Annotated in this window: 54 protein-coding genes and 1 tRNA gene (2 of these 55 only partly in view); 35 read left to right on the forward strand and 20 right to left on the reverse strand. The window is 34.6% G+C overall.

What is annotated here, in order from left to right:
* Positions 1 to 550 carry the beginning of a diaminopimelate decarboxylase gene (gene lysA, locus O5633_RS04315; protein WP_269610874.1) on the reverse strand. The gene continues 815 nt to the left of window position 1, outside the view, so 550 of the gene's 1,365 nt are visible here — the first part of the coding sequence; it begins with the start codon at positions 548 to 550; the stop codon falls past the left edge of the window.
* 96 nt (positions 551 to 646) lie between these two features.
* Here lysA and rimI point away from each other — a divergent pair, with 96 nt between their 5' ends.
* The 5 genes from rimI (at position 647) to O5633_RS04340 (ending at position 6,545) form a co-directional block, all read left to right on the forward strand.
* Positions 647 to 1,102, forward strand: a complete 456-nt coding sequence (gene rimI / locus O5633_RS04320) for a ribosomal protein S18-alanine N-acetyltransferase (RefSeq protein WP_269610875.1) — start codon at positions 647 to 649, stop codon at positions 1,100 to 1,102.
* Between the two features lie 188 nt (positions 1,103 to 1,290).
* A complete protein-coding gene (locus O5633_RS04325; protein WP_269610876.1) occupies positions 1,291 to 3,858 on the forward strand; it encodes an ATP-dependent Clp protease ATP-binding subunit in 2,568 nt (855 codons plus the stop codon).
* A 20-nt stretch (positions 3,859 to 3,878) separates the two neighbouring features.
* Positions 3,879 to 4,997: an iron-containing alcohol dehydrogenase family protein gene (locus O5633_RS04330; RefSeq protein WP_269610877.1), complete on the forward strand. Its 1,119-nt coding sequence runs from the start codon at positions 3,879 to 3,881 to the stop codon at positions 4,995 to 4,997.
* A 5-nt stretch (positions 4,998 to 5,002) separates the two neighbouring features.
* Positions 5,003 to 5,905, forward strand: coding sequence for an alpha/beta fold hydrolase (locus O5633_RS04335; RefSeq protein WP_269610878.1), 903 nt, complete (start codon positions 5,003 to 5,005; stop codon positions 5,903 to 5,905).
* Positions 5,880 to 6,545 (forward strand): hypothetical protein, encoded by a 666-nt coding sequence (locus O5633_RS04340; RefSeq protein ID WP_269610879.1) that lies wholly within the window; start codon positions 5,880 to 5,882, stop codon positions 6,543 to 6,545. Before O5633_RS04335 ends, O5633_RS04340 begins: the two co-directional genes overlap by 26 nt.
* Positions 6,546 to 6,550: 5 nt before the next feature.
* Here the strand turns inward: O5633_RS04340 and O5633_RS04345 are convergent, their stop codons facing one another.
* Together O5633_RS04345 and O5633_RS04350 are read right to left on the reverse strand one after the other, a co-directional pair.
* Positions 6,551 to 7,438 (reverse strand): phosphatidate cytidylyltransferase, encoded by an 888-nt coding sequence (locus O5633_RS04345; protein WP_269610880.1) that lies wholly within the window; start codon positions 7,436 to 7,438, stop codon positions 6,551 to 6,553.
* A gap of 98 nt (positions 7,439 to 7,536) precedes the next feature.
* Positions 7,537 to 8,931 carry a lysine decarboxylase gene (locus O5633_RS04350; protein WP_269610881.1) on the reverse strand — a complete coding sequence of 465 codons (1,395 nt, stop codon included), beginning with the start codon at positions 8,929 to 8,931 and terminating at the stop codon, positions 7,537 to 7,539.
* Between the two features lie 100 nt (positions 8,932 to 9,031).
* Between O5633_RS04350 and O5633_RS04355 the strand changes: the two genes are divergently transcribed.
* The 4 genes from O5633_RS04355 to O5633_RS04370 all read left to right on the forward strand — a co-directional run bounded on the left by O5633_RS04355 (position 9,032) and on the right by O5633_RS04370 (position 12,516).
* The gene (locus tag O5633_RS04355; protein WP_269610882.1) at positions 9,032 to 10,678 is read left to right on the forward strand and encodes an ABC1 kinase family protein; all 1,647 of its coding nucleotides are present in this window, start codon (positions 9,032 to 9,034) and stop codon (positions 10,676 to 10,678) included.
* Positions 10,679 to 10,727: 49 nt separating this feature from the next.
* Positions 10,728 to 11,186, forward strand: a complete 459-nt coding sequence (locus O5633_RS04360; RefSeq protein ID WP_269610883.1) for a hypothetical protein — start codon at positions 10,728 to 10,730, stop codon at positions 11,184 to 11,186.
* 69 nt (positions 11,187 to 11,255) lie between these two features.
* Complete coding sequence (locus O5633_RS04365) at positions 11,256 to 11,969, forward strand: pseudouridine synthase (protein ID WP_269610884.1); 714 nt, start codon at positions 11,256 to 11,258, stop codon at positions 11,967 to 11,969.
* Between the two features lie 13 nt (positions 11,970 to 11,982).
* Positions 11,983 to 12,516 (forward strand): helix-turn-helix domain-containing protein, encoded by a 534-nt coding sequence (locus tag O5633_RS04370; RefSeq protein WP_269610885.1) that lies wholly within the window; start codon positions 11,983 to 11,985, stop codon positions 12,514 to 12,516.
* Between the two features lie 2 nt (positions 12,517 to 12,518).
* Here O5633_RS04370 and malQ read toward each other — a convergent pair whose 3' ends face one another.
* Positions 12,519 to 14,015: a 4-alpha-glucanotransferase gene (gene malQ, locus O5633_RS04375; RefSeq protein WP_269610886.1), complete on the reverse strand. Its 1,497-nt coding sequence runs from the start codon at positions 14,013 to 14,015 to the stop codon at positions 12,519 to 12,521.
* 232 nt (positions 14,016 to 14,247) lie between these two features.
* Complete coding sequence (locus O5633_RS04380; RefSeq protein WP_269610887.1) at positions 14,248 to 14,481, reverse strand: hypothetical protein; 234 nt, start codon at positions 14,479 to 14,481, stop codon at positions 14,248 to 14,250.
* A 161-nt stretch (positions 14,482 to 14,642) separates the two neighbouring features.
* On the opposite strand from O5633_RS04380, the gene O5633_RS04385 reads away from it, so the two are divergent.
* A complete protein-coding gene (locus tag O5633_RS04385; RefSeq protein ID WP_269610888.1) occupies positions 14,643 to 15,638 on the forward strand; it encodes a ribose-phosphate pyrophosphokinase in 996 nt (331 codons plus the stop codon).
* A gap of 10 nt (positions 15,639 to 15,648) precedes the next feature.
* Here the strand turns inward: O5633_RS04385 and pepN are convergent, their stop codons facing one another.
* The 3 genes from pepN to O5633_RS04400 all read right to left on the reverse strand — a co-directional run bounded on the left by pepN (position 15,649) and on the right by O5633_RS04400 (position 19,434).
* On the reverse strand, positions 15,649 to 18,267 hold the full coding sequence (pepN, locus tag O5633_RS04390; protein WP_269610889.1) for an aminopeptidase N: 2,619 nt from the start codon (positions 18,265 to 18,267) through the stop codon (positions 15,649 to 15,651).
* Between the two features lie 30 nt (positions 18,268 to 18,297).
* Positions 18,298 to 18,750 carry a Villin headpiece domain-containing protein gene (locus O5633_RS04395; protein ID WP_269610890.1) on the reverse strand — a complete coding sequence of 151 codons (453 nt, stop codon included), beginning with the start codon at positions 18,748 to 18,750 and terminating at the stop codon, positions 18,298 to 18,300.
* Between the two features lie 126 nt (positions 18,751 to 18,876).
* Entirely contained in the window at positions 18,877 to 19,434 is a 558-nt protein-coding gene (locus tag O5633_RS04400; protein ID WP_269610891.1) for a hypothetical protein, read from the reverse strand.
* Positions 19,435 to 19,541: 107 nt separating this feature from the next.
* On the opposite strand from O5633_RS04400, the gene O5633_RS04405 reads away from it, so the two are divergent.
* The 6 genes from O5633_RS04405 to O5633_RS04430 all read left to right on the forward strand — a co-directional run bounded on the left by O5633_RS04405 (position 19,542) and on the right by O5633_RS04430 (position 26,758).
* Positions 19,542 to 20,687 (forward strand): histidine kinase, encoded by a 1,146-nt coding sequence (locus O5633_RS04405; RefSeq protein ID WP_269610892.1) that lies wholly within the window; start codon positions 19,542 to 19,544, stop codon positions 20,685 to 20,687.
* Positions 20,688 to 20,736: 49 nt separating this feature from the next.
* Positions 20,737 to 20,809, forward strand: a tRNA-Glu gene (locus O5633_RS04410).
* A gap of 317 nt (positions 20,810 to 21,126) precedes the next feature.
* Positions 21,127 to 22,341, forward strand: coding sequence for an FAD-binding oxidoreductase (locus tag O5633_RS04415; protein WP_269610893.1), 1,215 nt, complete (start codon positions 21,127 to 21,129; stop codon positions 22,339 to 22,341).
* A 168-nt stretch (positions 22,342 to 22,509) separates the two neighbouring features.
* Positions 22,510 to 24,033 (forward strand): glucose-6-phosphate dehydrogenase, encoded by a 1,524-nt coding sequence (gene zwf / locus O5633_RS04420; protein ID WP_269611302.1) that lies wholly within the window; start codon positions 22,510 to 22,512, stop codon positions 24,031 to 24,033.
* A 38-nt stretch (positions 24,034 to 24,071) separates the two neighbouring features.
* The gene (locus O5633_RS04425; RefSeq protein ID WP_269610895.1) at positions 24,072 to 25,388 is read left to right on the forward strand and encodes a glucose-6-phosphate dehydrogenase assembly protein OpcA; all 1,317 of its coding nucleotides are present in this window, start codon (positions 24,072 to 24,074) and stop codon (positions 25,386 to 25,388) included.
* Positions 25,389 to 25,402: 14 nt separating this feature from the next.
* Entirely contained in the window at positions 25,403 to 26,758 is a 1,356-nt protein-coding gene (locus tag O5633_RS04430) for a cobyrinate a,c-diamide synthase (protein WP_269610896.1), read from the forward strand.
* Between the two features lie 33 nt (positions 26,759 to 26,791).
* Here the strand turns inward: O5633_RS04430 and O5633_RS04435 are convergent, their stop codons facing one another.
* The 4 genes from O5633_RS04435 to folD are packed head-to-tail and all read right to left on the reverse strand — an operon-like array spanning position 26,792 to position 30,614.
* On the reverse strand, positions 26,792 to 28,252 hold the full coding sequence (locus O5633_RS04435; protein ID WP_269610897.1) for an ATP-dependent DNA helicase: 1,461 nt from the start codon (positions 28,250 to 28,252) through the stop codon (positions 26,792 to 26,794).
* Positions 28,249 to 28,764, reverse strand: a complete 516-nt coding sequence (locus tag O5633_RS04440) for a divergent PAP2 family protein (RefSeq protein ID WP_269610898.1) — start codon at positions 28,762 to 28,764, stop codon at positions 28,249 to 28,251. The genes O5633_RS04435 and O5633_RS04440 overlap by 4 nt, the downstream gene beginning before the upstream one ends.
* Positions 28,761 to 29,660 carry a geranylgeranyl diphosphate synthase CrtE gene (gene crtE / locus O5633_RS04445; RefSeq protein WP_269610899.1) on the reverse strand — a complete coding sequence of 300 codons (900 nt, stop codon included), beginning with the start codon at positions 29,658 to 29,660 and terminating at the stop codon, positions 28,761 to 28,763. The genes O5633_RS04440 and crtE overlap by 4 nt, the downstream gene beginning before the upstream one ends.
* 42 nt (positions 29,661 to 29,702) lie before the next feature.
* Positions 29,703 to 30,614 (reverse strand): bifunctional methylenetetrahydrofolate dehydrogenase/methenyltetrahydrofolate cyclohydrolase FolD, encoded by a 912-nt coding sequence (folD, locus tag O5633_RS04450; protein WP_269610900.1) that lies wholly within the window; start codon positions 30,612 to 30,614, stop codon positions 29,703 to 29,705.
* Between the two features lie 68 nt (positions 30,615 to 30,682).
* Here folD and O5633_RS04455 point away from each other — a divergent pair, with 68 nt between their 5' ends.
* A complete protein-coding gene (locus O5633_RS04455; protein WP_420063626.1) occupies positions 30,683 to 32,770 on the forward strand; it encodes an HDIG domain-containing metalloprotein in 2,088 nt (695 codons plus the stop codon).
* A gap of 34 nt (positions 32,771 to 32,804) precedes the next feature.
* On the opposite strand, the gene O5633_RS04460 is transcribed toward O5633_RS04455, so the two are convergent.
* The 3 genes from O5633_RS04460 to O5633_RS04470 all read right to left on the reverse strand — a co-directional run bounded on the left by O5633_RS04460 (position 32,805) and on the right by O5633_RS04470 (position 35,233).
* The gene (locus O5633_RS04460) at positions 32,805 to 33,182 is read right to left on the reverse strand and encodes a hypothetical protein (RefSeq protein WP_420063627.1); all 378 of its coding nucleotides are present in this window, start codon (positions 33,180 to 33,182) and stop codon (positions 32,805 to 32,807) included.
* 64 nt (positions 33,183 to 33,246) lie between these two features.
* On the reverse strand, positions 33,247 to 33,486 hold the full coding sequence (locus O5633_RS04465; RefSeq protein ID WP_269610902.1) for a hypothetical protein: 240 nt from the start codon (positions 33,484 to 33,486) through the stop codon (positions 33,247 to 33,249).
* A gap of 127 nt (positions 33,487 to 33,613) precedes the next feature.
* Positions 33,614 to 35,233, reverse strand: a complete 1,620-nt coding sequence (locus O5633_RS04470) for a 2-isopropylmalate synthase (protein ID WP_269610903.1) — start codon at positions 35,231 to 35,233, stop codon at positions 33,614 to 33,616.
* A 322-nt stretch (positions 35,234 to 35,555) separates the two neighbouring features.
* Here O5633_RS04470 and O5633_RS04475 point away from each other — a divergent pair, with 322 nt between their 5' ends.
* A complete protein-coding gene (locus O5633_RS04475; protein ID WP_269610905.1) occupies positions 35,556 to 37,121 on the forward strand; it encodes a glycoside hydrolase family 57 protein in 1,566 nt (521 codons plus the stop codon).
* Between the two features lie 8 nt (positions 37,122 to 37,129).
* Here O5633_RS04475 and crtL read toward each other — a convergent pair whose 3' ends face one another.
* Both crtL and gyrA read right to left on the reverse strand, forming a co-directional pair.
* A complete protein-coding gene (gene crtL, locus O5633_RS04480; protein WP_269610906.1) occupies positions 37,130 to 38,362 on the reverse strand; it encodes a lycopene beta cyclase in 1,233 nt (410 codons plus the stop codon).
* The gene (gene gyrA / locus O5633_RS04485; RefSeq protein WP_269610907.1) at positions 38,359 to 40,977 is read right to left on the reverse strand and encodes a DNA gyrase subunit A; all 2,619 of its coding nucleotides are present in this window, start codon (positions 40,975 to 40,977) and stop codon (positions 38,359 to 38,361) included. The genes crtL and gyrA overlap by 4 nt, the downstream gene beginning before the upstream one ends.
* Before the next feature lie 254 nt (positions 40,978 to 41,231).
* On the opposite strand from gyrA, the gene O5633_RS04490 reads away from it, so the two are divergent.
* From O5633_RS04490 to rsmD, 4 genes are all read left to right on the forward strand, one after another.
* Entirely contained in the window at positions 41,232 to 42,395 is a 1,164-nt protein-coding gene (locus O5633_RS04490; protein WP_269610908.1) for a GuaB3 family IMP dehydrogenase-related protein, read from the forward strand.
* A gap of 216 nt (positions 42,396 to 42,611) precedes the next feature.
* On the forward strand, positions 42,612 to 42,935 hold the full coding sequence (gene trxA, locus O5633_RS04495; protein WP_038653576.1) for a thioredoxin: 324 nt from the start codon (positions 42,612 to 42,614) through the stop codon (positions 42,933 to 42,935).
* A 61-nt stretch (positions 42,936 to 42,996) separates the two neighbouring features.
* A complete protein-coding gene (gene hisH, locus O5633_RS04500) occupies positions 42,997 to 43,626 on the forward strand; it encodes an imidazole glycerol phosphate synthase subunit HisH (protein ID WP_269610909.1) in 630 nt (209 codons plus the stop codon).
* Between the two features lies 1 nt (position 43,627).
* Positions 43,628 to 44,263 (forward strand): 16S rRNA (guanine(966)-N(2))-methyltransferase RsmD, encoded by a 636-nt coding sequence (gene rsmD, locus O5633_RS04505; protein ID WP_269610910.1) that lies wholly within the window; start codon positions 43,628 to 43,630, stop codon positions 44,261 to 44,263.
* Here the strand turns inward: rsmD and petG are convergent.
* Entirely contained in the window at positions 44,211 to 44,330 is a 120-nt protein-coding gene (gene petG, locus O5633_RS04510; RefSeq protein WP_011294783.1) for a cytochrome b6-f complex subunit V, read from the reverse strand. The genes rsmD and petG overlap by 53 nt on opposite strands.
* A 56-nt stretch (positions 44,331 to 44,386) precedes the next feature.
* Here petG and O5633_RS04515 point away from each other — a divergent pair, with 56 nt between their 5' ends.
* The 11 genes from O5633_RS04515 (at position 44,387) to O5633_RS04565 (ending at position 53,749) form a co-directional block, all read left to right on the forward strand.
* Entirely contained in the window at positions 44,387 to 44,776 is a 390-nt protein-coding gene (locus tag O5633_RS04515) for a c-type cytochrome (protein ID WP_269610911.1), read from the forward strand.
* A 2-nt stretch (positions 44,777 to 44,778) separates the two neighbouring features.
* Complete coding sequence (locus tag O5633_RS04520) at positions 44,779 to 45,525, forward strand: RNA methyltransferase (RefSeq protein ID WP_269610913.1); 747 nt, start codon at positions 44,779 to 44,781, stop codon at positions 45,523 to 45,525.
* A gap of 43 nt (positions 45,526 to 45,568) precedes the next feature.
* Entirely contained in the window at positions 45,569 to 46,636 is a 1,068-nt protein-coding gene (locus tag O5633_RS04525) for a serine hydrolase (protein ID WP_269610914.1), read from the forward strand.
* Positions 46,637 to 46,754: 118 nt separating this feature from the next.
* Positions 46,755 to 47,843, forward strand: a complete 1,089-nt coding sequence (gene bchI / locus O5633_RS04530; RefSeq protein WP_269610916.1) for a magnesium chelatase ATPase subunit I — start codon at positions 46,755 to 46,757, stop codon at positions 47,841 to 47,843.
* The gene (gene ruvC, locus O5633_RS04535) at positions 47,844 to 48,308 is read left to right on the forward strand and encodes a crossover junction endodeoxyribonuclease RuvC (protein WP_269610918.1); all 465 of its coding nucleotides are present in this window, start codon (positions 47,844 to 47,846) and stop codon (positions 48,306 to 48,308) included.
* Between the two features lie 28 nt (positions 48,309 to 48,336).
* Complete coding sequence (locus O5633_RS04540; RefSeq protein WP_269610919.1) at positions 48,337 to 48,933, forward strand: 5-formyltetrahydrofolate cyclo-ligase; 597 nt, start codon at positions 48,337 to 48,339, stop codon at positions 48,931 to 48,933.
* Between the two features lie 42 nt (positions 48,934 to 48,975).
* The gene (locus tag O5633_RS04545) at positions 48,976 to 49,440 is read left to right on the forward strand and encodes a SufE family protein (RefSeq protein WP_269610920.1); all 465 of its coding nucleotides are present in this window, start codon (positions 48,976 to 48,978) and stop codon (positions 49,438 to 49,440) included.
* Between the two features lie 36 nt (positions 49,441 to 49,476).
* The gene (locus O5633_RS04550) at positions 49,477 to 50,793 is read left to right on the forward strand and encodes a homoserine dehydrogenase (protein ID WP_269610922.1); all 1,317 of its coding nucleotides are present in this window, start codon (positions 49,477 to 49,479) and stop codon (positions 50,791 to 50,793) included.
* Positions 50,794 to 50,885: 92 nt separating this feature from the next.
* Entirely contained in the window at positions 50,886 to 51,104 is a 219-nt protein-coding gene (locus O5633_RS04555) for a hypothetical protein (protein ID WP_269610923.1), read from the forward strand.
* A 42-nt stretch (positions 51,105 to 51,146) separates the two neighbouring features.
* Entirely contained in the window at positions 51,147 to 52,724 is a 1,578-nt protein-coding gene (locus tag O5633_RS04560; RefSeq protein ID WP_269610924.1) for an ABC transporter substrate-binding protein, read from the forward strand.
* Positions 52,725 to 52,726: 2 nt separating this feature from the next.
* Positions 52,727 to 53,749 (forward strand): ABC transporter permease, encoded by a 1,023-nt coding sequence (locus O5633_RS04565; protein WP_269610925.1) that lies wholly within the window; start codon positions 52,727 to 52,729, stop codon positions 53,747 to 53,749.
* Here O5633_RS04565 and O5633_RS04570 read toward each other — a convergent pair.
* Positions 53,743 to 55,338 (reverse strand): alpha/beta hydrolase, encoded by a 1,596-nt coding sequence (locus O5633_RS04570; RefSeq protein ID WP_269610926.1) that lies wholly within the window; start codon positions 55,336 to 55,338, stop codon positions 53,743 to 53,745. The two genes, O5633_RS04565 and O5633_RS04570, sit on opposite strands and share 7 nt — an antisense overlap.
* Between O5633_RS04570 and O5633_RS04575 the strand changes: the two genes are divergently transcribed.
* Entirely contained in the window at positions 55,323 to 56,561 is a 1,239-nt protein-coding gene (locus O5633_RS04575) for an MFS transporter (protein ID WP_269610927.1), read from the forward strand. The genes O5633_RS04570 and O5633_RS04575 overlap by 16 nt on opposite strands.
* A gap of 25 nt (positions 56,562 to 56,586) precedes the next feature.
* Here O5633_RS04575 and O5633_RS04580 read toward each other — a convergent pair whose 3' ends face one another.
* Positions 56,587 to 56,937: a DUF2834 domain-containing protein gene (locus tag O5633_RS04580; protein ID WP_269610928.1), complete on the reverse strand. Its 351-nt coding sequence runs from the start codon at positions 56,935 to 56,937 to the stop codon at positions 56,587 to 56,589.
* A gap of 136 nt (positions 56,938 to 57,073) precedes the next feature.
* Between O5633_RS04580 and O5633_RS04585 the strand changes: the two genes are divergently transcribed.
* A protein-coding gene (locus tag O5633_RS04585) for a PfkB family carbohydrate kinase (RefSeq protein WP_269610929.1) crosses the window boundary here: on the forward strand, positions 57,074 to 57,671 show its 5' portion. The gene runs 245 nt beyond the window's last position; only the first 598 of its 843 coding nucleotides appear in the window; it begins with the start codon at positions 57,074 to 57,076; its stop codon lies off the right edge, out of view.

Consider the following 57,671-nt stretch of genomic DNA (forward strand, 5'->3'; position numbering starts at 1 on the left):
ATTCATGAGTATGGCATTCTATGCCAGGAGTAAACCTCAACATTAACTTTGCTGGCTTCTTATTAGAGGCAATATTTTTTAGCAGCTCAATATCGTGATGATTATCTAAAACAATCGTCACGTTATTTTTATAGGCAAAATTCAATTCATCATGTGATTTATTATTTCCATGAAAAACAATATTTTCCCCTTTCACACCACCCTTGAAGGCAGTAAGTAATTCACCTTCTGATACTGCATCAAGACCAAAACCCTCAGAAGCAATAACTGCACAAATAGCTAATGAGCTATTTGCTTTTGATGCATATAGAGGCAGTGATTCTCCTGGATAATGTTTTTTTAAAGAAGAAATATAAGTTTTGCATGAAGTCCTAAGTGATAACTCATCAAGAACATAAAGAGGCGTTCCATATGTTTTTGCGAGTTCACTAAGTTGACATCCCCCAACAACTAATTTTTTATTCTCATTAATTTCTGAAGAAACAGGAGCTATATTTCGATTTGGACTATCTATATCCACATTGGGTTCAAAAGCCTTTGATCCGTGCATTGAAAATTTTACTTTAATATTTAGCTAATCTAAAGATCAATCAACCAATTAGTATTCTTTTTAAGAGAAGAGGTATTAATTAATTAATAGTTAGATATGAATCTCACGATAATTCAACTTGGGATAATGCATTTAAATGATTGCGTGGATCTAGACCAAAAAGCATTAAATGGTCTTTGGTCAAAATCTCAATGGGAAAAAGAACTCACTGACCCTAAAAGAATTTGTCTTGGAATAATAGAGTTGGAAACCAAAAAACTTTTAGGACTAAGTGCCGCTTGGTTAGTAATAGACGAATTACAAATAACTTTTATAGCTGTTCATCCTTTGTATCAAAGGAAAGGACTAGGAAAATTTCTCTTGTCAGACTTAATCAAACGTTCAAAATTACTTAAAACAAATTACATTCATTTAGAAGTTAAAGACAATAACGAGTCAGCTAAAGCTTTTTACAAAATCATGGGCTTCAAAACAGTAGGATTCAGATCTAATTTTTATAAAGATGGAAGTGATGCTCTTATTCTCAATAAAGAAATTAACAACAAATCATAAAATCAATAATTAAGTACGGTTTACCGAAATCCAAAAACAAAAAATAGGCGGTTCATTGCATCAATTAATACTTTTAATTATTTTTCAACGAACAATTAATATTTACCCTTTATAAAAAAAAGCCTAACCGTACACATTTCACACTTAACCCTGATAAATTAGGTGAAATAGTTAAAGGCAAAAGCTAAATGTTTGAGAGGTTTACAGAAAAGGCTATAAAAGTGATCATGCTTGCTCAAGAAGAGGCGAGACGCCTTGGGCATAATTTTGTTGGCACAGAGCAAATCCTTTTGGGATTAATAGGAGAAGGCACTGGTGTGGCGGCTAAAGTCCTAAAATCAATGGGTGTTAACCTAAAAGATTCACGGGTAGAAGTTGAAAAAATAATAGGAAGAGGTTCAGGATTTGTTGCTGTAGAAATCCCCTTTACACCAAGAGCAAAAAGAGTACTTGAACTATCGTTAGAAGAAGCTCGTCAACTAGGTCATAATTACATTGGCACCGAACATCTATTACTAGGACTCATTAGAGAAGGCGAAGGAGTTGCTGCAAGAGTTCTTGAAAATTTAGGTGTTGATCTAACAAAAGTCAGGACACAAGTTGTCCGAATGCTTGGTGAAACAGCCGAAGTTACAACAGGTTCAGGATCTTCAAAAGGTTCAGCGAAAACAGCAACACTTGACGAATTTGGTACAAACCTTACGCAGTTAGCTAGTGAATCCAAGCTTGACCCTGTAGTGGGAAGACATTCTGAGATTGATCGAGTAATTCAAATTTTAGGAAGACGAACAAAAAACAATCCCGTTTTAATAGGAGAACCAGGGGTGGGAAAAACAGCCATTGCTGAAGGTCTTGCTCAGAGAATTCAACAAGGAAATATTCCTGACATCCTTGAAGAAAAAAGAGTATTAACTCTTGATATCGGTTTACTTGTAGCTGGAACTAAATACAGGGGTGAATTTGAAGAAAGATTAAAAAAAATAATGGAAGAAATTAAATCTGCTGGGAACGTAATTCTAGTTATTGATGAAGTTCATACATTAATTGGAGCAGGAGCTGCAGAGGGTGCAATTGACGCTGCAAATATATTAAAACCAGCTTTGGCTAGAGGAGAACTTCAATGTATTGGAGCTACAACTCTAGATGAATATCGCAAGCATATTGAAAGGGATGCGGCATTAGAGAGAAGATTCCAACCTGTAATGATTGGAGAACCTTCAATCAAAGATACAATTGAAATTCTTAAAGGACTAAGAGAGAGATATGAGCAACATCACAGATTAAAGATTACTGATGAAGCTTTAGACGCTGCTGCAAATCTTGGGGATAGGTATATATCGGATCGTTTTTTACCTGATAAAGCTATAGACCTAATAGATGAAGCAGGTAGCCGGGTTAGATTACTCAACTCGAAATTACCTCCTGAAGCGAAAGAAGTTGACAAAGAATTAAGGAAAATACAAAAGAGTAAAGAAGAAGCTGTAAGAGAACAAAATTTCACACAAGCAGGAGAACTCAGAGAAAAAGAAGTTGAACTTAGAGATAAGATAAGAAATCTTTTGCAAAACATAAGACAAAAACCAGCTTCAAATGAGAATCCAGAAACTAATAATATTTCAGATAAAAATGCTGAAGATTCTAACCAAGGTATTTCTCAGGATGATGAATTAAAAGTTTCTCAACCTATTGTTAACGAAGAAGATATAGCTCATATTGTTGCTTCATGGACTGGAGTTCCTGTTCAGAAATTAACTGAAAGTGAATCAGTCAAACTTCTAAACATGGAAGAAACCTTGCATCAAAGATTGATTGGTCAAGATGAAGCTGTAAAAGCTGTTTCAAAAGCAATTAGGAGAGCAAGAGTAGGTCTAAAAAATCCAAACAGACCAATTGCAAGCTTTATTTTTTCTGGTCCAACTGGAGTTGGAAAAACTGAACTTACAAAAGCTTTAGCGTCCTATTTCTTTGGTAGTGAAGAAGCAATGATTCGTCTAGACATGTCTGAATTTATGGAAAGACATACTGTTAGTAAATTAATAGGATCTCCTCCTGGTTATGTAGGTTTCAATGAAGGTGGACAACTAACAGAAGCTGTCAGAAGAAGACCCTATACAGTTGTGTTGTTCGATGAAATAGAAAAAGCCCATCCAGATGTATTCAATCTTCTTCTTCAATTACTGGAGGAAGGAAGATTAACAGATTCAAAAGGAAGAACTGTTGATTTCAAAAACACTTTAATAATAATGACTTCTAATATTGGGTCTAAAGTTATAGAGAAAGGTGGCGGTGGCTTGGGATTTGAATTCTCAGGTGAAAATTTAGAAGATACTCAATATAATCGAATTAAATCATTAGTAAATGAAGAACTAAAGCAATACTTCCGTCCTGAATTCCTCAATAGATTAGATGAAATAATTGTATTCAGACAACTCTCCAGAGACGAAGTAAAAGACATCGCAGAAATAATGTTGAAAGAAGTATTCTTGAGAATAAAAGACAAAGGTATATCATTGACTGTTTCAGAGGATTTCAAGGAAAGATTAGTTGAAGAAGGATACAATCCTTCCTATGGGGCAAGACCTTTGAGAAGAGCGGTAATGAGGTTATTGGAAGATAGCCTTGCTGAAGAAGTTTTATCTGGAAGAATAAAAGACGGAGACAAAGCCGAGGTGGATATTGATGAAAGTAAAAAAGTAATTGTTAAACATCTTGGGAAAGATAGTTCCAAACAAGAATTAGCAAAAGCCGCTGTTTAACTTTTAGATTGAACAGTTACATGTCTATAAATAACCACAGCATTTCACCTGCAAAGGTCGTTAGAGGGGAAGGGGCATGGATTAAATCGTTGGATCTAATAACTAAATTAAGCAAAAAACCTTTGATAATAGGTAGAAGTAACTCTACAAAAAAAATAAGAACTTCATTCAAAAATGATCTTCTTTTAAAAGGTATTCAATCAATCTCTCTCGATCTAGATCATGATTGCTGTGAAATAGATATTCAAAATGCATATCTAATCTCAAAAAATAACAACTGCGATGGAATTATTGCTGCAGGAGGTGGGAAAGTGCTTGACGCAGGAAAACTAATCGCTGATTTGCTTGGCATCAATTGCATTACTGTGCCATTAAGTGCTTCCACATGTGCTGGATGGACGGCTTTATCTAATATTTATACTCCCGATGGCAAATTCGTAAAAGATGTAACTTTAAAAAGATGTCCAAACTTATTGATCTTTGATCACACAATTGTTAGAACCGCTCCACCAAGAACACTTGCTAGCGGAATGGCAGATGCTGTGGCGAAATGGTACGAGTCGTACCTAACAAGCAGTACAAGCCAAGACGGTTTTGTGCAGCAAGCAGTTCAGATGGCTCGGGTTTTACGCGATCAATTATTTTTAAATGGTTACAAGGCTTTCTCAGATCCACTAAGCAATTCTTGGGAAACTGTTGCAGAAGGATGTGCTTTAACTGCTGGAATTATAGGAGGGCTTGGGGGTGCTAGATGCAGAACAGCAGCAGCGCACCCTATACACAATGGATTAACACAACTTGCATACACAAACAAACCACTTCATGGAGAACTTGTTGGATTTGGCCTGCTAGTACAATTACATCTAGAAGAGAAAAATTCAAACAGTCAATTACCAAAACAAGCTAAGTCACAACTTATAGATTTCTTCTCTCAACTAAATCTTCCTATTTCAATTGAGTCTATTTGTCTTAGGGATAAAACATCGAACCAACTATATAAAGCATGTGAATTCGCCTGTAATGATGACTCTGATATACATCAATTACCCTTCCCAGTAAATGAAAAAGACCTTTTCGAGGCAATTCAAAGGTTACAATCCATTTCTAGAAGGCCAAAAATAAAAATAAATAATACTTAAGAGCATTGGATCAAGAAGTAAATAAAAATATAGACAAAACAATTGCTACGAAGGCATACATAAATGAAATACGAGATCAAATTATTGACAATCAAGCTAATGAACTTTTTGAAGATCTTAAATGGATACAATTAGAAGATATTTCACCTATTAAATCTGATTTATTTCCAACAGTATTAACAGGTAAAGGGGAAAAAGTCCTACTCATTCATGGTTTTGATAGCTGCTTTCTTGAATATAGACGTCTCACACCTTTTCTAAAAAAGAATAATAAATTAATCATTCCAGATCTATATGGATTTGGGTTTTGTCCTAGATCTAGTGAGAACAAATATGGATTTAAATATTTAATGAAACATTTGAATTCTGTATTGAACTGTTATTCAAAGCATAAACCCATAGGAATAATTGGTGCCTCAATGGGTGGAGCTTTAGCACTAGAACTCGCAAGACAAAACCCAAAAAAAGTCAACAAGCTACTACTTTTATCACCAGCAGGTTTAGCAGGCAAAAACCCTAAGATTCCTTGGCCCCTCAATCATTTTGGGGCTTTTTTCCTTAGTCAGGCTTTTGTTCGCAAGGGATTGTGTAGACAGGCCTTTGCGGATCCTAAAAATAGTGTTGGTCCTGCAGAAGAACAAATCGCCTCAATACATTTAAAAGTTCCTGGTTGGCAATCATCGTTAGCACATTTTGCGGCGAATGGGGGGGTGTCAGGTTGCGGGCTCCCTAAACCAACTCAACCTCTCAAAATTATTATAGGTAAATATGATAGAATTGTTCCTAAGAAGGAAAAGGAAGAAACCAAAAAGAACTATAATTCCATTATAGAAATAGCAACTAATTCAGGACATCTTCCACACTTAGAAGAACCCAAATTAGTTGCTGAGGCTTGGAAGAAATTTTAAAACCAAAGTGATCGCTAAAAGGATTAAGGATAAAGGGATTCTTTCTAAATTATTAGAGCAAGGTATAAAGATCTTACTGATAAAAGAGTGTCAGAAGATTGCCAATATTAAAATAGATATTGTCTCAAGTTCTATTCAAATAATTAAAGGTGAAATACAAAAAATCAATCTCTTTGCTGAAGATATAAATTATAAAGATCTTTTATTCGATGCAGTTGAGTTAGAAGCTAATTATCTTAAAGTTAATTTCAAGCTAACAACTAAAGAATTATATTTTAAAAATAATCCTATAATAAAATTGAAAATATCTTTGTCTCAAAATTCACTCGAAACAATTTTATTATCTAATAATTGGAATTATATTGGAAATATGATAAGCAAGAAAATATTAAATCAAGATAAATTGCAAGCTATAAAAATAAAGAATGGTCAATTCTTTATTAAAGCCTCTGAAGACAATATCACAATCAGTAACGACGAACAAATCGAAATTCAAGCAAATAAAGGTAAAATTTTTTTAAAAAGTAGATCCTATAATAAAACCTTTCAGATCCCAATTGAAGAAAAAATATATATTAAAAATGTAATTATAGAAAATAATATAATTAATGTTTATGCAAATTCATCTATTAGTTTTTAACTATTTCAGGAAATAATTAATGGTGATAATAAAATTACAATATAAAATACAATTGCTGGAGTAAATAAATAGCTATCTATTCTATCAAGAATACCTCCATGACCAGGTAAAAAATTACCTGAATCTTTTAATCCTGCATTCCGTTTCAACATCGATTCTGTAAGGTCTCCAACCAGAGAAAATAATGCGACTAAAATACCAATAAATATTCCAATAAATATTCCAAATTCCCATCTAAGTAGATATCCAAAGAAGGCTCCTATTAATATTGAAAACAATAATCCACCAATTACTCCCTCTATAGTTTTAGAAGGTGAAATTGGAGATAATAAATGATTGCCAAATTTCTTACCTACAAAATAAGATCCTATATCAAATCCAACGATCATAAAACATGTAGAAAAAGTTATTAGCATTCCAAAAGTAATAGATGACGACCAATCAGTAGGAATCAAGTTAACATTATTGGTTAGATCAGTTTCTAAAAGATTTCTTAACTTAATCCAATGACTTGGCAAGAAACCTAAATAAAATAAACCGAATATTGATGCTGCTACATCCGCAATTGAACCAGTAACAGGCTGGAGCAATAACCAACCACAGATAGCAGCGCCAGATAATGGCAAAATAGCATCTGATATTTCAATAGAAATATATCCCTGAGAAGATAATTGCGTGAAGAAAAGTAATATTTGACAGGCTAACAATGTTGTCTTAGTAGCTGGTCTTATACCAGTAAATTCTGCCATACGAAAGAACTCTAGAAGAGCTAAATGGACAATTAAACTTATTGCAATAGAAAACCACCAATCACCAAGAGAAACTATTAAAAAACCAAAAGCTCCAACTAAAAGTCCACTTAATAATCTCTTTTTCGAAACAGATAAAAACATTCAATCAATAAAAAAAATATAGCTTTCTTTTAAAAAACATACTCTAAAGGGGTTATTAATAATACATTTTATTATAGTTGATGAGTGGATACTAATAATCAAGAAATAACTCTTACATAATCTGAAATTTGTTCTGGCCAAAAGCATTTTTGTTCTATCAACCAATCAACACGAGCTTCGTCCAAAATCTCACCAGGAATCAATAAAGGTATTCCAGGAGGATAAGGGCAAACCATCTCAACAGAAATTCTTCCTATGGCATCCTGTAGATGAACCTTCTCAAAATTCGATCTCCAAGAAGAAAAACCTGGTTTGTATGGTTTAGAGACGATACTGAAAGGTGGTTTTTTAAAAAAACAAGATTTATGTTGGCCTAAAGATGTAAGGATTTCGTTCCAAACTCTTACAAATCTTTCTCCTAATCTTTGGTGAGAAGAGAATCCAAGACAAAAGGTTAGTGTTCCTGGCTCAGCCAATTCACCAATTATTCTTTTTTTTATAAACCTTTTATCAACTTCAATACCACTCAAACCGAATTTTGACGTGTGAAGAATAATTCTTAGTGGATCACTATTTTTAAGAAGAGGAACTTCTTTATTAATCAAAAAATCTTTTAACAACTCAGCTTCGTCTATGCAAGATTTCAATTTTTTTAATCCTTTGGATTCAATAAGTTCCTTTATTGAACTTTCACAAGAAGCTAATAACAAAGAACTTGGGCTTGAAGTTTGAAGCAATTCAATACTTCTTTCAATTTTAAATGGGTCAACCTTTTCACCTTGCGACCATAAAACTGCGGATTGAACTAATCCTGGTGCAGATTTATGAAGAGAGTGAACAACAAGATCTGCGCCAAAAGAGATCGCCGACTTAGGTAAGTCTGATCTTATTTGACTAATTAGGTAAGCTCCATGAGCCTCATCAACCAAAACTGGCAAACAATGTGAATGAATCTCCTTAATCAAAGATTCAATATCTGCAGAATATCCTTGATATGTTGGGTTAACTAAAACTACGGCCGCTATATCCTCATCAAGCTCTTTTGCTTTTTCAAAAACCCTATGAAGCCATTTTCTATCAAAAACAGAGGCATGCCCTCTATCAGTCAAATAAGGTACATCAAAAAGTAATGGTATTAAGCCTCCAAACAGGCATGCTTGAATACAGCTTTTATGTATATTTCTTGGCATGAGAACAGCTTGACCAGGACGAGCTAGAGCCAGCATTGAACTTTGAAGTAAACCCGTCGCGCCATTAACTCCATACCAACATCTATCAACACCCACTTCATAGGCAGAAGACTTTTGACTTTCTGCTATTGCTCCTTCACTAATCAAAGGACCACCAATCTCAAAAAGCTCAGGTAAATCCCAAATACCAGGTCTTAGCTTCAGTAGTTTTTTTATTTCTTTTGGGAGTGCATTTCCTCTCCCATGGGCTGGCAAGAAAAGATTTTCACTTCTATTAATAGAAAGCAAGTTTAAAAGCCCCATAGAATAAAAGGATTACCTAAAGTCAATGTAGTTAAATTAATCAGTAAGCAAATCAAAAGAACTTCTTAGGGGAGCAGCTAAAAGAACTTATGATGGAATCATGAAATACGATTTCAAAAGAGATCTAATCTGGTTAATTTCTAGGCCATGGATATTGGTCCCTAGATTTATTCAGATAGTTGGCGCAATATCACTTCTATTAGCAAGACTTATTTTTCAAGGTTCAAGTAATGACGAAAAGACTCAAAAGAAACTAGCTAAATTCCTACTAAAGACGCTCATTGGCCTGGGCCCCTGTTTTATAAAAGTAGGACAAGCCCTTTCAACCAGGCCAGATCTAATAAGAAAAGATTGGCTGGAAGAATTAACAAACCTGCAAGATAATTTACCCTCATTTTCTCATGAAAAAGCACTTGAAATTATTAAAAATGAACTTGGGAGAACAGCAAATGAACTTTTTGAAGAATTCCCATCTAAACCGATAGCCTCAGCTAGTCTTGGTCAGGTTTATAAAGCAAAGTTAACTAGTACTTATTGGGTAGCAGTAAAAGTTCAGAGACCTAATCTGATTTTCAACATTAGAAGAGATATCGTAATTATAAAAATACTTGGGGTTCTTAGTGCGCCAATACTTCCATTAAATCTTGGATTCGGATTAGGCGAAATAATAGATGAGTTTGGAAGAAGTTTGTTTGACGAAGTTGATTATAAAAAAGAAGCTAATAATGCAAAAAAATTTTCTGACCTTTTCCACAATAATAAGTCAGTAACCATACCAAAAGTAGAAAGACATTTATCATCTGTAAAGGTATTAACCACAAGCTGGATTGATGGCACAAAATTAAAAGATAGAAATGAATTAGTTCTAAATAATTTAAATCCTTCAAAGATTATTAGAACTGGTGTTATCAGTGGAATTCAGCAATTATTAGAGTTTGGATACTTTCATGCAGATCCTCATCCAGGAAACATGTTTGCTCTTGAAGGTCATAATGGTGATTTAGGAAATATAGCCTATGTAGATTTCGGAATGATGGACTCAATTTCAGAGGAAGATAGGTTAACTCTTACTGGCGCAATTGTTCACCTAATAAATAATGATTTTCATGCTGTAGCTAAAGACTTTCAAAAGCTAGGATTTTTAAATAAAGAACAAGATCTTAATCCACTAATACCAGTATTAAAGGAAGTACTTGGAAGTGCAATTGGTAAAGATGTTGCATCTTTTAATTTTAAAGAAATCACCAATAAATTCTCCGAGTTAATGTTTGATTACCCCTTCAGGGTCCCCGCAAGATTCGCTTTGATAATTAGAGCAGTAATTAGCCAAGAGGGACTGGCTCTTCGCCTAGATCCTGATTTTAAAATTATAGATTTAGCCTATCCTTATGTAGCAAAAAGATTACTTACTTCAGATACTAATGAAATGATAAATATTTTATTAGACGTTATATTTGATCAGAATGGTCACATAAGAGTTGAGCGGATAGAAAATTTATTTGATGTGCTAGTACAAGACTCAAGCACACCAGCGAAAGAGCTAATCCCAGTGGCAGGAGCAGGTCTAAAGCTCTTAACTAGCTCTAGAGGCTCATTAATAAGGAAAAACTTATTAATGAGTATTATTAAAGATGAACGTATAGATACAAAAGATATGAAGCAACTAATCAAACTAGTCCGAAAAACGTTCAATCCGCTAAGAATGGCTGCAGGTCTAACAAAACAAAATAATACACAAGTTGCGTAGATGATTTTTATAAAATATAATAGCAAGAAAATTAATAAAAATTGAAGACATGGTCAATAGCAATATTCAAAACATAATCACAATTATTGCAGTTAATTTAGATGATGCATATGTACGAGAAATAGATGAATTTATTACCGAGTATCAACAAATAAAGCCAATTGAAGATCCTATTTTTTGGCTATCTTGTGGTGCATTTATTTGTCTAATGTCTGGATTGATATTTGCCTACATAATGAAATCAAAACTAAATGGTTGGACAACAAAAAAAATATCTCCTTTACCGCTAGAGAACCCTAGAACTATTTCAAGTTGGTTTTCATTCTTCACAGGTCTAACAATTATTTTCGTAAGTGCCTTAAACATAATAAACTTTTCTATTATTAAATCTCTAGTATTTTCTTCAATAATATCAATGCTTTTTGGCATAAGCATGTGGAAAGCCATTAAAGATTTACTAACCCAAGTAGAAGCGGGAACAGTTAAAGAAATAGATGAATTTTTTTAAAAAAATATACTATATCTATTGTATTTTCAAATCAAGCTCATATAAAAATAAATATATAGTTTTGGAATAATGTCAGCTAATAGATTACAAAAAATAATATCTGACTCTGGTCTTTTTTCAAGACGTAAGGCTGACTTACTAATAAGACAAGGCAGAGTAACATTAAATGGAAGACGAGCCATTCCGGGAGAGAAAGCAGATCCAATCTTTGATCATATTTTAGTTGATGGGAGAGATTTACCTAAGAAGTTAAATCATAAAGTTTTTCTATTAAATAAACCTTATGGAGTCATATCTAGCTGCCAAGATAATCATGGAAGGAAAACAATTTTAAGTTTAATTCCATCACACTTACGTCTTGGAATGCATCCTGTGGGAAGATTAGATTTTGATAGCAGAGGAGCGATACTATTGACCAATAATGGAAACTTAACGCTAAGACTTACACATCCAAAGTACTCCCACACAAAAACATATCTAGTTTGTGTAAATGGTCAGCCAAGTCAATCTATATTAGATAATTGGAGAAAAGGAATTTTACTTGATGGCAAAATGACAATGCCAGCGAAAATAGAAATTTTAGATAAAGTTAATCGCATGACTCTTCTCAAAGTGATTCTAAAAGAAGGGCGCAATCGCCAAATTCGCAGAATAGCAGCACTTATAGGACATCCAGTTCAAGATTTGCAAAGGATATCGATCTCAAATATAAACTTAAATGGACTACAAGAGGGGGAATGGCGAGAGCTAAAGACAAAGGAATGGATTTCAATTATTAATTAAAATATTTCATTTTATGGCTTTAAATTTTCTCTTTAAAAAATCCTCATCAAGCTTATCAGATGAGCCTGATAAATCTAGTTCTGATAATGACTTTTCTGAAGCAATTAATTTATTTAAGACTCAAAGAAAGAGAGTTGGGATTTCATTCGATCAATTATCTAAGGAGACAAAAATCTCAAAGAATGTACTAATTGCTATTGAAAATGGATGGAAAAAGTATATACCAGAAAAAACCTATTTAATTTCAATGATCAAGCTTCTTGAGATTAAGCTCAATTTAAATAGAGGAAGTTTAAATGGTTTGTTAGAAGGAAACGGTAAAGTTACTAATATATCTAGTTTTAAATTTAATTTTATAAATATAGACTTTCTTAACAGCTGGATTGGAAGCTTATTGTATATTATTTTTATGCTTTCATCGATATTAGCTCTGAATAGTCAACAAAGATATCTTATCAAAATCAATAGCATCTCGACTGAACCTATAATTACAGAAAAGAATAATATAAAAAATAGAAATATAATTAATACCAAACAAAGTCAGTGACTTTATCTTTTATTTGCTTTAGCTAAATCACCATATTTTTTTAAAGCCTCTTGAATATTCAAATCATTTCTTGATAATCTCCATGACCAATTATTTTCTATTGTGCCAGGTTTATTTAATCGAGAACTATTATCAAGATTTAATAAATCCTGCATAGGCGCTACAAATAATTTGGCTTTAGTTTTCATGCCAATTCGAATCAATTCCCAAGAAGTGAAATTTTCAAAATCAAGAATCCTTTCTCTGATTTGTTCTTTTCTGTCTTGTTCCATTTCTCTCCACCAGCCTTGAGATGTTGAATTATCGTGGGTTCCTGTATAAACAATCCAATTTTCATCTTTGATATTCTCTGGCAAATAGGGATTATCTAAATTTCCATCAAAAGCAAATTGGAGTATTTTCATCCCTGCTAATTCATAATAATCTCGTAACTTTTCAACTTTTTCTGTTATTAGACCTAAGTCTTCAGCAACTAAAGGAAGCAAGCCACTGCAATCTTTTTTAATTAAACCTAGTATCTCTTTACCAGGAGAAGGCAACCAAAAGCCATTCTCAGCTGTTTTATCTTTACCAGGAATTGCCCAAAAAGCTTCAAGAGCACGAAAATGATCAAGACGTAAGAAATCTACTTGTTCTAGATGTCTTGAAATTCTTTTTCTCCACCATTTATATTTACTAGCTTTGTGCCTGCTCCAACGATACACAGGGTTCCCCCAAAGCTGACCGGTCTCAGAGAAATAATCAGGCGGTACACCACTTTGAAGAAATGTATCTGAATTAGTTAAAATAGAAAATAATGACCGATTACTCCATACATCAGCACTATCTTTTGATACATAAAAAGGGAGATCCCCAAATAAAAAAATTCCCAGGTTTTTTGCAAGTTTTCTGATTGATTTCCATTGCCTGTCCAAATGCCATTGGAGAAGATTATGGCCTAACAATTCTCTTTGGTTATTTTTTTTCCAATTTGCTAATTCACTCTTATCCCGAACTGCATATTTATCTGGCCATTTCCACCATGGAAGATCATTGTTTTGAATTTTTAGTTCCATAAATATGGAATGATCATCTAACCAAAATTGCCTCGAGCACCATATTTCAAATTCTTCTTGAATAGTTCTATTCTGCTTATCCCAATAATCAACCAAAGAAACACGTAAGGAATTAACTTTTGAATTAGCTAATTTAAAATCAACTCTATTATCAAAATAATCATTTTCGGAAGAAAACTTATCCAGATTATTAGCTAAGAAGCCCTCTCTCACAAGATCATTTTGATCAAGGAACCATGGGTTAAAAGCAAAACTTGATGGAGAACTATAAGGAGACCCAAATAAATCTGTTGGAGCAAGAGGTAAAAATTGCCAAACTCCTATTCCAGATGCGGCAAGTTCATTCAGCCATAATCGAGCAGGGTTACCAAAACTACCGCAGATAGGACTATCAGGTAATGAGGTTGGATGTAGAAGGATTCCTGAATTTCTTTCCAATTTCACTTTTTGTTATCTCTAAAAAATACGAAAGAAATACTAATAATTCTATTTTTTTTAATAAATTCAAAATGGATTCCATTGTGAAATGGGAAATCTTTTTCTTAAAATCAAAAAAATAAATTTAGTAATTAGATATTAACAAATCTATTAATAAGAGAAACATTTATATTAGAAAAACTAAATTTTTTTCTTGAATTAAAACAACAACCTGAATATATTTGTTTCCAACATAGCATTATTTATTTGAATAGCTTAATACGATTTCAAAACAAGCCATCCATGAGAGGTGATATTGATCTTGGGATTTTAGTTTTTTTATTCCAAACAAACTCTTAGTTGTAAAGCCCCAAGTAGCAAAATCAAGCTCTCTTAAATGTCTCTTTTCAGTAAAATCAAAGTTAAAAATCTTCAAACCTTTACCTGAAGTCAAATTATTAATGTTTTCAAAAGAAAATTCTTCAGAAGACATTTCTTTTACTCAACCACCCCAAAAAGTAGTCAAGGCAATCGGTTTCCGTTTAAAAAAAGAGTATGAAATCCAATAAGAAAAAATTTTTAAACGCTTTTAGATGATGATGTATCAACATAAAGGTAGATTAGTAAATATTATTTATTGCTGGCGGTGGAACCGTGACCAGTTTTATCACTGCAGCGCATCCTGAGCCTACTAGTCTCAAGCATGACACTAATAGACTCAGATTAATTAGTGGGACATCCAATACAGCACTAGCCAAAGAAATTGCGAATTATATGGGGATAACTAATGTCCCTCTAGTTTCAAAAAGATTTGCGGATGGAGAACTCTATGTTCAAATCCAGCAATCAATCAGAGGGTGTGATGTTTTTCTCATACAACCAACCTGTGCTCCTGTTAATGACAGCTTAATGGAGCTTATGATCATGGTGGATGCTTGCAAAAGAGCATCAGCCAGACAAATTACAGCTGTAATTCCTTACTTTGGTTACGCAAGAGCAGACAGAAAGACAGCAGGTAGAGAGTCAATAACTGCGAAATTAACCGCAAATATTCTTGTCAAATCAGGAGTAGATAGAGTTCTAGCTATGGATTTACATTCTGCACAAATCCAAGGTTATTTTGATATCCCCTGCGATCATATATATGGTTCACCCGTTTTAGTTGATTATTTATCAACCATGAAACTTGATGAAATCGTAGTCGTCTCTCCTGATGTAGGTGGTGTAGCACGAGCAAGAGCTTTTGCTAAACAAATGAAGGACTCGCCTCTAGCCATTATTGACAAACGTCGCTCAGGGCATAATGTTGCCGAGAGTCTCACAGTTATTGGTGAGGTCTCTGGCAAAACTGCAATATTGATTGATGACATGATTGACACCGGAGGCACTATATGCGCAGGAGCTGAATTGCTAAGGAAAGAGGGTGCACAAAAAGTTATTGCATGTGCATCTCATGCTGTTTTCTCCCCACCTGCATACGAAAGACTTTCAAAAGAAGGTCTTTTTGAACAAGTTATTGTGACCAATAGTATTCCAGTTCCTAATAATTTAGACTTCTCACAATTGAAGGTCTTATCAGTTGCAAATATGCTTGGAGAAGCTATTTGGAGAATTCATGAAGAAAGTTCTGTTAGCTCAATGTTCAGATGATTTTCTAAATTCACTTCAAAATCAGTTCAACCACCTCTCTTGTATTTGAAGATATATTTGATTTATTTATTTTTAATATTGATGTATACATTCCTTCCTTATTTTTATCTACGTAAGTTTTCCATTTACTAAAAATTTTTACCATTCTTGAAGCCGTTATTGGATTAATTTTATCTACCTCTATTAATTTATCAGCCATAAATAAATAGCCTTGTCCATCAAGTGAATGAAATAACTCAATATTTTTAGTAAATCCTCCTAAAACAGCTCGTATTGCATTTGGAGCCTTCCAATCAAATTTAGGATGTGAAAGTAATTGTTCAATAACATCTATTCCTTTCTTATTAGGCCTTGAGGCTTCATAAGCGAACCATGAATCTAAGACTACTGGATTTTCTTTCCATAGTTCATAAAACAAATTAGAAGCTTCTTCCGTCTCAGAGATATCAAGTGGCTTTAATGCTGCTAGAGCTGCCCTTGCTATGGTCATTGAGGAATGACTAATTGAATCAACACAATTCTTGTAAACATTTATATCACCTGCAAGAGCTAAATATGACCAAATAGTTCCTAATAGTTTTCTTTCTCCTTTACCCATTGGCCATTCATGATTAATATTAACTATTAAATTTTTACACAGTATTATTAGCTCTTGAAAAATTTTATTACCAATAAAAACTTGGAACTTCAATGACTCTCTATAAATATTAATTGGATCCACTTTTTCGAATAAAGATTCTAGTTCTGCGAAACCAGGTGATGTCAAAAGGGTTGCCAAGAAAGAAGGATCGTTAATTTCTAATGATTTTATGGATTTTTTAATAGCATAAATAAACTTATCTTCCAATAAATAATTGGCTTTATTGCAAAGTCTTGTTTTAATGATTTCACGCATCAAAAGCTGACCAGAGTCCCACCTTGAAAAATAGTCATTATCATTTAAGAAAAGGAAAAGATAGTCATCTATAGATAAATCAGTTTCCCAAATAACAGGTGAAGAGAAACGTCTGAAAATTGACAAAACTGGTTCTTCTCTCTCACCTTTTGGAGTATTGATTACTAGATTCTTTTTCTTTTTATCTAAAACAAATAAATTATCTTCAGTTATGGGTTTAGCGCCTTTCTCTCTTCTATAACAAGAATAAAGAATTGGAATTACCATTTCAATATTTTTATTAGTTTCTCCTTCTATTTTCTGCTCAAAAGAAACAGTCAAAATTGAATTTTTTGAATCCCATAATTGATTTACATGAACTTTTGGCGTACCTGATTTATAATACCAATTTAGAAATTTTCTGACATCAAAAGGAGAATCTTTTTGATCTGAATAAGCCCCTTTAATTAATGAATTAATGAAATCCTCAGTTGTAGCAGCTTTGCCGTCAAAAATTTTAATATAAAGATTAATACCTCTAAAAAACTTTTCTTTGCCAAGCAATAGCTCAAGCATTCTTATCAACTCAGCACCTTTTTCATATATTGTTGTTGTATAAAAATTATCAATAGCTACATATTCTTTAGGCTTTACCGCATGCGCGGTAGGGCCCTTGTCTTCGGCAAATTGAAAATTCCTTAGGAATGAAACATCTTCTATTCTTTTAAGTCCTGCACTATGAAGATCTGAAGTAAAAGATTGATCTCTAAACACTGTCAGTCCTTCTTTTAATGAAAGCTGAAACCAATCTCGACATGTAATTCTATTCCCAGTCCAATTATGAAAATATTCGTGTGCTATCACACTTTCTATTCTCTCTAATTCGTCGTCTGTTGCAGTCTTTTTATCTGCCAATACTAACTTGGAATTAAAAATATTTAGTCCCTTATTTTCCATCGCTCCCATATTGAAATGCCTTACGGCAACAATTTTATATTCATTCAAATCATATTCAAGACCATAAGTATCCTCGTCCCACTTCATTGCTTTTTTCAGAGAATTTATAGCATGTTGTGTATATTTTTCATCTCCAGATTCAACATATATTTTAATATCAATTAATCTTCCTGTATTTGTAAGATATTGATCGGACACCAAATTTAATTTACCAGCAACTAAAGCAAATAAATAGCAAGGTTTAGGGTAGGGATCTTCCCATATGATTTCATGTCTGTGATTATTATTTTTTAAATTAGATGAATACTTATTATTTCCATTTGACAATAATACAGGGTACAAAGTCCTGTCTGCCTCTATTCTTACTGTATATTTACTTAAGACATCTGGTCTATCAGGATGATAACAAATACTTCTAAATCCTTGAGCCTCACATTGTGTAGTTAGCATTCCAGAGCTTAGATATAATCCTTCTAGTGATGTATTTCTAAAAGGATCTATTTGAGAGATAATCTTTAATTCAAATTCTGACAATGGAGGAGTATCTACAATCAATTCTTTACCTGAAATCGAATATTCTTCTAATTTCAATTCATCTCCATTAATTGCTATTGATAATAATTTAATTTTATCACCCTGAAGAATAAGTTTTGAAGATTCTCTACACTTTGGCTTAATTATCATTGAAGATTGAACAACAACATGATCAGTGAAAATATCAAAATCTAAATATATGCTTGGTATTATGTAAGGGTATTCAACATAGTCAGATAATTTGATAGATTTCTGTGTTGACATATTAAACAATTATTTAGTTGAAAATTAAACTTATTTCTTTTGGTTTAATTGTTCAACAGTTTTTAAGAATTTTTTCTTATCTTCTTCTGGAACCATATCAGGACAATTTTTTATAGCACCATCAAGAAGCTGTAAAATCGCTCCATTATAAATATTTTTATCTGGTATTTTTTCTTTTCCTAATTCTTTAATAAGTCCCCCATGTCTACTTGAAATAAGCAATGCATAATTTTTAGCAGCCAAGGAAATAGCCTTGGGGAATTCAACTTCAATCTGTCTTGCCATACAGAGATAGCTAATTCCTATTTGTTTGTATAAAAAAATATCTTCTTCACTTGCAGGAATAAAATCAACTTCATTTTTATCAGAACTGATTTTAGTCGGATTAGATTCTGACTTTATGGAGGAACTACAACTTGATAAAAGTATAGAAGCGATAAAAAAAGACATAGCCAAGATTGTTTTTCTTGGAGATTTTTTCATTTTTCTCAAGTGATTTTAGTTCGTAAAAAACATCTGATGCAGTAAAAAATTTATCAAAAATTCTTCACTTGCAAATTAAATACATAATATACATTGAGGTTCATGAAAATAGATTTTATAAACTCATCAGTTGGGATTCTTAACCCTTATTTCATGATGGTTTTCAACTATTTTCAACTTATCATTAAACCAACTATAAATAGTTCTGGATCTAAATTTATCTTGGTCTATTAAGCGAGTATGTTCTAATACATGCCAATTATCGTAATTAGACTCAAAAATCAATTCATGTTCATCAACTTGCCTAATATTGGATATACCTGAAGAATTAGATAAATAAGAACAATTACGTATTAGTTGATGGCCTTGTAAACGAGCAGTTATTTCACCTTTACTTTTATAAGTTGGTCTTTTAATAAAAAAATCTTTTTCATCCTCGCACCACCACTTAAATCGATAGTTTTCAAATTCAGTATCGTCCTGAATCAGCTTGCTTACATTGATATACATTTCCAAATTAATAGCCTTTTCATCATCAAAAAAATATTGTCTCCTTGAATGCCATAAGCCAATATTTCGACCAAACCAACGCCTTAAACTGCTATCGAAATCAATCCTAAGTCTATCAATACCTACTGAAGTATTTCTAGTTCTTCCAATGCCAGGTGAATGAGATATTGACATTTACTGGAACTTAGAGATTAAAAAAGTATTCACTTAATTATTAGCTAATACCTAAAATGAGTCTCATTACCTTAAGGTATGCGTAATTATTTAGATTGCTCGACACTGTGGATAGTGCCGAAGCTAACGACAGACGGCAGTTAAAACTGTTGCTTGTGGCATCCGGCCATCATCTCTCAAGGGGAGATATTCGTTCGTTAATTGAATTTTTGGAAAGAGAAGATTTTGGGTTTAATGTCACTCTAGAATTTTCAGATCCTTCTAAAAATCCAGAATTACTTGAGCTTTATAGATTAGTAGCGCTTCCTGCACTAATAAAATTGGAACCTTCACCGAAACAAATATTTGCTGGGAGTTCGATTTTTGAACAAGTTAAAACTTGGGTTCCAAGATGGCAACATGAAGGACTAATTAATGGATTAGGAATAAGTCTTAGAGCCAAAACACTTGAATCCGATCAAACACAAAAAGAACTTCTTTTAGAGGATGATCTTCTAGTTCTTCGACAAGAGAATGAAACTCTCACAAAAAAAATACATTCTCAAGAGAGTCTCTTAAGAATGGTTGCTCATGAATTGAGAACTCCATTAACGGCAGCAGGTTTAGCTCTTCAAAGCCAAAAACTCGGACAAATCAGTATGAGTAAATTTCAAGAAGTACTAAAGAGAAGGCTAGAAGAAATTGAATTACTTTCAAAGGACTTATTAGAAGTTGGGAGTACTCGCTGGGAAACTTTGTTTAATCCTCAAAAAGTTGATCTTGCTAACATCTCTGCCGAGGCAATTCTTGAGCTTGAAAAGCTATGGCTTAATCGAAAAATAAAAATAAATACAGATATTCCTTCTGATTTACCTTCTGTTTTTGCAGATCAAAGAAGAATGATGCAGGTTTTGTTAAACCTCATAGAAAATGCTTTGAAGTTTTCTGAGGACAAAGGTGAAATTTTTATAACAATGCTTCACAGAACAAATCAATGGGTTGAAGTAATTGTTCGAGATAATGGGCCTGGTATTCCACAAGAAGAGCAACAAAGAATATTTGTTGATCGAGTGAGGCTTCCACAAACTTCTCAAGAGACAATCGGCTTTGGCATTGGTCTTTCAGTTTGCAGAAGAATTGTTGAAGTGCATGGTGGCAAGATCTGGGTAGTTTCTAAACCGACTGAAGGTGCATGTTTCTACTTCACCGTTCCTGTATGGCGTGGCCAAAATAAGGATCAAGAAGCCTTGACGAGTGGCAAGTCGGGCCCGTAACTTTCAATTGTGATATTAATTGCTTATTGAGTGATTTATCACTTCATCTGGCCCCATCGTCTAGAGGCCTAGGACACCTCCCTTTCACGGAGGCGACAGGGGTTCGAATCCCCTTGGGGCTATAAATAAAATTTCTTTAAAACTTCAATATTTGGCAAGACATTAATTGCTGGTTATTTTATTAGACTAAATTCACCCCGCCAAAGCCTATTTATCAATTATTTCCAATGGAACATTGAAAAAATAAATCTAGAAATTAATGCACGGAAAATCAAAAACAAAACGCACAATCGCTAAAAACCCCTTAAAAAAGGAGGATCTAAGAATGAAAACGATCTTGTGACGGTATAAAAAGGTGAACTAATTAATTAGTAATATCAAGATAAAACAGCTAAAAGTTACCTCTTCTTGGTAATCTCACGTTCTAATTTAAGTTTTTATGGCTTACTCAGAGACAAAGGTAGTACTTGGTGGTCTTGCACATATTCCTATCATAATTGGTTTTTTCTACCTAATACGCAGGCAATATTCATTTGGTGCAATGTTGCGCACCGGTAATAACGCTTTAAGCGAAAAAGTATCATCTGCTCCTTCTAAACCTGCCGCTCCTGCTAAACCTGCCGCTCCTGCTAAACCTGCCGCTCCTGCTAAACCTGCCGCTCCTGCTAAACCTGCCGCTCCTGCTAAACCTGCCGCTCCTGCTAAACCTGCCGCTCCTGCTAAACCTGCTGCTACTGCTAAACCTGCTGCTGCGAAGAAACCTCATTCAGAGGTACCAGTTAATACATATAAACCAAAAGCTCCTTTCACAGGGACAGTAACTGAAAATTATTCAGCACTTAAAGAAGGAGCTATCGGAAAAGTTCAACACATAACTTTTGATCTATCTGGAGGGGACCCTGAATTTAAATATGTAGAAGGTCAAAGTTGCGGAATACTTGCTGCAGGCGAAGACGCAAAAGGTAAGCCTCATAGACCAAGACTTTATTCAATTGCTAGCACAAGATATGGTGATAACTTTGCAGGGAATACTCTCTCATTATGTGTTCGCCAACTTCAGTACGAAAAAGATGGTGAAACGATAAATGGTGTTTGCTCAACTTATTTGTGTAACCTATCCCCTGGAGACAAAGTAAAAATTAGTGGACCAGTAGGCAAAGAAATGCTTCTTCCAGAGGAAGAAGATTCAAACATAATTATGCTTGCTACAGGTACCGGGATAGCTCCAATGAGAGCGTATTTAAGAAGAATGTTTGAGCCTACGGAAATTGAAAAACATAATTGGAAGTTCAAAGGAAAAGCATGGTTATTCATGGGTGCACCAAAGACAGCTAACTTGCTTTACAATGATGATTTTGAACACTACAAATCAAAATTCCCCGAAAATCTTAGATACACAAAGGCAATCAGCCGAGAGCAACAGAATACAAAAGGAGGAAGGATGTATATACAAGACAGGGTCCTTGAACATGCCGATGAAATATTCAACATGATTGAGAATCCTAAAACTCATATTTACTTATGTGGATTAAAAGGAATGGAGCCAGGTATAGATGAGGCAATGACAACTGCAGCTGCTGCAAAAGGTTTAGATTGGGCTGAGCTTAGACCTAAACTCAGAAAGGCAGGCAGATGGCATGCTGAGACTTACTAGATAAATAAAAAGTCTGGAAAGCGATAATTATTAATTACTTTAGAAATATTTTTTCTATATTTAATCAATCAATATCAATTTTGTTTTTGGACATCCGACCAAAATATGGCGGAATGATTAGAAGCAATTTAGATAATAATTCTAATCTAATTGGCAAAGAGTTTATCAATGAGCATGCCAGTAACAAACCCATTGAGAGTAGGTCTTCGCCAAGAGCGAGTAGTTCCTCCACAATGTCTGGTTATTTTTGGTGCCTCTGGGGATCTGACACACAGGAAACTTGTTCCTGCATTATTTGAGCTCTTTAAGCAACGAAGATTACCAAGTGAATTTGCAGTTTTAGGATGTGCAAGAAGGCCATGGACTGATGAAATATTTAAAGAAAAAATGGAAGAAGCTCTTTCTTCTCAAATAAAAGAAAGTCCAAAAGAATGGGAACTATTTTCTCAAAATCTTTTTTATGAACCTGTAGACCTTCAACAACCAGAACACCTCGTAAGGCTTGGGGAAAGACTTGAAATAATTGACAAGTTAAGAGCGACTCATGGACATAGAACTTTTTATCTTTCAGTATCTCCCAAATTCTATGGAAGTGGATGTAGGGCTCTAGCTGCAGCAGGATTATTGAAAGATCCCAAACGTAGCAGGGTTGTAATTGAAAAACCTTTTGGAAGAGACTTTAATAGCGCTCAGTCACTCAATTCTCTTGTTCAGGGTTGTGCTCAAGAAAGCCAAATCTTCCGAATAGATCATTATTTAGGCAAAGAAACCGTTCAAAATATTCTTGTTCTCAGATTTGCAAATACGATTTTTGAACCTATATGGAATAGAAATTATATCTCGAGTGTTCAAATTACTAGTTCCGAAACAGTTGGAGTTGAAGATCGAGCTGGATATTACGAATCTTCAGGAGCTCTAAGAGATATGGTTCAAAACCATCTAACTCAAATGCTTGCTCTAACAGCAATGGAACCACCTGGACATTTTGATCCAGAAGCCATAAGGAATGAAAAAGCCAAAGTTCTTCAGGCAGTCAAGCTTGCCAATGAAGAAAAGCCTTGGGAATGTTGCGTTAGGGGACAGTACTCAAAAGGAGGTAGCGATGAAGATCCACTCCTTGGATATAGAGAAGAACCAGGTGTTAATCCGAATAGCACGACCGAAACATATGTAGCCATGAAGCTTTTCATAGATAATTGGAGATGGCAGGGAGTCCCTTTTTATGTGAGGACAGGGAAACGATTAGCTAAAAGGCTTAGTGAGGTTGTTCTTACATTTAGAGAAGCTCCTGTTCACCTTTTTGATGCAGCAGGGGGATGCCCAACATCAAACCAATTAATTCTTAGAATTCAACCTAATGAGGGAGCAGAATTTAGTTTCGAGGTTAAATCACCAGGCTCTGGCATGAGAAGTAGACCTGTAAATATGGAGTTTTCTTATGACGAATCCTTTGGAGAGCCATCAGATGAAGGTTATGTAAGACTTCTAGCTGATGCAATGCTTGGTGATCCAACATTGTTCACTCGAAGCGATGAAGTAGAGGCTGCTTGGCGTTTATATACTCCTTTACTAGAGAAGATTGAGGATTCTCCCTGGGAATTACCTGTTTATCAATATGAATCAAGAACATGGGGGCCTACTGAATCTGACTTACTTATTGGCAAAGATCAACTTCTATGGAGAAGACCCTAGAGAAATTAAATCTAAATCTTTTATTCGAACCAAATTAAATGTCTCCTCAATTAACCCTTCAAACACCTCTTCAGCTCCCTCCATCTGAAATCCCTACTTATCTACAACAACTCTGGTCTCATGATGAGCGAGGAGACAAAGGAGCCAACACTTTTTGTTTAATTGTCTGGCAACCTGCTTGGATAGAACAAAAATTAGTAAAAACTGGAAGAATATCTGGTCCAGTAGTTGGGAGTCAAAGGAATGATCTCCTAGAAGCTGCAAGAGAAATTATTTTAAGAGGAGATCTTCCTAACAGCACATCGCCACTAGATTTTAGAGTTCAATCTTCAATCCCATCTGAACCATCTCAAGAATTAATTAAAAATATTGAAGACCTTAGAGGGCAACACATTGACACCTCGATAAGTAATTTACAACCTCGAAGATTAATAACTATTGCACCAACAATTGAAGAAGAAAATAATTTAGAAGCATTAGTAGCAGCATATTGTCCTCTTCCTGAAGAAGGCGGAGGAAAAACAGCTTGTGGCGACGTAATTGTTTTAAGAGGTAATAAAACTGCAATTAATGATGGGCTTGAAATTGTAGAGACTCTCGTACCTAATGAACTTCCCTCTTGGTTGTGGTGGAATGGAAGAATTGATGAGGCCCCTGAATTCCTTAATGCTCTAGCTCTGCCAAATCGAAGATTAATTATTGATACTTCACTAGGTGAACCAACAGTCTGCTTAGATTTATTACTTCAGAGAATTCGATCTGGACAAGCTGTTAACGACCTCAATTGGCTTCGCCTTAGAGGTTGGAGAGAGACTTTAGCGATGGTATTTGATCCACTTCAAAGAAGAAACGCTCTTGATAATTTACAAAAAATTGATATTGATATTGAGGGTTCTCAAACAGTTCAAGGGCTTTTACTCGCTGCATGGATTGCCGATCGCCTCAACTGGAAACTTGCAAATTGCATCTTCTCAAAAAAAGATCAGCTGAAAGTGAATTTTCTTCGTCCTGACAAAATTCTTGTTGAAGTTGGTATTACTTCTCTACCAATTGGTAAGCCAAGCATAAATCCTGGTCAAATAGTTGGTTTAAGATTAATTGCAAAAGCCAAGAACAAACAGAAAAACGATATTTGTGTAATTCTCGCTTCAGAATCTGGAGAATGTATGAGATTAGAAGCAGGTGGTATGGCAAGAATGGAACTTATTGAACAAGTCGTTCCTATCCAAAAAAACTCTTTAGAAAATGACGTTGCTCGTTTACTTTCCAGCAGTAGAGGAAATACAAGTCCTTTACTTGCGAGTGCGGCACCAATAGCAAAAGAAATGCTTGACTTAGTTAGTCAAGCCAAATAAATACATTCATTGAGATGGCATGCGTAATCTCTGCTATATCAAGTAACAGTGGTAAAACTCTTTTAAGTATTCTTTTAATTTCCTGGTTAAAAAGTATAAATAAAACAGTTCAGACTTTTAAAGTTGGGCCTGATTATTTAGACCCTCAACAACTCACTGCAATTTCAAAAAAAGCTTGTCGCAATCTTGATTTAATCCTCTCAGGTGAAAGTTGGGTTAAAGAAAATTTTAATCATTTCGGAGGATTAACTGATTATTCGTTTATTGAAGGGGTAATGGGATTATTTGATGGAATTGGCAGTAGTTCAAAAGGCAGTACAGCTGAATTAGCTAAGGTTTTAAGTCTGCCAGTAGTACTTATTGTTGATGCTAGAGGGAAGGCTGCGTCTCTAGCAGCCTTAATAAAAGGTTTTAGAGAACACGATAGTGAATTAAAAATTGCAGGCGTTGTTCTCAATAATGTTCAAACTAGTAGACATGAAAAAATATTATTGGAGGTTCTTGATCAAATCAATATAAAGTCATTAGGTTCTATTCCATCTTGCGAAGACTTATATCTTCCAGCAAGGCATTTAGGCTTAGCGCCAGCGCATGAAATTCTAGACTTAGAAATAAAAGTTAAAAAGTGGGCATCAATAGCCAAAGATCATCTAGACATTGAAAGTTTTAGAAAGCTTTTATCACCTCCAGAATATAACAACAAAAGAGTTAACATCTTGCCAAAGAAAGAATCAAGAATTATTCATCCAATTGCTATCGCTGAAGATGATGCTTTCCATTTTAGGTATCAAGAAACAAAAGAATTGTTAGAAGAAAACGGCATGCCAACTATTACTTGGAAACCTCTTGAAGACGAACAGATTCCAAAAGAAGCTAGAGGATTAATCATACCTGGTGGTTTTCCTGAACTACATGCAAACCAATTGAGTAATTCAACTAAAAGCCTTAACTCAATAAAAATGTTTTCAAAAAAGTTTCCTATATATGCAGAATGTGGTGGAATGATGCTTTTAGGTAAAAGTATATATGATTTTGAAGGGAAAGAACATTCAATGGCTGGGATATTACCGTTTAAGTCAAAAAAAGGTAATTTAAAAATTGGTTATAGAGAAGCAAAAAGTAAAAATAAAAGCCCTATTACCACTCCTGGCAATAAACTAATAGGACATGAATTTCATCGCTGGGAAATAATTTATGAAAGCTATAATTCGAAAATAAATCCACTATGGGATATCAAAGGATGGAATATGGAGATTAAAAATGAAGGTTTCTGTAGTCATTTAATTCATGCAAGTTGGATACATCTACACTGGGCAAGTTCACCTCTTATACTAGAAAATTGGAAAAGAAGTATTATGAATTATGCTTAAAAAAAATCTTTTTTCAAACTGACATTTTCCAAATCATTCAATTAATAACTTCTCTAAAAGAGCTTGATTAGTATTGCTTGTTTTATCACCAACAATCCATACTCCTTTGCTCGCTCTGCTTACAGCAACGTATACAAGCCTTCGCCTGAATTCCAGATCTTTAGGCCAAAAGACATCAGAAGTAATGAAAACTTCTCCAAAAGTACTTCCTTGACTCCTGTGAATTGTAAGAACAGAAGCAGGACCTAAAGATGCAAATGAATCTCTTATAAAAAAGAAAAGTTTCCAAATCGAAGCACTATTTTTTTTTCCTCTCTCTCTTGCCAGATTGCTCAATTCATTCAAAGAAAAGTCCAAGTCACCACGAGATTTAGAACCTATTCGAGGCATTAACCTCAAAGAAAATTCTTTTTGATCACAGTTAACTTTAGCTATCTGAGTTTCAATAACAGGTAAAGGGGTTTCAAAATCTTGATAGATTCCTAAAGAGGCCAAATCAAAACTATTTGGAATCAAATCTTCTACCACCATCTCTCTATTGGAACTAATCAAGATATCTGGTTCTTCTCCAAGCTCATCCTCATTTAATGACGCATTTACCATTACAGCTTTACGGCTTATTAAAACCTCCCCAGGTAAAACCTGATATTGATCTGCCATCTCACCATGAATAGCTCTTCTTGCATGAGGAACTAAATTATCAACAATTCGATTCGTGTAGCACAAAATCCTTGCTCTATCGTGATCATCCTTTAAAGAAGATAGCCTCAACGCTGATTGGGCTCTTTCAAGCCAACTTGTTCTATCTAATATTCCGACATTACCTTTCTTAGAATTAATAACTGGCACTATTGGTGGCTGGTTACAAGGGATTTGCCCGTCTCTAATTATTTTTGCCAATTTCAGAACAGGTCCTTGATGACGAACAACTTCTCTAAGTTCAGTATTTACAGCTCTTTTCATTATAAAAACTGAGCTAGAACTCTCTCCCACTGGTGGAAGTTGAGCAGGATCACCTACGAAAACCAAACGCGTCGAGTTGCATCTTGCGCATTCAAGAGTGATCTCCAATAATTTGGAATCAATCATTGATGCTTCATCAATTAAAACAAGTCCTAAGTTTTCCAAAGAGTTCTCGGTTTGATCTGTTTTTTCACATATTTCTACATCTGCTTTTCTTTTTAACTTAAGTCGAAGCAAACGGTGAATGGTAGAAGGGAACCATGTGGGTTGAATAGATTCATTTTTCAAACCCTCCCTTAGTACGCCTACAGCTTTATGAGTGGGTGCAACTACGGTCCAACACAAACCTAACGCATCGACCTTTTTTAATAATTTCATAGATAAATATGTTTTTCCGCTACCTGCAAAGCCTTTCATTACAAAGGGTTTAAAGGAATATGGTGTCTCTAGCCATTCACAGAATAATTCAAGAGCTTTTTCTTGATCTTTAGTTAAAACAACACAATCTTCTTTTGTTTTTACTTCTTTCACAAAGAAACTAATCCAATCATTTGCAAAATATGCAAAGGGGAACCAATGAAAAAAATACCTGGCAAAGCCACAATTGGGCCAAGAAGACTTCCTACCAATACCTCGATTTTTGTATGCCCCAAAGATTCTTTTAAAGTAGTTTCTGAAGACAATTCGTTGGAATTATCTTTTGAAATTTGATTGACTTTTGCTGCTGTTAAGCCAGCCGATCTTCTTATTCCCGAAGCGTCGTACATCACAATAAAAGCAATTGTTGAAGCCAAAGCAAATACTGGATCATTAAAACCAAGCTCAAGTCCAACTCCTGCAGCGGTTCCTGTTACCAAAGCCGAATGACTTGAAGGCATACCACCTGTTTCGATAAGTACTGACGGTCTCCACTTTTGCTTAAAGATTAATTCAAATAATAATTTAGAAAATTGAGCAAGTCCACATGCTGCTAGGCCCCAAGCCAATACAGCATTATCAAGAATAAAAATAAATTGAAATTCGAAATCTGGATTAAGATTCATCTATCTCTACTTGTGATGTAATCAGCCAATGCAAGAAGAGGTTTTGATTTTTCTGGCCAAGGATTAAGAGCATTTTTTGCTTTAGCGACTAAAAGATCTGCTCTCCTTCTTGATTCATCAAGACCAAGCAATTTGGGATAAGTAGTCTTATCAGCAATTAAATCCTTTCCTGCTGTTTTGCCCAATACTTCACTACTTGCTGTTACATCAAGAATGTCATCAATTATTTGAAATGCCAAGCCAATCCCTCTTGCATAGACACTTAGTGCTTCCAGAAGCTTCTCATCAGCTCCGCCAATCAATGCTCCGCAAGTTACACATGCCTTGAGCAAAGCACCTGTTTTGTGAAGGTGAATGTACTCCAGAGTTTCTAAATCAACTTCTTTCCCTTCACAATCGAGATCAACTACTTGTCCTCCAACTAGTCCAGGAGCCCCAGCAACCAAAGAAAGCTCACCAACTATTTTCAATAGTCTCTCTGACGGTATTCCCTCTGTTCGAATTGACACCATCTCAAAAGCTCTAGTCAATAGAGCATCTCCAGCAAGTATGGCTACCGCATCTCCGTAGACTTTGTGATTCGTTGGACGCCCTCGACGAAGATCGTCATTATCCATTGAAGGTAGATCATCATGGATAAGAGACATTGTATGAATCATTTCCAGAGCAACTGCTGTAGGCAAAGCTTTTTCAACTTCGCCTCCAGCAAGTTCGCAGGCAGCAAGACAAAGTATTGGTCTTAATCTCTTTCCCCCCGCCAAAAGGGAATAGCGCATAGATTCTCTTAATTTTTCTGGCTTTTCAGGGCCCAGAGATGCATCCAGTGCATCTTCAACGCGAGTTCTAGATTTCTCTAGATACTCAGCGAAGTCAAAAGAAGCGATTGCTTCCTGCATGCAAAAAATCGATTCCTACCAATTCTCTCAGGACATTGTGATTCATGGAAGTAAATGACTAATAGTTAAAGGTAATCCACAATGTTTCTGCCACCTATCAACCGTATTTGTTAGAAGCATTGTTACTGTCATAGGCCCTACACCGCCTGGAACCGGAGAATAAGCAGCTACTTTATCTTCAATTTCAAATATCTTTACATCTCCACAAAGTTTACTCTTTTTAAGATTTTTCAAATCTTCTTGATCAGGCGAAAGTCTATGAATGCCAACATCAATAACCACGCAATTCTCGCTTACATGATTTTTCCCAATCAAAAAGGGCTTGCCAGTTGCTACTACAAGTAAATCAGCCTCCCTAGTCAAAGAAGGTAAATCTTTAGTTCTTGAATGAGCAACCGTGACAGTGGCATTTGCAGCTTCAAGCATTAATGCCATTGGCTTACCAACAAGAATGCTACGTCCAACAACTACTGCTCTTTTCCCTTCGATTTTGATTTGATTACGTTCAAGCAAAGACATAACACCAGCAGGAGTGCATGATCTTGGGCCTTTTTCTCCCTTTATTAATCTTCCTAAGTTCAAAGGATGTAAACCATCAGCATCCTTATCAGGATCAATACTCTTCAGCAAGGTAGCCTCATCAAGATGCGAGGGTAATGGAAGTTGCAATAGAATTCCATCAACATTCTTTTCTTGATTCAAACTTTTAATGATTTCTGTAAGTTCCTCCAATGAAATATCTTCTTTTAAATGCTTTGCAAAACTTCTAACACCTATTCGATCGCATGCTTTTTCTTTGTAATTGACATAAACTCCACTGGCAGGATCATTCCCAACCCTAATGACAGCAAGACCAGGGGGACGGTTCGCAACTTCCAAACCATCTTCGATAGCCTGTTGAAGTATATCTTCAATCTCCTTAGCAAGTTTTTTTCCATCTAAAATTTTTGGCATAAATAAAATGAATACGATTTCAATTAATCAACTCATTAAACCTAGCGTCAGGGCAGGTGAGAAAGTCTTTGGCTAAATTAACAAGTCCAAAAAGAATTTGGAGAATATGGTTAGGGAGTCAATCTCCCAGACGTCCAATACTTCGCTGGTCAGCCACTGACAAGTTAGGTCTACTCATGGTCTGTCTATTAATAGCAATATTTTCAAGTTATAAGTTACTTGCAGTTCCCGATCTTAAACCAGGAGATATTGCTCAATTCAATGTAATAGCTCCTAGAGATGCAAAGGTAATAGACACTAAGGATTTAAAAGAAAAGAAACAAGGCTTAAAAGAAAGTTTTGTACAAGTAATAGACCAGACTCAATCAAATAATTTAGAAAAAACTGTTTTGAAGAAAATCAAGACACTTCGTAGCTTAAAGGATAATAATTTTGAGGTAGGTTTAAATGAAATTAACCTAACAAATTCAGAGAAAATTTGGCTGGTTAATGTTTCAGATAATGAATGGGCAGAATGGAAAAAAGAGATAAAAGCTGTTTCAAGGAAAATGCTTTCTCAAGGAATTATTAATACACTTGCACTTGACCACCTTAATGATGCTTCTTCACTACAATTAATTGATCTAGGCGACAAAGATTCTCCAAACAGATCATTAGGAGCAAAAATATTATCAAATAGTTTTCATCAAAAAAGTAATTTAAAAGTTGATAAATTAAAAACTAATATATTACTTGAAAATTTAATTAATCAAGATGGTATAAGAAAAATAAATGTTAAAGAAGGCAGTTTGATTTCAAGAAAAGGGGAGCCTATAAGTTCAGAAGAATTTGATATACTAGAACATTTTAATAAAGTAAGTCGAAGTCCTAGACCTTTAAAGTGGTTAATCACTTTCTCTGAATCTATGGGTGGTTGTGGATTACTTCTTATGATCATGAGAAGAGAAAAGCCTAGGCTTAACGCTAGACATGGATTACTATCTTTAACTTTATTATTTGTAGTTCAATTAACAAAAGGTTGGCTTGGACCGCTAGCAAGTCCAATGCAATTAATATTACCTCCCACACTACTTCTTTCACAAGGAATAGGTACGACAACATCATTGGCCTGGATGGCCACTGCTAGTCTGATGTGGCCATCATCTCTTAATGAATTAGGTGAAGTTAGACTAATAATTGCTTGCATGGCTGGATCATTTGTTGCTTTTTTAGGTAGAAGGATGAGAAGCCGTGCACAAGTTCTTCAAATAGCTGTATTTATACCTTTAGGTGCATTATTAGGGCAATGGTTTATTTTTAATCAATTAATTAACGAAAAAAATATAGAATTCAAAAGCCTATCTTTTGACCCTAATTCTCTTTTCAATGAGACTCTTATTATAAGTGCAATACTAATGGTAACTATATTAATTATCCCAATATTAGAAAACACATTTGGATTACTTACCAGAGCAAGATTAATGGAACTTGCTGATCAAGAACGTCCTTTACTTCGCCGTTTATCCAGAGAAGCGCCAGGCACATTTGAGCATACATTAACAATTTTAAGCCTTGCAGAAGAAGGAGCAAGAGTCATTGGAGCTGATGTTGACTTAATAAGAACTGGAGCTCTCTATCATGATGTGGGAAAATTACATGCTCCTAATTGGTTTATTGAAAATCAGAAAGATGGGATAAACCCACATGAAGAAATAAAAAACCCATACAAAAGTGCCGATATTCTTCAAGCCCATGTAGATGAAGGATTGAAACTTGCTAGGAGATATCGACTTCCATCTCCTATCGCTGATTTCATCCCAGAACATCAAGGAACATTAAAAATGGGATATTTTCTTCATAAAGCTCGAGAAAGTGATCCTTCTGCTTCTGAAAAACGTTTCAGATATAAAGGACCTATTCCTCATTCCAAAGAAACTGGAATCCTTATGCTTGCTGATGGATGCGAAGCTGCTTTAAGAGCTCTAGATTCCTCTTCTTCAGACAACGACGCTTGCAAAACAGTTAGAAAAATAATTCAATCACGTCAGATTGATGGGCAATTAAAAGAAAGCAGTTTAACAAGAGCAGAAATAGAAATAATCCTTAGGGCTTTTGTCACTGTATGGAGGCGAATGCGTCACAGAAGATTGAAATATCCAAGCTTTAATTCTAGGTAAAAAGTATCAACTTTATTGGAATATCCAAAATAAGTTAAAGCCTTATTCGTCTATGTCCTCTTCTACACCAGTAGAGTAAAGCTAATAAATTAAGCAAAGCAATTATCAATAATAATCCACTTATCCCAAAAAGATCATTGACTTTAATTAATCTGATTATTCCATAAGGCAAAGTTCCTGAAAGAGTCATAGATAAAGCAACTATTGATAAAATCACACCCCATCCTCTTTGAGCAAATAGACCTGCTGAAGCAACAATTCCAGTTACTGCAGCTGGCCAAGCAAGACTAATAGCAAGCGTAATATTGGCAGTTTGAAGCGGTGGTCCTGATCCAACGACATAAGCAATAAAAGGAATTGCAAGTGTATTTGAGATCAAACCAAACCAAGTAAGCGTCCAATAGCCGCGCATTACTGTATCCATCTTTAAAAAATTATTCTCTCAAATAAAATCATAAGATTGTTAATAATTTATTTTAGGCGAGAGAAGGTTCCAAACAATTAGATGGATAACAAACAGTTCTCCAGGTTCCATTTCCTGCTAGCACTTCTACACCAATGCCTCTATCTTTAATTGTGCACCTCAATCCTTGACCATTGCACCAAACTTTTGCTGCTTTAAGGGCTGCATCAATACTTTCATAGGGAGCATCGAGAACATGATGAGGATCTCCATCAAGTCCTGTAAGTCGGTAAAGATTTCTTTTAAGAGCCATTTATGTGCGCATATCAAATCGTCACATCATATTTTAATCTTTGATTAGGTGATTAGTGCGATTTATCAAAAAAAAATTTACGGAAACCTATTCATGATTTTTAAAGATATTTTATGAAACTAAGTAATCAAACCCCTTCTTTGTCTACCTGGGCCAAATCATGTTGTGGATGAATGGTTTTCCTTCCCTGAGCCGCTACTAATCTATTAAGCGCATTTATGTATGCCTGGGCAGCTGCAACAACAACATCAGTATCAGCAGAATGACCAGAGAAGAGATTTCCTTCACTTCTTATTCGAATGGTAACTTCTCCTAAAGCATCTATTCCTTCTGTAACTGACTTTACGGAAAATTCAATCAATTCATTAGGCTCTTCAATTAGAGAATCCAAAGCTCGTACAACTGCATCAACAGGACCCGTTCCAAGAGAGACTGCTGTTTTCTCTTCACCCTCTTCTCCAACAACAGTAACTGTTGCTGTGGGCATTAAGGATGTTCCACAACTTACTTGGACCAATTTCAATTGGAACAACGCTTCTGGTAGTTGAACTTGTTCGCTAACAATGGCCTCTAGATCACGATCTGTTATCTCTCTTTTTCTATCGGCTAAGTCTTTAAATCTAGCGAAAGCATCATTAAGATCTTCTCTATTTAAATCATATCCAAGGTCCTCTAATCTTGCTCGAACAGCACTCCTACCACTCAATTTTCCTAAAGAAATTTTATTGTCGGACAATCCAACTGTTTTTGCATCGATAATTTCATATGTAAGCCTATTTTTTAATACTCCATCTTGATGAATTCCAGATTCATGCGCAAAAGCGTTAGCTCCAACAATTGCTTTATTCGGTTGTACGACCATCCCAGTTAGATTGGAAACCAAACGGGAGGACTTCGTTATTTCCTCTGTTCTAACTGCTGTTAAAGGGGTAGGAGATTCAGGAGGCCTGCCAAAAAACGGATTAAAATATGATCTTCTTACATGAAGAGCCACAATCAATTCTTCTAAAGCTGCATTACCTGCTCTCTCTCCAATTCCATTAATAGTGCATTCAAATTGTCTAGCTCCATTCTTGACAGCCTCAAGAAAGTTTGCAACTGCAAGTCCTAAGTCATTGTGACCATGAACTGAGAGAACTGCTTCATTAATATTTGGAACATTTTTATTGATATTTAATATTAAATCTCCAAATTCAGAAGGGGTTGTATAACCAACTGTATCTGGAATATTAATTGTATTAGCTCCAGAAGATATGGCTAATTCAATTACTTCATACAAAAAATCTAAATCACTTCTTGCAGCATCTTCACAGGAAAATTCTACGTCATCAACAAAACTTTTAGCGTAGCCAACCATATCTGGAACGATATCAAGAACTTCTTTTCTGGATTTTCTTAATTTATGCTCAAGATGAATATCACTGGTTGCAATGAAGGTATGAATCCTTTTTCTGGGAGCTGGAGCAATCGCATCAGCACAAGCTTTGATATCAGGTTTTGAGGCTCTTGATAATCCGCAAATAATAGGTCCTTCTTCTCCACCTACATGCTCAGCTATTTTTTGAACTGCTGCAAAATCTCCTGGACTAGCGAAAGGGAATCCTGCCTCAATAACATCGACACCTAATCTTGCTAATTGTTGAGCAATAGCCAACTTTTCTTCTAAATTAAGACTTGCACCAGGGGATTGCTCTCCATCCCTTAAAGTGGTATCAAAAATTAAAACTCGGCCTGGATCTTTGGCCATAACATGAAATATATAAAAATAACTAGACCTTATTGAGATCTAAATCAAAATAATTCTAGTATATTTTTCATAAATTTCTAGAAAAAATATTAAGTTTCTAACTATTTAATTAATCTTTTCATATTAATTTTTCATAAATAGTAAAAATTTAAGATTTAACATCAAATTTTAATAAAAAAAAATCTAAGAAATAAGTCAAAAATTAATTATTTTCAAGTAACTATTTTGACTAGATTTAAATTACAACTTAAAGATTATCTTTTGTAGTACGGCTAAAGAGTATAAGTATCAAAGTGTCTATTCCAAAAATCTGGGAGTTTTAATGACTAAAGGCAATCTCGCCATAGTCCTGCATGCTCATCTACCTTACGTGAGATCAGAAGAACCTGGCTCCTTAGAGGAGGATTGGTTCTTTCAAGCTCTGGTGGAATGTTATTTACCACTATTAGAAACACTTGAAGAAGCTTCCATAGAAAAAGATCTAACACCTAAAATCACAATAGGTTTATCGCCTACTTTGCTTTCGCTTTTGGAGGATGAAGTATTAAAAAATCGTTTTGAAGAATGGGTGGCTATTAGATTAGATCTTCTAAATACATTAGAAACAGACTGCATAACAGCAGCATTACATCTAAAAGATCACTTAAAACGCCAATTAAAAAGCTGGAAAAGCTGCAAAGGTGATCTAATAGGAAGATTTAAGAAATTACAACTATCAGAAGTAATTGATATTCTCACATGCGCAGCCACTCATGGATATCTTCCTCTTTTAAGAGAAAACCCTGAAGCAGTTAGGGCTCAATTAAAAACTGCGGTAAGAGAGCATCAACGGCTTTTCATAGACTCTCCATTGGGTATTTGGTTGCCTGAATGTGCTTATTACGAAGGCTTAGATGAATTAATGGCTGAATCAGGTCTTAGATATGCAGTCCTAGACGGACATGGCTTATTAAATGCAGATCCAAGACCAAGATATGGTTTATATGCACCTATTTGCACAAGAAAAGGAGTCGCTTTTTTTGGTAGAGATAGTGAATCAACTCTTCCAGTTTGGTCAGCAAGGGATGGATATCCTGGGAATCCAGACTACAGAGAATTCCATAGAGACTTGGGCTGGGATTTATCAATAGAAAGCTTAAAAAAGATAGGTATCAAGGGGAAAAGGCCCTTAGGTATAAAATTATTTAAGATTTCATCTCAAAATACACCTTTAGAAAACAAACAACAATATGATCCAAAAGCGGCAATAGAAAGTGTTGAAAAAGATGCAGAGAGCTATTTACTAGACAGAAAAAAACAACTTATAAAACTTGAAAAATCAATGAAAATAGAACCATTATTAATCGCTCCTTTTGATGCAGAACTTTTTGGTCATTGGTGGTTTGAAGGCCCAAAATTTCTCTCGCATTTATTTATCAAATCAAAAAAGAAAGGTATTAAGTTAATTACTTTAAAAGAGGCTCTTCAATTAACTCCCCAAATCCAATTATGCAATCCTTCTCCATCTAGTTGGGGACAAGGTGGCTTTCATAATTATTGGTTAAGCAAGTCAAATGCTTGGATTGTTCATGAATGGAGTAAAGCAGGAAGAGAAATGGTCAGTATTTGTTCCGGAGGTTTTATAGAAGAATCAAATATCAAAATTATTAAACAAGCTGGCAGAGAACTTTTACTATCTCAATCTTCAGATTGGAGTTTTATCCTCAAAGCAGGCACGACAACTGAGCTTGCAAGAGAAAGAATAAACATGCATCTAAAAAGATTTTGGATGTTAATTAATGCAATTAAAGACAATAAAGTTATCACCGGAAAAATTATAGAAGGAATCGAGAAAGAGGATTGTATATTTCCTTTAATTTCACCTATAGATTGGAAAAAGAAAATCTAAATTATTTCTTACTTTTTTATCAAAAGACCAATCATTCCAAATCTAACTTTAAGTGGAGCAATAGAGAATAGTTTGAGCATAACAATAAAGAGCCTTGGTAAAGGAAGAGTATTTGTTAAATATCCGTACCAATCTTTTTTAGGTAATTTAAAAAAGGTATCAAAAAAAGATCTTAGTAGGGACTCATCAAAGCTCATTAGTCTTTGCAATCCAAACTGATAAAGACGATGTCTTTGAACTAATTCAGTTGTCCAAAGGATTTTCCATCCTCTTCTTGCTATCTGAGAGGTAGGCATAAGTGGATCCTTTTTGATTACTTTGGCTATCTCTTTTGCTAACGAGGGTGCTCTCCTTAAAAGGCTGCCAACCATGTATCCCGATGCAGGGTGAACCATACTGGCTGAGCCTCCAAAGGCCAAAAGAGGCTGATCTCTATAGGGCAATGGCAAATTCATTGGAAAAAGACAATGTTCTTCATGTATTACTTCCTCAATTTGAATACCTTTGTTAGATAGTCGTGAATTTAATCTTGCTTTTAATGATTCAAATGAAACTGGAGGTGCACACGCCAGAGATGTTTCTTCTACAAAATAATTCCCGTCTCCCAGGTCCATAGCATAAAGAAAAGAGGGTGGTTCTTCCAATTCGTTGGCACTTAAATGGTCTGGTCTAAAATCCATCAATACAAAACGATTCTCCTCCACAGGAGCAGAACTAAATTTTCCAACCACCCCATAGGCAGCTTGCTTGGCTATTTGCCCATGATTAGGCCTTCTAATAAAAGGTGTTTTGTGACCGCTTGCATCAATAACTAGCCTAGCAAAATATTTTTTCCCAGAATTGCAAATAACAACCGTTTCTCTTTCACTAAAATCAATATTTTTGACGGTTTCTACTTGCCAAGAAAGTCCATTGCATCTCTCTAGAAGTGCCTCCTGAAAATTAATTGAATTAAAAAGGCCGTAATCAAGATAGTGATTAGTGCAACTATTACCCTTTTTACTTAATCCATCTCCAAAGAAACTAACAGTATCTTTCCATCTATATTTTAATAATTCTTGCATATTTATAGACTCAAGTTCAGACGCCCATATCCCATAAGTATTGGGCCAAGGTTCTAAAGGGGACTTAGAAGCTATTGCCTCAACATTAAGTCCTTGTTGAACCAACTCAGCAGTGATGCAAAGAGCAGCAGGTCCTGCCCCCATAACTAATACATCAGCAGAATTATTCAATTTCAATTTTTTGACGTTGATTCAGTATTTATTGATTCCTTAGTTGTAAATGATTCTTTTTCTTCATAATCATTAATTTGTTCTGGAGGAACTAAAACAACCTCCGACAATTTATCTCCATTATCAAGCTTCTGAATCCTTACCCCAGTTGCAGCTCTAGATTGTTGAGAGATCTTATCCGCACTAGTCCTAACAATTACTCCTCTTTCACTAACTAATAATAATTCTTCTCCTTTACCTAAAACTCTTAAACCTACAAGTTCATCTCCATCTTTTCTGAATTTTATTGCTCTTAATCCCATTCCTGCTCTTTTTTGCAGACGAAATTGAGTCACAGGGACTCTTTTCCCTAGTCCGCTTCCAGAGGCAACAAGTACCCAAGGGCCTTCAGATTGTGATGATTCATCCTTTAGTTCTTCTTCTTCACTTTTATCAACATGATCAGCTAACTCATTAGATAAAACATCCATACTTACTAAAGAATCTCCCAACTTCAGATTCATTGACTTAACTCCTCTTGCTGATCTGCCTAAAGGGCGTAATTCTGAATCATTTAATCTAAAATGAATTGTCATTCCATTTTTGGAACCAATCAAAACGCTATCTCCAGACTCAGCCAATCGAACCCAAGTCAAAGCATCTCCATCCTCTAAACCTATTGCAATTAGTCCATTTGCTCTAATCTTGCTGAAAGCTGAAAGAGGTGTTCTTTTTATATATCCCCCCCTAGTAAGCATCAATAAATAGTTTTCATCATCAAAAGAACTCACAGAAAGCAATGAAGTGATAGCTTCTTCCCGTGGTATAGGAAGCAATTGAACAATAGGAGTACCTTTTGCAGTTCTACTACATTGCGGAACTCTATACGCAGGTAGAGCATAAGCAACTCCTCTATCACTAAAAAGGAGGAGGCTATCATGGTCTTTACAGCTAATAAATTTTTTCACCTCCTCCTCTCCTTGGCTTCGCGTTCCAGCTTTACCTCTAGTACCTCGACTTGTTGCTTCAAATTCATTAACAGGCATCCTTTTCAAATACCCTGTCTCAGTCAACAAAACAACTGATCTTTCGTTTGCAATTAAATCAATATCCTCAAGGCCCCCTCCAAGATCAAGAATTTCTGTTCTTCTTGGGGTATTATATTTATCTTTTATTTCATTCAATTCTATTTTTGTTATTTCAAATACTCTTTCTTTCTTATTTAAAATATCTTTTAAATCTATTATTTTTTCAACCAACTCCTCATGTTCAAGTCTTATCTTATCTGCCTCTAAAGCGGTAAGTCTTCTTAACTGCATCTGCAAAATAGCGTCAGACTGAATACCTGTTAAGCCATGCAGTTCTTGTAATTTACTTTTAGCAGTAGCAGAGTCAGAGGCTGATCTTATAAGACTAATTATTTCATCTAGCTGATCTAAAGCTAATAATAACCCTAATAAAATATGATCCCTACTTTCTGCCTTCTTTAATAGATATTTAGTCCTTTTTTGGATAGTTTCTACTCTGAAATCTAAAAATACTTTCAACATCTTTCTAAGTGACAATGTAACAGGCTCACCATCAACTAATGCAAGCATATTTGCACTGAAATTAGTCTGTAAAGGAGTAAGTTTGAATAAATTATTTAAAACAACTTGAGGATAAGAATCTCTTCTTAATTCAACAACAATTCTCATTCCATCTCTATCACTTTCATCTCTTATATCTGCAATGCCTTCAAGTTTTTTGTCGTTGACCATATCAGCAATTCGTTCTATTAACGCTGCTTTATTTGTTTGATAAGGAAGTGCAGTAATTATAACTGCATCCCTATCTGGTCTCCCAGGATTCTCAATAGTTTCTATTTCAGCAACTCCACGCATTGTTATTGAACCTCTACCAGAAAGATATGTTTCCTTAATTCCACTTCTACCAAGTATCTGACCGCCAGTTGGAAAATCTGGACCTTTGATTATATTCATCAACTCTATTTCTTCTAACTCAGGATTAGCTATTAAAGCCATCAAGCCATCAATCAATTCGACCAGATTATGTGGAGGTATGTTAGTTGCCATACCTACAGCTATTCCAGACGAACCATTTAATAACAATTGAGGAATTCTTGCCGGCAATACTGTTGGTTCTTGTACAGATCCATCAAAGTTATCGGCGAAATCAACTGTTTCTGATTCAATATCTTCCAGCAAACTATCAGTGGTTAAAGATTGCAATCTGGATTCTGTATATCTCATTGCAGCAGGAGGATCATTATCAACTGATCCAAAATTCCCATGCCCATCAATTAGAGGCATTTGCATAGAAAAATCTTGTGCCATTCTGACCAAAGCGTCATAAACGGCGGTATCACCATGGGGATGGAATTTACCTAAAACTTCTCCAACAACACGTGCACATTTTCTATATGGTCTATCACTAGTCAGCCCTAGTTCATACATCGCGTAAAGAATCCTACGATGAACTGGCTTAAGTCCATCTCTCGAATCAGGTAGAGCTCTCCCAACAATTACACTCATCGCGTATTCCAAATAGGAACGCGACATTTCGTTTCTTAAGTCAGTCTGGATGATCCGATCGTCGGATTCCCCGGGACCAGTACTATTAGGTCCCAATGGATCAGCCATATAAAAGGGTTTTACCAATTATAAGAACATCTGAGCATTAATAAACCTTTTAAAGTAAATACCCATATATCTGAAAGTAAATCACCTCTGACAAAATCAACTATTACAAAAACATGGTATAAATTTCTCTCAAAGCATTCATAAATCATCTAATTAATCTGAAAAAATAAGAAAAATCTTGATTATCTATTCCCAACATTTGAACAATTTGGCACTTCAGTTGGTAGTTTGACGAGAACTTACAAAATTTAGGTGTGAATATTCAACTAGGACGCACCAAAACTGTTCGAAGAGCCTACGGAATCGATGAAATTGCATTGGTCCCAGGAGGAAGAACAGTTGACCCTGAAATCACAAAAACCCATTGGGAAATCGGCGGAATCAAAAGAGATATTCCCATAATTGCAAGTGCTATGGATGGCGTTGTCGATGTAAACATGGCAGTTTCCCTCTCAAAGTTAGGAGCACTAGGAGTTTTAAATCTAGAAGGAGTTCAAACTAGATATGAAGATCCAGAAACAGTTCTAAGCCAAATCCGATCAACTGGAAATGAAGAATTTGTTCCTTTAATGCAGAAAATTTATAAACAACCGATAAAAGAAGAATTAATTTTAAAAAGAATTCAAGAAATAAAAAAAAGTGGTGGTATTGCTGCTGTCAGCGGGACACCAATAGCTGCAATCAAGTATAAACATTTAATCAAAGACTCAGGAGCAGACTTATTTTTTCTTCAGGCAACAGTAGTTTCTACAGAACATCTTGGTAAAGAAGGAAGTCAAAATCTGGACCTTTATAATCTCTGCGAAACCATTGGCATACCAGTTGCCGTTGGTAATTGTGTTACTTACGAGGTTTCTCTCAATCTAATGAGAGCTGGCGCTGCAGCAGTAATGGTTGGTATCGGGCCTGGAGCAGCATGTACCTCAAGAGGTGTATTAGGAGTTGGTATTCCTCAAGCAACTGCTATTTCTGATTGTTCTGCGGCAAGGGATGATTTTCAAAAAGAAAGCGGTAAATATGTTCCCATTATCGCTGATGGTGGAATTATCACTGGTGGGGATATATGCAAATGCATAGCTTGTGGTGCCGACTCAGTCATGATTGGATCCCCAATTGCAAGATCCAAGGAAGCGCCTGGGAAAGGTTTTCATTGGGGAATGGCAACTCCAAGTCCAGTTCTACCAAGAGGTACAAGGATTAAAGTTGGAACGACAGGAAGTTTAAAAAGCATTCTTTCTGGTCCTGCAATTCTTGATGATGGAACCCACAATTTATTAGGAGCAATCAAAACCTCCATGGGAACTTTAGGAGCAACGAATATTAAAGAAATGCAGAAAGTTGAAGTTGTTATTGCACCTTCTTTGTTAACAGAAGGAAAGGTTTACCAAAAAGCTCAACAACTTGGAATGGGGAAATAAAGCTACCGAAAGATTTCATAATTAAATACAACGGCTAGAGTTAAGTAGTGAGAGCCTTTGCTCTCACACTCCTCACACACCAAAATGCCCGATTAGTTCGGGTTTTTCTTATTCAAAAAACACACATCAATATTCAAACTTCGTTTAAAAATGGCAGCAAAACTTTTTATAGGCAAAATACAATTGTTATGATTTAGTTCTTAAGACTCCAAAGGTATGTCCACAGCTTCTGCAGTAACTGATTCCTCTTTCGAACAAGAAGTCCTCCAGAGCGACGTGCCTGTTTTGGTTGATTTTTGGGCCCCTTGGTGCGGACCTTGCAGAATGGTTGCACCAATTGTTGAAGAAATCTCTAAAGATTTCGAAGGCAAAATAAAAGTTTTTAAATTAAACACTGATGAGAATCCCAATGTTGCTAGTCAATATGGGATCAGAAGTATTCCGACTTTAATGATTTTCAAAGGAGGTCAGAAAGTAGATACTGTTGTTGGAGCAGTTCCTAAAGCAACACTCTCTGGAACAATCTCCAAACATCTTTAAAGTCTAATTATAGAATTTAGATTTTTCAAAGCCCTATGCAAATGATTCAAAGGTAAATATTTTGGCAAAAATTGGATTAATAGATTATGGAATGGGTAATCTTTTTTCCGTTCAACAAGCCTTTAAAAGGCTTAATCAACCTTTAGATATAATTTGTGATATCAAAACACTACGGACTTGCGATGCTTTAATTCTTCCCGGTGTTGGTGCTTTTGATCCCGCAATGATGAATTTAAGAAAAACCGAATTAATACCTTCAATAATTGAATGGATAAATAACGGCAAACCACTTCTTGGGATTTGTTTAGGATTGCAGCTTTTATTCGAGACTAGTGATGAGGGGACTTCAGAAGGTTTAGGAGTTATCAAAGGTCATATTCACAGATTACCTCAAGAAAAAAATGAAAGAATCCCTCATATAGGTTGGTCTCCAATCTATAAAACAAACGAATGTCCTATTCTAAAAAATTATCCTGATTCTAATTGGATGTATTTCGTCCATTCATACTCAGCATGTCCATTAGAACAAGAAAACATCGTAGCTACAACAAAATTTGGTAAAAAGGATGTTACATCTATTGTTTGGCACAAAAACACTGGAGCCTGCCAGTTTCATCCTGAGAAATCAGGAGTTGCAGGACAAAAACTTATTTTAAATTGGATTAATTGGTTAAAAAAAACTAAATTTTAGTTTGAAAGGGAAACTGAAACTTATTTCTGGGAAAAGGATAGAAAGTCCTTTAAACCAAAAGACAAGACCAACCTCCTCAAAGGTAAGAGAGGCACTAATCAATATTCTTGGGAACGAGCTCAAAGGAGCAAGTTGGCTAGATCTTTGTAGTGGAAGTGGATCAATGGCATGTGAGGCTCTTCAAAGAGGAGTGAAAAGGGTTCTTGCAATTGAAAAGCAAAGGGAAGCAGTAAAAATATGCAAAAAAAACCTTATAGATGTCTCAAAAACCATGAGTCATTCAATACATATTGAAGTCATATGTAGTGAATTGATCTCATCTCTCAAAAAGGGTCCAAAAAACAAAACAATTGAATTAATTAAAGATTACGAAAGACCTGATCAAAAATTTGATTTTGTTTTTCTTGACCCTCCATACGAATCAGGATTATATGAACTTTCTCAAGAACTTTTATTGTCTAAACAATGGATTAAAAAATCATCTACTTTGATATGCGAATGCTCGTCAAAATCAATGCCAAGAATACATAATGGTTGGCAATTAAAAAAAAAGAAATTTTATGGAAACACCTCTCTTATTTTTCTTATTCCCAATCAGGCATTGAACTGCTTCGACGATACTGATTCCACGCACTAACAAAAAGTCCTAATAATGTTATTGGAACCAATCCAAGAACAATCCCACATAGCAGAGGCTCAATCATTTGCTCGCTTTTTTCATGATTACTAGTAACAATTCTTTCATGTCAGAGAGGTTTTAGTGAATACTCCGTCATCAAAAGCATTAATTAACAAGGACCAAAAGATTAGCTCTTGGCGAATATTCTTATTATCTGCTGCCACTCTTGCCTTACTTATCCTTTTTTGGAGAATTGGAGATTTTAAGCAAGATCCTTTCATAACTCAAACTTTGTCTATTCAAGGTGAAGCTTTATCAGGAAGCAAATTATTCAAAATAAATTGTGTCGGTTGCCATGGGATTTCAGCTCAAGGTTTTGTAGGACCCGACCTCCACGAAGCGACTCAAGAGATGAGTGATAAAAAGATTATTAATCAAGTTATTCGAGGATTGACTCCTCCAATGCCAAGTTTTGAAATTGAACCTCAATCAATGGCTGATCTATTGGCATATATGCATTCACTCAATTAATAGTGGCAATTAAAAAAACTCTAAAAGTAGTACTTGTAGAACCATCAGGGCCAATTAATGTTGGGAGCGTTGCAAGGCTCTGTGAAAACTTTAGTGTTCACGAATTAAGACTAGTTTCTCCTAAATGCAATTATTTAGATCAAGAAGCGAAAAAGATGTCTGTAAGAGGACTGAAGATATTAGAAAAAGCAAAAGTTTATAAGGATCTAAATTCAGCACTTTCGGACTGCTCAAGAATTATTGCTACTTGTGGGAGAAAAGAACATGGCGAGATTCCGCTTTACTCAAATAAAGAGGCTTTGAGCTGGGCTCTTAAATCAGAAAGAGATGAGAAAATAGCTTTGGTTTTCGGAAGAGAAGACAGAGGTTTGTCTAACGAAGAACTTCTAAAAGCAAATAAAGTGATTAGTCTTAATACAAGTGAAAATTATCCATCATTAAATCTTTCACATGCAGTAGCAATTGTTCTTCATCAATTCAATCAATTGAATGAGCTTAATTTATTAAAACACCATACAAAAATGAGCTATCCTGCAAATTTAATTAAATTAGAAGATTGTATTAATGATGCAGGTAGTCTTTTACTTGATATTGGTTTCTTGATGAAACATACCTATAAAGCTAAAATGACGAAAATCAAACAATTGCTCTTACGAGGTGAGATAAAAGATGATGAAGTTGCACTGATTAGAGGAATAATCAGCCAAGCAAGATGGAAAATTAAAAATAAAAATGATTCATCAAAGTAACAAGCTACAATAATTGCAAAGGTTTATATTCTTTCATTTCAAAGTGAAAAATCACCTCAAGGTAATAACGAATATATTTCTAACAAGCATAGCCTTATCAGTTTTACTTGGAAGTTTTCTAAGAATTGTTGGTCCCATTAATCAAAGCTATAAAATAAATAAGAAAATTAATATAACAGGTAAATCTAGTAGGTCATTAAAAAATGAATTACGAATTAAAAAATCCAAATTATCATCATTTTACAATGATAATTTAGAAGATTTTGAAAAACTAGAAATATTAATTAATAAATGGGAAAACCTTATAATAAAAAATCCAGATTTAGATGTTAGTGCTTTTTTCATATCATTAGATAATAAATTCTATGCAGAAATAAAACCTGATGTAATGCTATCTGCAGCAAGCAGTATTAAGGTACCAATTCTGATTATTTTACTTACAATGCTAGATAGAGAAGAAATAGTCTGGAATGAAAATTTGATACTTACAGAAGATGTAATCGGTAGTGGTTCAGGCTGGATGGCATACCAAAATATAGGTGAAGGTTTCCCTGTTTATGAAGTAGCCACAGAAATGATCAGAGTTAGTGATAATACAGCAACTAATTTACTAATAAAACGATTGGGAGGGATCAAAGTAGTTAATCAAAGATTCAAAGAAATTGGCCTAAAAAATACACAAATAAATAATTATCTTCCTGATCTAGATGGAACAAATCTTACATCAACTAAAGATCTATCTTTAGCAATGGCTCTTGTTGATAATGGTTATCTACTTAATGTTAGTTCCAGAGATATTTTTAGAAAAATAATGAGCAAATCAAAAACTAATACATTAATACCTTCAGGAATTTTAAGAGGTCTTGGTAAACAATCTAAAGACACTGACTATCATCTTTCATTAAAAGGTTATTTAGTTCACAATAAAACTGGTGATATAGGAATCTCATATTCAGATACTGCTTTAATTCAAACTCCTCATAACTCAAGGGCATTCGCAAGTTTTATAGTAAAAGGTCCATTTAACGATCCCCGATCAACTGAGTTGATAAGAAATTTATCGGCCGAATTAGTCCCTTTTCTTAATCAAGATGAAAAATCAAGTAATTAAAATTAGATTTTTTACTAACTTAAAAAAACATTTTGCTTTTCATTATCATTTTTTTTTTGGACTTTATCAATCTAAAGTGGCCTGCTTATGAAACAATCTTGTTACCAGTACTAAGAAAGTGAGTTCAACTAGAAAACGCAGAGTTTTTCCATTCACTTCAGTGATTGGACAAGAGGAAATGAAGCTAGCGCTTCTTTTAAATGTTATTGACCCAAGAATTGGTGGAGTAATGATAATGGGTGATAGAGGTACTGGGAAATCCACAACAATAAGAGCACTTGCAGATCTATTACCTGCAATAGAAGTCGTTGAAGGAGATCCCTATAACAGCTCTCTTGATGATCCAGACCTTCAAAGCAATGATGTCCGGGAGAAAATAGACAGTGGTAGTGACATACAAAAAGGTGAGAAACAGGTCCCAATGATTGATCTACCCTTAGGTGCCACTGAGGATAGACTTTGTGGAACTATTGATATTGAAAAGGCTCTTAGTGAGGGTGTTAGAGCTTTTGAGCCAGGATTGCTAGCCAAAGCGAACAGAGGGTTACTTTACGTTGATGAAGTTAATTTGCTAGATGATCACCTTGTTGATGTGCTTTTAGACTCTGCTGCATCAGGCTGGAATACAGTGGAACGTGAAGGGATTTCGGTCCGACATCCTGCAAGGTTTGTACTTATTGGTTCAGGAAACCCTGAGGAAGGAGAATTAAGGCCTCAGTTACTTGATCGTTTTGGGATGAGTGTAGAAGTGAGAACCGTAAGGGAAGCAAAACTTCGCGTTCAAGTTGTTGATCAACGCACAGCCTTTGATAATGATCCTGAATCTTTTAGCGATTCGGTTCAAGCTAATCAAGACTCTCTTCAACAAAAAGTTGTTGATGCTCAAAATTTACTTAATGAGGTTTCTATCGATGAAGATCTCAGACTAAGGATTTCAGCAGTTTGTGGTGAACTTGATGTCGATGGACTTAGAGGAGATATTGTGACAAATAGAGCTTCTAGAGCCCTTGCTGCCTTTGAAGGAAGAAAAGAAGTAACTGAAGAAGATATTGCTCGTGTCGTGTCGACATCTTTAAGACATAGACTTCGAAAAGATCCTCTTGAACAAGTTGATTCTGGAGACAGAGTAATAAAAGCTTTTTGCAAAGTATTTGAAAAAAATGAACCTAATGATGTATCTGAATTTGAACTAGCTACAACAAACTAAGTGAGAATAATAGGAATAGATCCAGGTCTAGCAAGAGTAGGTTATGGAATCATTGATCAAATAGAAGGAAAGAAAATAATGCTTGATTGCGGAATTATAGAAACAAAGTCAACGCAAAAAGAAGAAAAAAGACTTGTAGAAATTTCAAATGATTTAAGTTCAATAATAAACAAATGGAATCCAAATTCTGCAGCAGTTGAAAAGTTTTTTTTCTACCGCTCTAGCACAACAATTAGTGTTGTACAGGCTCGCGGAGTGATAATGATGACTTTAGGAAAGCACAATCTTCCGATTCAAGAATTTCCACCAATGCAAATCAAACTTGCTATCACTGGTTATGGTCATTCAGATAAAGATGAGGTGTTAAATTCTGTCATGCATGAACTAAGTTTAAGTTCACCGCCAAAGCCAGATGATGCAGCCGATGCACTAGCTATTGCACTTACTGGAATCTATCTTAAATAATTAAATCTATAGTTAAAATATATTATTTATGAAAAGTATATATGATGATATTAAATCAAGAAAGAAAATTAAAAGAAAAGAATATAATTTAATCCGTAATTCTAATTCATCTTTAATACATGAGAAAATAAAGCTGAGTGTCAAATCAACATTAAATGTACTTTTAAATAAATATCATGTTGAAGGAAAATATATAGGTATTTATTGGCCATTAAAATATGAAGTGGATATAAGATTTATTAAAGACATTAATAATCTAAAAGTTGCTTTACCTTTGAGTTCTAAAACCAAAGGTATAAGCTATCATCATTGGTCAAATAATCCACTCGAGAGAGATTCAAACAATATTCCTGCACCAATAGGAGAAAATACTATTCAACCTAATGATATTTCTATCCTATTTGTACCTGCAATAGCTATAGATCAAGAAGGATATAGATTAGGTTACGGGGGAGGATACTTTGATCGTCTTCGGCAAAGAGATTTGTGGTTTTCAATACCATCATTTGTAGTCATCAGTAATAATTGCATATCTAAAAAACTTTTGCCTAGAGACAGATGGGATGTTCCATTTAATGGTTGGATTAGCGAAAAAGGTCTACATCAAATTGAAGCAACTAAATAATTAGTTAGGCTTTAGGATGTATAAATTGATTAAACTAATGAGGTGACTGAAATCAAAGAAAAATCATTCATTAATACTTATGGGAGTGATTCATTAGATAATCTTATAGAACGTCTACAATCAACTTCAGATCCCAAAAGGCGCTATGAATATATTTTATGGCTAGCTAAAAGTTTACCGTTGCTACCTGAAGATCTTCACCTGGAAACCACTAAAGTAAAAGGATGCATTTCAGAAGTATATGTTCTTGGAATTCTTTTGAAAGGAAAAATTCAATGGAAAGGATATTCAGACGCACTCATAACAAAAGGATTGCTAGCTTTTCTAATAAAAGGTTTGAATGATCTAACACCTTTTGAAGTACTCTCTATAAATGAAAAATTTATTGAGATGACTGGATTAAGCAAAAGCTTGACGCCATCAAGAGCAAATGGTTTTCTCAATATATTCCTAAAAATGAAAGCTCAAGCAAAAAACCTATCACTACCTAGCTCTGAGAATGAATAAACAGGATTTAAACAAAATTATCGCCTTAATAAAAACATGAAAAAAGTTGGTATCGGTTTACTTGGCCTAGGAACTGTTGGTCAGGGTGTTGCAAATATCATTAACAGCCCAAATAACAGACATCCATTAGTTGGAGAACTTGAACTTGTTAGTGTTGCAGTAAGGAATCTACAAAAGAAAAGAGGTGTATACATACCAGATTCAATACTGACAACAAACCCTATTGAAATAGTAAACAATCCCAATATTCAAATAGTTGTTGAAGTAATGGGAGGTATAGAACCAGCAAAATCATTAATTATCCAAGCCATAAGAGCAGGTAAATCTGTAGTAACTGCCAACAAAGCAGTAATTGCAAGATATGGTGAAGAGATTTCAAATGAAGCAAAAGACGCCGGGGTTTATGTCCTCATCGAAGCGGCAGTAGGAGGAGGGATCCCAATAATTGAGCCTCTAAAGCAATCTTTAGGGGGAAATCAGATAAACAAAGTAAGTGGAATAATAAATGGAACAACTAATTACATACTTTCCAGAATGGATAAAGAAGGAGTTAATTATGCTGAAGTTTTAAAAGATGCCCAAGCGCTTGGATATGCAGAAAGTGATCCAGCAGCAGATGTCGAAGGATCCGACGCAGCTGATAAAATTGCCATTCTAAGTGGACTTGCCTTTGGTGGAGCAATCAATCGAGCTGACATCCCAACAACGGGAATAAATCTACTAGAAGGCATAGATGTTAATTATGCAAGAAAGTTGGGATACGGAATCAAGCTTTTAGCAATATCTGAAAAAGGAGAAAATCAATCAAAAAGTGAAAACAGTCAGCCGCTTTCTGTTTGGGTTGAGCCAACATTGGTCCCTGAAGATAATCCATTGGCAGGGGTAAATGGAGTGAACAATGCAATTCTTGTGGAAGGAAATCCCATTGGCCAAGTAATGTTTTTCGGACCAGGTGCAGGGTCTGGTCCAACTGCATCAGCTGTTGTTGCAGACATACTTAACATTGCGGGTATTCAGTCTATGAGTGGTGACAAAGGCCTTAACTTAGATCCACTCTTATCAGCAAAAGGCTGGAGAAGTTGTCACGTAGCAGAAAAGAAACAAATAACTAAAAAGAATTACATACGGCTTATTGCCGAAGATAGTCCCGGAGTGATTGGAGAGATCGGAACTATTTTTGGAAAGAAACAAATATCTATTGAATCAATTGTGCAATTTGATGCAACAAATAAAGAAGCAGAGATAGTAGTTATTACTCACAAGATTAATCAAGGTCAACTTGAAGAGGCTCTTTTAGATATAGAAAACTTGTCACAAGTAAAGAGAATTGCAGCAACGATGGGTTGCCTTTAGCTAACGAAAACTAGTCAAAACGAAATTAAGTTGCTATTTATATAACAAGAACAAAGGAAATTTTATTTTAAATTTCTTTTCGGAACCAAACTATGAAAACATCCAAAAACGTAATTGAGAAAGCTAGAAAAGAAACAGAAAAAAATATTAATCAAGGAGATTGTGTTTATCTAAAGAATAAAAAAGAACTTTTTCAAGTATTGGGCATAGATAATGCTTATGAAAAATGTTGGGTTAGAGAATGGCCACTTAATCCTAAGGGATCCCCTGTCTTCGAGATATCAATAAAACAAGTATCTCCTAATCAATAAATATTTTGTGCTGGTAGAAATAATTATAGAATCGTATACTAAATGTTAAAATTAAATCATATAAAAAATATTTTTAAAGTCTCAGGTATTTTCTTAATACTCTTCCAGTTATCTTGCGTACAATATAAGAAGAGAGAAAATATTATTGTTGCAAGTGCAGGTAAAATTGAATCCCTTGATCCTGCTCAAGCAAATACTCTTAGGACACTACAAATACTAAGCGCCCTTGGAGATACTTTATACAAAATAAATAAGGAAGGAAATCTTACCCCAAGTTTAGCAAAAGATTTCCCAAAAGTAAGCAAGAATGGTTTGCTAATTGATATTCCACTTAAAGAAAATATTTCTTTTCACGATGGAAGTGTTTTTAATGCAGAAGCGATGGCATTTAGTCTTAATCGCTTTATGGAAATAGGAACTTTAAATTACCTGTTAAACGAAAAAATAGATACTATTGATGTCAAAGATGAATTTCTTATAAGAATAAAATTAAAAAAGCCATCGAGTTCTTTAAAGAGTCTTTTAACATCAGTAAATTTAACACCTATATCTCCTAATTCATATTCAAATTATAAAAATAGTTTCAATAATAAAAACTTTATAGGAACTGGACCTTACTTCTTAGAAAGCTTCAACTCAAGTCAACAAACAATCAGGCCATACAAAAACTATTGGGGAGAAAAACCTCTAAATAAAGGAATTAACTTTATAAATTATACTAATTCTAGCACTCTTTTTGGGGCTATAAAAACGAAAGAAGTTGATGTGCTGATATCAAATTCTATTGATGATATGCAGAGATTAGCATTAAATAATATGGTTAATAAAGATCAACTTAACGCAGGAGAAGGTGATCCTATAGAGATAGGATATATTACATTTAAAAGTAATAAATTACCTTTAGTAAATAAAACAATTAGAGAGGCTCTTTCCTACACAATTGATAGAGAACTAATTAGTCAACAAGTAAGTTTTGGAACTAGAGAACCCTTAAGATCAATAGTCCCTCCTCAATTACACAAAAAAAAATTTTCTCCATGGCCTAAATATAATCCTATTATTGCAAGATCTTTATTGAAAAATGAAGGTTACTGCGAAACAAATATTCTTTCTATTCCATTAACATTTAGATCTAATGTACCTGCTGATAAATTACTTGCCCTTACATGGAAAGATCAAATTAAAAGAGATTTATCTGATTGTATAGAAGTTACTTTAAATGGAATTGAATCAACAACAGTTTACAAACAACTGTCTGAAGGTGCTTTTGAAGCAGTTATATTGGATTGGACTGGCGCATATCCTGACCCTGAAGCTTACTTAACTCCCTTGTTAAGTTGTAATGAAATAAATGATAATTCTTGTCTTAAGGGTGAAGCTGTATTCAGTGGCAGTTTTTGGGGCGATAATAAATTGCAAGAACTCTTGGAGAAAAGTGAAGAGCTTGAGGGAGAAAATAGATTAGAGAACTTAAAAAAAGTTGAACAAATTGCAGCACAAGGAAGTGCCTACTTACCAATTTGGCTAGTTAATCCTAAAGCTTGGTCTTTAAAAGATATAAGTCAACCAGAATTCTCAAGCGATGGATTAATTATTCTAAGAAACTTAAAAAGAGACTGATTTTGTCATCTAAAAAGGAACTTTTCAAATATATCCTATCGAGATTAACTCTATTGCCAATTATGCTTTGGATAATTTCGAGCTTAGTTTTTATATTGTTGAGAATTGCACCAGGGGATCCTGTAGATGCGATTCTAGGCACTCGAGCTAATGAATTTGCAAGAGAAAGCCTACGAATTAAACTTGGATTAGATAAACCTCTAATTAATCAATACTTTGAATATTTAAATCAATTAATTCATGGAAATTTAGGAATCTCATTAAACACACAAGAACCTGTAAAAGTAATTATTTCCAAGGCTCTTCCAGCAAGTTTGGAATTAGCTATTTTCTCAATATTAATAGCATCACTATTAGGTTATTTAATTGGATTTTTAGGAGCAATTAAACCAGAAGGCAGAATAGATTTTTGGGGAAGGATTTTTGGCATTGGGACCTATGCTCTTCCTCCTTTTTGGGCGGCAATGTTAATTCAGATTATCTTCGCTATTTTGCTAGGTTGGTTACCCATTGGCGGAAGATTACCTCCTGGAGTTATCCCTCCGCCCCAAATTACTGGTTTCTTACTTTTAGATAGTATTTTAGATAGAAACTTTGAAATCATTTTTATTTCTATTAAACATTTAATATTACCCTCAATCACTCTAGGGATATTATTAAGCGGAATATTCAGTCGGTCGTTAAGATTAAATCTAGAGGAAGTTTTAAAAAAGGATTATATAGAGGCCGCCAAAAGTAGAGGTTTAAATAACTCCAGAATATTAGTTAATCACGCTTTACCAAATACACTTCTCCCAATATTGACAATTACTGGATTAACAGTTTCTTCTTTAATTGGTGGAGCACTTTTAATTGAAATAACATTCTCATGGCCTGGAATTGCTCTTGGTCTTCAAGAGGCTATTAACCAAAGAGATTATCCTGTTGTGCAAGGAATAGTTGTTATAATATCTAGCCTTGTTGTCATGGTTAGTGTTGGAATAGATATCGCTATTGCATATATTGATCCTAGGGTTAGCTATTGAGTTTTTACAAGTTTTTCAATTATATTCTTGTCCAAAACATGAAACTTAAGCTCTCCTTTATTTAAATTAGTATTAGAAGGGATTGATTTATTCTCTTCTAATTTTTCTAGGAAGCCTATAATCTCAGAAGCTAATAAGCTCTGAACAGAAAGTGGATGATATCCAACAATTGATTCTCCAAGATTAAATAAGTCCTTACCTTTAGACTGATACATCTGACCCTCTACTCGAATAGGTGAAAAATGACTAGCCCCCTCAATTAAAAGGACTCTACTCAATGGGCTAGAACTTAAAGCAAGCAATAATCCGAGTTGTTCACTTATAGATGGTGTAACTAAATCAAAAGTTCCTCCTGTAAGAAAAAGAGGAAAATTTACTTGATTATCTAAATTCTTTTGCCACAAAAAACTACCAAAACTATTCATACCAACAATAGCTGAAAGATTTTCTACACCTTTCCAATCTGACAAGGTTATGTCTATTAGTTGACATTGTAAAAGTGAAGATAAATTAGTAAGAAAAAGATTATCAAGGACCTTCTGACATCTATTTTCAAGTTGATCATCTATTTTGACTCCTGAAGCCAAAATAGATGTAAGGGCCCCTAAAGAATGACCCATCAAGACAACCTTCTCAGCTGAAATATCAATCTTGCCTAATTTTTTAGCCTGAATTACATTGTCTAAATCTTTAATTCGATCAGGTATAACTTCAGCGCCTGGTAGGGGAAGTCTCCCTTTTAGCAAGGCTTCTAATGCTATTGAGTCACTACCTGGATGATCTAGAACAACAACAGGCCAGCCATTATGACTAAGACTTCTTGCAAGCCAATTAAAATGATTACGATCACCTCCTAATCCTGGCATTAACAAAACCCAATTTTTTCTGGTTTTCTCTCGAAAGGACGGATTCCAAACCTCTAAATTTAAAGGCTCATTTCGATGAGAAACAATTAAAGGTATCAATTCATATTCAGTTTCTTTAATCTCATAAGGTAAAAGATGGCTTTCTTCTTTCTTAACTGATTTCTCATTAATTGAAATCAAATCAGATATGAGTTTTTGCTGTTTATTTAATTCACTTCTCCAATTATTGGCTACTTCAATCCACCCATCCAAATCTATATGAATTGCTTTCACAGAAAGTGAATTTAGAAGATCAAAAGTTGTCACCTCATCCTTTTCATTTAATAGGTTTTCCAAAGTATCTAGAACACTTTCACCTGAACTGTCTTCATCCATAAGGATTAGATCACTAACTTCATCAAGTAATTTTCGACCTGACCAACTTCGCAATATTTGTCTTGCCATACTTTTATCTCTTACCAAAGGTGTGCTTAAAAACTTTGCTAAACCTTTCCTTTCTTTAAACCCAAGTAAATTGAGCCAGCTGGCTAATTCTGAATTTGCTTCCTCTTCACCATTACTCCAATCAATCAATTCTTTGATTGAAATAGGAATAGACATTCCATCAAAATGAATTTCAAATCTCTCTGCTGCTTGAAGTTTTGGATAAAAACAAGAAGGTGCTAGTAAGCTTCCTACTGTTCCAAGAACAACTAATTTTTTAATGAATGAATTTGTTCTCAACTTCTAGTGTTAGCAAGTATTGGGAAAGATTCCCAGTATCCCTAAGATTAATCATAAAGGTTCGTTTATGGACAGCAATAGGAGCAGGTGGAGTATTGTATTTAACTCCGATAATTTTTAATAGCTTAGAATTTTCAGCGGAACAAATTGGAAGCGGAATAACAACAGCTGCATTTGCTGGAATAACAACAAGGTTTGGAACAGGATATTTACTTGACAATAAAATTAGATATAGGAAAGCAATTAAAGTTGCATGTTTACTTGCAATATTATCTGATTTTATTCTTTTTTATTCCCAAACTTATTTACCTTATCTATCTGGTCAGTTTTTTTTAGGAGCAGCAGCTGGAATTTATTGGCCTTCTGCAGAATTAGCAGTCCCACTAAATTGTAATAATCAAATCAAATCAAGTGAAGGGTTTTCTCTTGCACGAAGTGCTGATGCAATTGGTGTGACTATTGGGGTATTTTTAGGTACTATAGGTACATATTTTGAATTGACAAGAATAATATATTTTATAGATATTATTTGCATGTTATATATATTTTATATTCTAATTAATCAACTAGATTCACATAAGCTTAAAAGCCAACAAGAGATAAAATATACTTTAGAAATCAAGTATAAAAGTAAAGAAAAAAAATCTAATTTAAAATGGATATTCAAGTTACTTCCTTTATTATTAATAACTCTATTTGTTACAGGAGTAATGAGTTTATTGCAAGTTGTTCTACCATTAGATTTAGCAAACGGAGGAATAATAAGACCACCATTAACGGAGGATAGAGTAGCAACATTAGTAACAATAAAACTTATTCTGGTTGCAATTTTACAATGGCCAGTAGGTTATATTTTAAGGAATAAAAATTCACCTTTTAAGTTTAAATTATGCTTAATTTCATTACTCATAGGATTTATTTTATTATCAGTTTCGAATTTCTTATATGATGGATATTTATTAATACTTTTAGCTTTCATACCTCTAACGACTTCTCTATGTATATTCCTACCATCTGCTTCAGATGCAATTATAAAATCTTCTCCGGTTAAACATCACGGTTCAGCAATAGCTTTGTATTCTCAGTGTTTTGGACTAAGTTCTTTAACAGTGCCATGGATGGCTGGAAAGTTAATTGATAATTCCGATACAGCATTTCAATTATGGTTAATTGTTGGTCTTTTTTGCATAGCTTTAGTACCAATATCTAAGAATATTAAATAAGAATATCTAATCCTTATAAATTAATTTAATTCCTATTCATTTCTTCAATTCTTAATTCTCTTAAATATAAAAAGAGAGGAGCTGAAAAAGCAAATGCAATTGTAAATGTAGTTAATATAACAATCCATAAATTTTTCATCTCTAATCTCTTTGATTCTGAAATTATCCAAACAAATACAGCTGTTGAGCCTACAAACAAATCTCGAGTTAAAGACTGGGAGGCTGGATTATTATTAGCTAACTCTATAAATAATTGAATATCAAATGCAGGTCCATAGCTTTTTGCAAATTCAATATTTGCAAGAGTAGGTAAAACGGCTCCTAATATAGCTAATAATAAATAAACCCATTTCAACCATTTAATCTGCCTTATCATAAGAAATTTTCTTATTTAATAATAAATAATATATCAGAACTATTATAAGATTTGTCTATTTTATAAATAAAAAAAATATCTTGGTTTAACCTATGAACCTAACTAACTATATTAGTAAAAATATAGTTAGTTAAGCATGAAAATTAATGCACCTAAAGAAATATTTAGGCTCCCTAAACTTAAATTAGCTGTTATCGGGCATGTCGAATGGGTAACATTCTTAAAGGTTGACCAGCTTCCATTAGCAGGAGAAATTTCACATGCAAGAGATTGCTTTGAGGAAGCAGCAGGGGGGGCGGCAGTCGCAGCCGTTCAAATGGCAAGATTAATAAATGGACCTGTTGACTTAATCACATCATTAGGCAAAGACAATTATGGGGAAAAATGCTACGAAAGACTTACTAAACTTGGCTTAAATTTAAAAGTAGCTTGGCGTGAAAAACCAACAAGAAAAGGTATTAGCTTGATTAGTAAAGATGGAGAAAGAGCAATTACAGTTATTGGAGAGAGATTACAGCCACTCGCTTCTGACAATCTGCCTTGGAGTGACATGAAAAATTACGATGGAATATTTATTACCGCAACCGATAAAGAAGGAATAAGACTTGCAAGGAAAGCTAAATTTCTCTCTGCCACGCCTCGAACAGGTGAACAAACCATAAAGATGTCAAAAGTATCAATCAACGCATTGATTGGTAGCGGTCTTGATCCTGGTGAGAAAATAAATTTTGAAG

The sequence above is a fragment of the Prochlorococcus marinus str. MIT 1013 genome, assembly GCF_027359395.1.
GTDB classification, from domain to species: Bacteria; Cyanobacteriota; Cyanobacteriia; order PCC-6307; family Cyanobiaceae; genus Prochlorococcus_B; species Prochlorococcus_B marinus_E.

What these genes read in the sequence shown, in the direction of transcription:
- rimI (WP_269610875.1), top strand. Translation starts at nt 647, where the DNA reads ATGAATCTCACGATAATTCAACTTGGGATAATGCATTTAAATGATTGC.
- O5633_RS04325 (WP_269610876.1), top strand. Translation starts at nt 1,291, where the DNA reads ATGTTTGAGAGGTTTACAGAAAAGGCTATAAAAGTGATCATGCTTGCT.
- O5633_RS04330 (WP_269610877.1), top strand. Translation starts at nt 3,879, where the DNA reads ATGTCTATAAATAACCACAGCATTTCACCTGCAAAGGTCGTTAGAGGG.
- O5633_RS04345 (WP_269610880.1), bottom strand. Translation starts at nt 7,438, where the DNA reads ATGTTTTTATCTGTTTCGAAAAAGAGATTATTAAGTGGACTTTTAGTT.
- O5633_RS04350 (WP_269610881.1), bottom strand. Translation starts at nt 8,931, where the DNA reads ATGGGGCTTTTAAACTTGCTTTCTATTAATAGAAGTGAAAATCTTTTC.
- O5633_RS04355 (WP_269610882.1), top strand. Translation starts at nt 9,032, where the DNA reads ATGAAATACGATTTCAAAAGAGATCTAATCTGGTTAATTTCTAGGCCA.
- O5633_RS04360 (WP_269610883.1), top strand. Translation starts at nt 10,728, where the DNA reads ATGGTCAATAGCAATATTCAAAACATAATCACAATTATTGCAGTTAAT.
- O5633_RS04365 (WP_269610884.1), top strand. Translation starts at nt 11,256, where the DNA reads ATGTCAGCTAATAGATTACAAAAAATAATATCTGACTCTGGTCTTTTT.
- O5633_RS04370 (WP_269610885.1), top strand. Translation starts at nt 11,983, where the DNA reads ATGGCTTTAAATTTTCTCTTTAAAAAATCCTCATCAAGCTTATCAGAT.
- O5633_RS04380 (WP_269610887.1), bottom strand. Translation starts at nt 14,481, where the DNA reads ATGTCTTCTGAAGAATTTTCTTTTGAAAACATTAATAATTTGACTTCA.
- pepN (WP_269610889.1), bottom strand. Translation starts at nt 18,267, where the DNA reads ATGTCAACACAGAAATCTATCAAATTATCTGACTATGTTGAATACCCT.
- O5633_RS04395 (WP_269610890.1), bottom strand. Translation starts at nt 18,750, where the DNA reads ATGAAAAAATCTCCAAGAAAAACAATCTTGGCTATGTCTTTTTTTATC.
- O5633_RS04400 (WP_269610891.1), bottom strand. Translation starts at nt 19,434, where the DNA reads ATGTCAATATCTCATTCACCTGGCATTGGAAGAACTAGAAATACTTCA.
- O5633_RS04415 (WP_269610893.1), top strand. Translation starts at nt 21,127, where the DNA reads ATGGCTTACTCAGAGACAAAGGTAGTACTTGGTGGTCTTGCACATATT.
- zwf (WP_269611302.1), top strand. Translation starts at nt 22,510, where the DNA reads ATGAGCATGCCAGTAACAAACCCATTGAGAGTAGGTCTTCGCCAAGAG.
- O5633_RS04425 (WP_269610895.1), top strand. Translation starts at nt 24,072, where the DNA reads ATGTCTCCTCAATTAACCCTTCAAACACCTCTTCAGCTCCCTCCATCT.
- O5633_RS04430 (WP_269610896.1), top strand. Translation starts at nt 25,403, where the DNA reads ATGGCATGCGTAATCTCTGCTATATCAAGTAACAGTGGTAAAACTCTT.
- O5633_RS04440 (WP_269610898.1), bottom strand. Translation starts at nt 28,764, where the DNA reads ATGAATCTTAATCCAGATTTCGAATTTCAATTTATTTTTATTCTTGAT.
- crtE (WP_269610899.1), bottom strand. Translation starts at nt 29,660, where the DNA reads ATGCAGGAAGCAATCGCTTCTTTTGACTTCGCTGAGTATCTAGAGAAA.
- folD (WP_269610900.1), bottom strand. Translation starts at nt 30,614, where the DNA reads ATGCCAAAAATTTTAGATGGAAAAAAACTTGCTAAGGAGATTGAAGAT.
- O5633_RS04460 (WP_420063627.1), bottom strand. Translation starts at nt 33,182, where the DNA reads ATGCGCGGCTATTGGACGCTTACTTGGTTTGGTTTGATCTCAAATACA.
- O5633_RS04465 (WP_269610902.1), bottom strand. Translation starts at nt 33,486, where the DNA reads ATGGCTCTTAAAAGAAATCTTTACCGACTTACAGGACTTGATGGAGAT.
- O5633_RS04470 (WP_269610903.1), bottom strand. Translation starts at nt 35,233, where the DNA reads ATGGCCAAAGATCCAGGCCGAGTTTTAATTTTTGATACCACTTTAAGG.
- O5633_RS04475 (WP_269610905.1), top strand. Translation starts at nt 35,556, where the DNA reads ATGACTAAAGGCAATCTCGCCATAGTCCTGCATGCTCATCTACCTTAC.
- gyrA (WP_269610907.1), bottom strand. Translation starts at nt 40,977, where the DNA reads ATGGCTGATCCATTGGGACCTAATAGTACTGGTCCCGGGGAATCCGAC.
- trxA (WP_038653576.1), top strand. Translation starts at nt 42,612, where the DNA reads ATGTCCACAGCTTCTGCAGTAACTGATTCCTCTTTCGAACAAGAAGTC.
- petG (WP_011294783.1), bottom strand. Translation starts at nt 44,330, where the DNA reads ATGATTGAGCCTCTGCTATGTGGGATTGTTCTTGGATTGGTTCCAATA.
- O5633_RS04540 (WP_269610919.1), top strand. Translation starts at nt 48,337, where the DNA reads ATGAAAAGTATATATGATGATATTAAATCAAGAAAGAAAATTAAAAGA.
- O5633_RS04550 (WP_269610922.1), top strand. Translation starts at nt 49,477, where the DNA reads ATGAAAAAAGTTGGTATCGGTTTACTTGGCCTAGGAACTGTTGGTCAG.
- O5633_RS04555 (WP_269610923.1), top strand. Translation starts at nt 50,886, where the DNA reads ATGAAAACATCCAAAAACGTAATTGAGAAAGCTAGAAAAGAAACAGAA.
- O5633_RS04560 (WP_269610924.1), top strand. Translation starts at nt 51,147, where the DNA reads ATGTTAAAATTAAATCATATAAAAAATATTTTTAAAGTCTCAGGTATT.
- O5633_RS04575 (WP_269610927.1), top strand. Translation starts at nt 55,323, where the DNA reads ATGAATTTGTTCTCAACTTCTAGTGTTAGCAAGTATTGGGAAAGATTC.
- O5633_RS04580 (WP_269610928.1), bottom strand. Translation starts at nt 56,937, where the DNA reads ATGATAAGGCAGATTAAATGGTTGAAATGGGTTTATTTATTATTAGCT.